The organism is Streptomyces coacervatus, from assembly GCF_029223485.1.
GTDB lineage: Bacteria > Actinomycetota > Actinomycetes > Streptomycetales > Streptomycetaceae > Streptomyces > Streptomyces coacervatus.
In genome coordinates this window covers 1-57671 of record NZ_JARHTP010000026.1, presented here as the reverse complement: position 1 = coordinate 57671, position 57671 = coordinate 1, and the positions used below count along the sequence as shown (strand labels likewise).

Annotated in this window: 45 protein-coding genes, 5 tRNA genes, 2 pseudogenes and 1 riboswitch; of the genes and pseudogenes, 27 read left to right on the top strand and 25 right to left on the bottom strand. The window is 70.5% G+C overall.

Annotation, left to right across the window (positions count from 1 at the left end; translation table 11 throughout):
* Positions 1-49 precede the first annotated feature (49 nt).
* From hrpA to P2Q00_RS44120, 8 genes are all read right to left on the bottom strand, one after another.
* Positions 50-4003 (bottom strand): ATP-dependent RNA helicase HrpA, encoded by a 3954-nt coding sequence (gene hrpA / locus P2Q00_RS44155; RefSeq protein WP_275780434.1) that lies wholly within the window; start codon positions 4001-4003, stop codon positions 50-52.
* A gap of 91 nt (positions 4004-4094) precedes the next feature.
* The gene (locus P2Q00_RS44150; RefSeq protein WP_275780433.1) at positions 4095-4412 is read right to left on the bottom strand and encodes a hypothetical protein; all 318 of its coding nucleotides are present in this window, start codon (positions 4410-4412) and stop codon (positions 4095-4097) included.
* A gap of 85 nt (positions 4413-4497) precedes the next feature.
* Positions 4498-4683, bottom strand: a complete 186-nt coding sequence (locus tag P2Q00_RS44145) for a DivIVA domain-containing protein (protein WP_275780432.1) — start codon at positions 4681-4683, stop codon at positions 4498-4500.
* Positions 4684-4719: 36 nt separating this feature from the next.
* A complete protein-coding gene (locus tag P2Q00_RS44140) occupies positions 4720-7578 on the bottom strand; it encodes a PKD domain-containing protein (protein ID WP_275780430.1) in 2859 nt (952 codons plus the stop codon).
* 199 nt (positions 7579-7777) lie between these two features.
* A tRNA-Phe gene (locus P2Q00_RS44135) sits at positions 7778-7851 on the bottom strand.
* A 24-nt stretch (positions 7852-7875) separates the two neighbouring features.
* A tRNA-Asp gene (locus P2Q00_RS44130) sits at positions 7876-7950 on the bottom strand.
* 38 nt (positions 7951-7988) lie between these two features.
* Positions 7989-8061, bottom strand: a tRNA-Glu gene (locus P2Q00_RS44125).
* A gap of 80 nt (positions 8062-8141) precedes the next feature.
* The gene (locus P2Q00_RS44120; protein ID WP_275780429.1) at positions 8142-9722 is read right to left on the bottom strand and encodes a metallophosphoesterase family protein; all 1581 of its coding nucleotides are present in this window, start codon (positions 9720-9722) and stop codon (positions 8142-8144) included.
* 86 nt (positions 9723-9808) lie between these two features.
* Between P2Q00_RS44120 and P2Q00_RS44115 the strand changes: the two genes are divergently transcribed.
* The 5 genes from P2Q00_RS44115 to P2Q00_RS44095 all read left to right on the top strand — a co-directional run bounded on the left by P2Q00_RS44115 (position 9809) and on the right by P2Q00_RS44095 (position 15047).
* A complete protein-coding gene (locus P2Q00_RS44115; RefSeq protein ID WP_009327618.1) occupies positions 9809-10159 on the top strand; it encodes a metallopeptidase family protein in 351 nt (116 codons plus the stop codon).
* A gap of 76 nt (positions 10160-10235) precedes the next feature.
* A complete protein-coding gene (locus P2Q00_RS44110; RefSeq protein ID WP_275780428.1) occupies positions 10236-10760 on the top strand; it encodes a hypothetical protein in 525 nt (174 codons plus the stop codon).
* A 222-nt stretch (positions 10761-10982) separates the two neighbouring features.
* The gene (locus tag P2Q00_RS44105; protein WP_275780426.1) at positions 10983-13160 is read left to right on the top strand and encodes a DEAD/DEAH box helicase; all 2178 of its coding nucleotides are present in this window, start codon (positions 10983-10985) and stop codon (positions 13158-13160) included.
* Between the two features lie 131 nt (positions 13161-13291).
* Positions 13292-14875: an amino acid permease gene (locus tag P2Q00_RS44100; RefSeq protein WP_425579544.1), complete on the top strand. Its 1584-nt coding sequence runs from the start codon at positions 13292-13294 to the stop codon at positions 14873-14875.
* Positions 14876-14974: 99 nt separating this feature from the next.
* Positions 14975-15047 (top strand) — tRNA-Lys (locus P2Q00_RS44095).
* Positions 15048-15219: 172 nt separating this feature from the next.
* Here P2Q00_RS44095 and P2Q00_RS44090 read toward each other — a convergent pair.
* Positions 15220-15429: pseudogene (locus P2Q00_RS44090) on the bottom strand (site-specific integrase); the annotation flags it as partial.
* A gap of 831 nt (positions 15430-16260) precedes the next feature.
* Between P2Q00_RS44090 and P2Q00_RS44085 the strand changes: the two are divergent.
* Positions 16261-19215: a response regulator gene (locus P2Q00_RS44085; RefSeq protein ID WP_275780425.1), complete on the top strand. Its 2955-nt coding sequence runs from the start codon at positions 16261-16263 to the stop codon at positions 19213-19215.
* 16 nt (positions 19216-19231) lie between these two features.
* Here the strand turns inward: P2Q00_RS44085 and P2Q00_RS44080 are convergent, their stop codons facing one another.
* Genes P2Q00_RS44080 through P2Q00_RS44070 form a run of 3 tightly spaced genes read right to left on the bottom strand, consistent with a single transcriptional unit; the run spans position 19232 to position 20950 of the window.
* Complete coding sequence (locus P2Q00_RS44080) at positions 19232-19663, bottom strand: barstar family protein (RefSeq protein ID WP_275780530.1); 432 nt, start codon at positions 19661-19663, stop codon at positions 19232-19234.
* Between the two features lie 59 nt (positions 19664-19722).
* On the bottom strand, positions 19723-20277 hold the full coding sequence (locus P2Q00_RS44075) for a barstar family protein (protein ID WP_275780424.1): 555 nt from the start codon (positions 20275-20277) through the stop codon (positions 19723-19725).
* Positions 20278-20281: 4 nt separating this feature from the next.
* Complete coding sequence (locus P2Q00_RS44070; RefSeq protein WP_275780423.1) at positions 20282-20950, bottom strand: ribonuclease domain-containing protein; 669 nt, start codon at positions 20948-20950, stop codon at positions 20282-20284.
* Positions 20951-21375: 425 nt separating this feature from the next.
* Between P2Q00_RS44070 and P2Q00_RS44065 the strand changes: the two genes are divergently transcribed.
* Complete coding sequence (locus tag P2Q00_RS44065; protein WP_275780422.1) at positions 21376-21525, top strand: hypothetical protein; 150 nt, start codon at positions 21376-21378, stop codon at positions 21523-21525.
* Positions 21526-21646: 121 nt separating this feature from the next.
* Positions 21647-21766 (top strand): annotated as a pseudogene (locus tag P2Q00_RS51035) (hypothetical protein); the annotation flags it as partial.
* 46 nt (positions 21767-21812) lie between these two features.
* Here the strand turns inward: P2Q00_RS51035 and P2Q00_RS44060 are convergent.
* Positions 21813-22025, bottom strand: coding sequence for a hypothetical protein (locus tag P2Q00_RS44060; protein ID WP_275780421.1), 213 nt, complete (start codon positions 22023-22025; stop codon positions 21813-21815).
* 303 nt (positions 22026-22328) lie between these two features.
* Positions 22329-23084, bottom strand: coding sequence for an arsenite methyltransferase (gene arsM / locus P2Q00_RS44055; RefSeq protein WP_275780420.1), 756 nt, complete (start codon positions 23082-23084; stop codon positions 22329-22331).
* Positions 23085-23217: 133 nt separating this feature from the next.
* Between arsM and P2Q00_RS44050 the strand changes: the two genes are divergently transcribed.
* The 4 genes from P2Q00_RS44050 (at position 23218) to P2Q00_RS44035 (ending at position 25206) form a co-directional block, all read left to right on the top strand.
* On the top strand, positions 23218-23601 hold the full coding sequence (locus tag P2Q00_RS44050; RefSeq protein WP_275780419.1) for an ArsR/SmtB family transcription factor: 384 nt from the start codon (positions 23218-23220) through the stop codon (positions 23599-23601).
* Positions 23598-24332: an aquaporin gene (locus P2Q00_RS44045; RefSeq protein WP_275780418.1), complete on the top strand. Its 735-nt coding sequence runs from the start codon at positions 23598-23600 to the stop codon at positions 24330-24332. The genes P2Q00_RS44050 and P2Q00_RS44045 overlap by 4 nt, the downstream gene beginning before the upstream one ends.
* A 29-nt stretch (positions 24333-24361) precedes the next feature.
* Positions 24362-24787: an arsenate reductase ArsC gene (locus tag P2Q00_RS44040; protein WP_275780417.1), complete on the top strand. Its 426-nt coding sequence runs from the start codon at positions 24362-24364 to the stop codon at positions 24785-24787.
* A 149-nt stretch (positions 24788-24936) separates the two neighbouring features.
* On the top strand, positions 24937-25206 hold the full coding sequence (locus P2Q00_RS44035) for a hypothetical protein (protein WP_275780416.1): 270 nt from the start codon (positions 24937-24939) through the stop codon (positions 25204-25206).
* A gap of 81 nt (positions 25207-25287) precedes the next feature.
* On the opposite strand, the gene P2Q00_RS44030 is transcribed toward P2Q00_RS44035, so the two are convergent.
* Together P2Q00_RS44030 and P2Q00_RS44025 are read right to left on the bottom strand one after the other, a co-directional pair.
* Complete coding sequence (locus P2Q00_RS44030; RefSeq protein ID WP_275780415.1) at positions 25288-25563, bottom strand: hypothetical protein; 276 nt, start codon at positions 25561-25563, stop codon at positions 25288-25290.
* 174 nt (positions 25564-25737) lie between these two features.
* Entirely contained in the window at positions 25738-26289 is a 552-nt protein-coding gene (locus P2Q00_RS44025; protein WP_275780413.1) for a TSCPD domain-containing protein, read from the bottom strand.
* A gap of 199 nt (positions 26290-26488) precedes the next feature.
* Between P2Q00_RS44025 and P2Q00_RS44020 the strand changes: the two genes are divergently transcribed.
* From P2Q00_RS44020 to P2Q00_RS44005, 4 genes are all read left to right on the top strand, one after another.
* Entirely contained in the window at positions 26489-27055 is a 567-nt protein-coding gene (locus tag P2Q00_RS44020; protein WP_275780411.1) for an NADPH-dependent FMN reductase, read from the top strand.
* A gap of 70 nt (positions 27056-27125) precedes the next feature.
* Positions 27126-27656, top strand: a complete 531-nt coding sequence (locus P2Q00_RS44015) for an MFS transporter (protein ID WP_275780410.1) — start codon at positions 27126-27128, stop codon at positions 27654-27656.
* Positions 27657-27697: 41 nt separating this feature from the next.
* Positions 27698-27889, top strand: a complete 192-nt coding sequence (locus P2Q00_RS44010; protein WP_275780409.1) for a hypothetical protein — start codon at positions 27698-27700, stop codon at positions 27887-27889.
* A gap of 63 nt (positions 27890-27952) precedes the next feature.
* Complete coding sequence (locus tag P2Q00_RS44005; RefSeq protein ID WP_275780408.1) at positions 27953-29107, top strand: sensor histidine kinase; 1155 nt, start codon at positions 27953-27955, stop codon at positions 29105-29107.
* 138 nt (positions 29108-29245) lie between these two features.
* Here P2Q00_RS44005 and P2Q00_RS44000 read toward each other — a convergent pair whose 3' ends face one another.
* Both P2Q00_RS44000 and P2Q00_RS43995 read right to left on the bottom strand, forming a co-directional pair.
* Entirely contained in the window at positions 29246-29878 is a 633-nt protein-coding gene (locus tag P2Q00_RS44000; RefSeq protein WP_275780407.1) for a GTP cyclohydrolase II, read from the bottom strand.
* A gap of 139 nt (positions 29879-30017) precedes the next feature.
* Complete coding sequence (locus P2Q00_RS43995; protein ID WP_275780406.1) at positions 30018-30542, bottom strand: MarR family winged helix-turn-helix transcriptional regulator; 525 nt, start codon at positions 30540-30542, stop codon at positions 30018-30020.
* A 67-nt stretch (positions 30543-30609) separates the two neighbouring features.
* Here P2Q00_RS43995 and P2Q00_RS43990 point away from each other — a divergent pair, with 67 nt between their 5' ends.
* From P2Q00_RS43990 to P2Q00_RS43965, 6 genes are all read left to right on the top strand, one after another.
* On the top strand, positions 30610-31740 hold the full coding sequence (locus P2Q00_RS43990; protein ID WP_275780405.1) for a dihydrofolate reductase family protein: 1131 nt from the start codon (positions 30610-30612) through the stop codon (positions 31738-31740).
* A gap of 211 nt (positions 31741-31951) precedes the next feature.
* Complete coding sequence (locus P2Q00_RS43985) at positions 31952-33178, top strand: alginate lyase family protein (RefSeq protein ID WP_425579545.1); 1227 nt, start codon at positions 31952-31954, stop codon at positions 33176-33178.
* Positions 33179-33278: 100 nt separating this feature from the next.
* Positions 33279-33352: transfer RNA gene (locus P2Q00_RS43980), tRNA-Met, on the top strand.
* A gap of 133 nt (positions 33353-33485) precedes the next feature.
* Positions 33486-34568, top strand: a complete 1083-nt coding sequence (locus P2Q00_RS43975; RefSeq protein WP_425579546.1) for a PP2C family protein-serine/threonine phosphatase — start codon at positions 33486-33488, stop codon at positions 34566-34568.
* A gap of 255 nt (positions 34569-34823) precedes the next feature.
* Positions 34824-34981, top strand: a riboswitch (cyclic di-AMP (ydaO/yuaA leader).
* An 11-nt stretch (positions 34982-34992) separates the two neighbouring features.
* A complete protein-coding gene (locus P2Q00_RS43970; RefSeq protein WP_275780404.1) occupies positions 34993-36009 on the top strand; it encodes a M23 family metallopeptidase in 1017 nt (338 codons plus the stop codon).
* A 74-nt stretch (positions 36010-36083) separates the two neighbouring features.
* On the top strand, positions 36084-37028 hold the full coding sequence (locus P2Q00_RS43965; protein ID WP_275780403.1) for an aldo/keto reductase: 945 nt from the start codon (positions 36084-36086) through the stop codon (positions 37026-37028).
* A 12-nt stretch (positions 37029-37040) separates the two neighbouring features.
* Here the strand turns inward: P2Q00_RS43965 and P2Q00_RS43960 are convergent, their stop codons facing one another.
* The 4 genes from P2Q00_RS43960 to P2Q00_RS43945 all read right to left on the bottom strand — a co-directional run bounded on the left by P2Q00_RS43960 (position 37041) and on the right by P2Q00_RS43945 (position 42160).
* Positions 37041-38384: a PrsW family intramembrane metalloprotease gene (locus P2Q00_RS43960; RefSeq protein ID WP_275780402.1), complete on the bottom strand. Its 1344-nt coding sequence runs from the start codon at positions 38382-38384 to the stop codon at positions 37041-37043.
* 63 nt (positions 38385-38447) lie between these two features.
* Entirely contained in the window at positions 38448-39287 is an 840-nt protein-coding gene (gene trmB, locus P2Q00_RS43955; protein ID WP_275780401.1) for a tRNA (guanosine(46)-N7)-methyltransferase TrmB, read from the bottom strand.
* A gap of 156 nt (positions 39288-39443) precedes the next feature.
* A complete protein-coding gene (gene lhgD, locus P2Q00_RS43950) occupies positions 39444-40664 on the bottom strand; it encodes an L-2-hydroxyglutarate dehydrogenase (protein ID WP_275780400.1) in 1221 nt (406 codons plus the stop codon).
* A 71-nt stretch (positions 40665-40735) separates the two neighbouring features.
* Positions 40736-42160: an NsdA family TPR-like regulatory protein gene (locus tag P2Q00_RS43945; protein ID WP_275780399.1), complete on the bottom strand. Its 1425-nt coding sequence runs from the start codon at positions 42158-42160 to the stop codon at positions 40736-40738.
* Between the two features lie 683 nt (positions 42161-42843).
* Between P2Q00_RS43945 and P2Q00_RS43940 the strand changes: the two genes are divergently transcribed.
* Entirely contained in the window at positions 42844-44943 is a 2100-nt protein-coding gene (locus P2Q00_RS43940; RefSeq protein WP_275780398.1) for an asparagine synthase-related protein, read from the top strand.
* A 252-nt stretch (positions 44944-45195) separates the two neighbouring features.
* Positions 45196-48555: an ATP-binding protein gene (locus P2Q00_RS43935; protein WP_275780397.1), complete on the top strand. Its 3360-nt coding sequence runs from the start codon at positions 45196-45198 to the stop codon at positions 48553-48555.
* 58 nt (positions 48556-48613) lie between these two features.
* On the opposite strand, the gene P2Q00_RS43930 is transcribed toward P2Q00_RS43935, so the two are convergent.
* Both P2Q00_RS43930 and P2Q00_RS43925 read right to left on the bottom strand, forming a co-directional pair.
* A complete protein-coding gene (locus tag P2Q00_RS43930) occupies positions 48614-50548 on the bottom strand; it encodes a sigma-70 family RNA polymerase sigma factor (RefSeq protein WP_275780396.1) in 1935 nt (644 codons plus the stop codon).
* A 366-nt stretch (positions 50549-50914) separates the two neighbouring features.
* Entirely contained in the window at positions 50915-51691 is a 777-nt protein-coding gene (locus tag P2Q00_RS43925; RefSeq protein ID WP_275780395.1) for a TetR/AcrR family transcriptional regulator, read from the bottom strand.
* A 388-nt stretch (positions 51692-52079) separates the two neighbouring features.
* Between P2Q00_RS43925 and P2Q00_RS43920 the strand changes: the two genes are divergently transcribed.
* Positions 52080-53459 carry an NAD(P)/FAD-dependent oxidoreductase gene (locus P2Q00_RS43920; protein ID WP_275780527.1) on the top strand — a complete coding sequence of 460 codons (1380 nt, stop codon included), beginning with the start codon at positions 52080-52082 and terminating at the stop codon, positions 53457-53459.
* 224 nt (positions 53460-53683) lie between these two features.
* Complete coding sequence (locus P2Q00_RS43915) at positions 53684-55330, top strand: ATP-binding SpoIIE family protein phosphatase (RefSeq protein WP_275780394.1); 1647 nt, start codon at positions 53684-53686, stop codon at positions 55328-55330.
* Positions 55331-55342: 12 nt separating this feature from the next.
* Here the strand turns inward: P2Q00_RS43915 and P2Q00_RS43910 are convergent, their stop codons facing one another.
* Positions 55343-56629: an MFS transporter gene (locus P2Q00_RS43910; RefSeq protein ID WP_275780393.1), complete on the bottom strand. Its 1287-nt coding sequence runs from the start codon at positions 56627-56629 to the stop codon at positions 55343-55345.
* A gap of 97 nt (positions 56630-56726) precedes the next feature.
* On the opposite strand from P2Q00_RS43910, the gene P2Q00_RS43905 reads away from it, so the two are divergent.
* Positions 56727-57278 carry a MarR family winged helix-turn-helix transcriptional regulator gene (locus P2Q00_RS43905; RefSeq protein WP_275780392.1) on the top strand — a complete coding sequence of 184 codons (552 nt, stop codon included), beginning with the start codon at positions 56727-56729 and terminating at the stop codon, positions 57276-57278.
* Positions 57279-57671 lie beyond the last annotated feature (393 nt).

Sequence of the window (57671 nt, the reverse complement as noted above, 5' to 3'; positions counted from 1 at the left end):
TACAGGAGGGTGAGCCCGCTGGTCGAACTCACCCCGTGTGTACGGCCGGTTACGGTACGGCCGCGTCGATCGCCTTCACGATCCGCTTGTCGGAGACGGGGTACGCCGTGCCGAGGGCGTGGGCGAAATAGCTGACCCGGAGCTCCTCGATCATCCAGCGGATGTCCGTGACGGAGGACGGGACCGGACGGCCCTGGGGCATCTGCTCCAGCAGCCATGCGTACTCGTCCTGCATCTCGTGGACCTTCTCCATGCGCGTCGTGTCCCGCTGGACGCCGGTCGGCATCTGCTGGAGGCGGCGGTCCGCGGCCACCAGGTACCGCATCAGGTCGGCGAGGCGCCGCAGCCCCGCCTCCGTCACGAAGCCCGGCTTCACGAGGGCGTCCAGCTGCTTTCGCACGTCCTGGAGGTTCGGCAGCAGCGCAGGGCTGCGTACGGCCTTCAGACGGCGCTCACAGGCCTGCCAGGCGGCCAGTACCTGCTGTACCTGCCCCACCGTCCGGACCGTCGTGTCCACGATCTCCGCGCGCACCTTGTCGTACAGCTTCCGGTACGACTCCTCGTCCCACGCCGGGCCCCCGAAGTCCCCGATCAGCTTGTCCGCCGCCGCCATCGCGCAGTCGTCGAACAGGGCCTGGATCGAGCCGTGCGGGTTGGCGGACAGGGCGAGCTTCTGGGGGTTCGTCAGCTTCTCGGACGCGAACTTCGCAGGGTTGACGGGGATGTTGCGCAGGATCAGCCGCCGCGTGCCCTTCCACATCGCCTCCGCCTGCTCCGCCTCCGTGTCGAAGAGACGGACCGAGACCGTGTCGCCGTCGTCCACCAGCGCCGGGAACGCCTTCACCGGCTGGCCCGCCCGGCGCGTCTCGAAGACGCGGGTGAGGGAGCCGATCGTCCAGTCGGTCAGGCCCTTGCGCTCCAGGGACTCCCCGCCCTCGCGGGACGCGGTGGCCGCGGCCGCCTGGGAGAGGGCCTGGCGTGCCTTCGGCCTCAGCTGGAGCCTCAGCGCCTCGAGGTCCTTGTCCTCGGCGAGCTTGCGCCGCCGCTCGTCGACGATACGGAAGGTGATGCGGAGGTGGTCCGGGACCTTCGACCAGTCGAAGTCGGACGCCTCGAACGGCACGCCGACCATCCGCTTCAGCTCGCGCGCCATGGTCACCATCAACGGCTCCTGCAGCGGGACCGCCGTGTCCAGGAAGCGCTTCGCGAAGTTCGGCGCCGGCACGTAGTTGCGGCGGATCGGCTTCGGCAGCGAGCGGATCAGCTCGGTGACGAGTTCCTCCCGCAGGCCCGGGATCTGCCAGTCGAAGCCCTCGTCCGTGACCTGGTTGAGGACCTGGAGGGGGACATGGACCGTCACACCGTCCGCGTCGGCGCCCGGCTCGAACTGGTACGTCACCCGGAACTTCAGCGGCCCCTGCCGCCACGAGTCGGGATAGTCGGCCTTGGTGACCGCCTCCGCCGACTCCCGGATGAGCATCTCCCGCTCGAAGTCCAGGAACTCCGGCTGCTCGTGCCGCTTCCGCTTCCACCAGGAGTCGAAGTGGGCGCCGGAGACGACGTGTTCGGGCACCTTCTGGTCGTAGAAGTCGAAGAGCGTGTCGTCGTCGACGACGATGTCCCGGCGCCGGGCGCGGTGCTCCAACTCCTCGACCTCGCTGAGGAGTCTGCGGTTGTCGGCGAAGAACTTGTGGTGCGTGCGCCAGTCGCCCTCGACGAGCGCGTTGCGGATGAACAGCTCGCGGCTCGTCTCCGGGTCGACACGGCCGTAGTTCACCTTCCGCTGGGCGACGATCGGCACGCCGTACAGCGTGACCTTCTCGTACGCCATCACGGCCGCCTGGTCCTTCTCCCAGTGCGGTTCGCTGTACGTGCGCTTGATCAGGTGCTCGGCGAGCGGCTCGACCCACTCGGGCTCGATCTTCGCGTTGACGCGCGCCCAGAGGCGAGAGGTCTCGACGAGCTCGGCCGACATCACGAACCGCGGCGGCTTCCTGAAGAGCGCCGAGCCGGGGAAGACCGCGAACTTCGCGTTCCTTGCCCCCAGATACTCGTTCTTCGCGCCCTCCTTCACGTCCTTCATGCCGATGTGCGACAGCAGACCGGCCAGGAGGGAGACGTGGACACGGTCGCCGGGCGCGTCCTCCTCGTTGAGGTGGATGCCCATCTGCTTGGCGACAGTTCTCAACTGCGTATAGATGTCCTGCCATTCACGGATGCGCAGGAAGTTGAGGTACTCCTGCTTGCACATCCGGCGGAAGGACGACGAACCCCGCTCCTTCTGCTGCTCGCGGACGTAACGCCACAGGTTGAGGTAGGCGAGGAAGTCGCTGGTCTCGTCCTTGAAGCGGGCGTGCTGCTGGTCGGCCTGGGCCTGTTTGTCGGCGGGGCGTTCGCGCGGGTCCTGGATGGACAGCGCGGCGGCTATGACCATGACCTCGCGGACACAGCCGTTCTTGTCGGCCTCCAGGACCATACGGGCCAGACGGGGGTCGACCGGCAGCTGGGCGAGCTTGCGGCCGGTCTGTGTGAGCCGCTTCCGTGCGTCCTTCTCCGCCGGGTCCAACGCGCCCAGTTCCTGCAGCAGTTGAACGCCGTCGCGGATGTTGCGGTGGTCCGGCGGGTCGATGAACGGGAACTTCTCGATGTCGCCGAGGCCGGCCGCGGTCATCTGCAGGATGACGGAGGCGAGGTTCGTACGGAGGATCTCCGCGTCCGTGAACTCCGGGCGGGCGAGGAAGTCGTCCTCGGAGTAGAGGCGGATGCAGATGCCGTCGGACGTACGGCCGCAGCGGCCCTTGCGCTGGTTGGCGCTGGCCTGCGAGATCGCCTCGATGGGCAGCCGCTGGACCTTGGTCCGGTGGCTGTACCGGCTGATCCGGGCGAAGCCCGGGTCGATGACGTACTTGATGCCCGGGACGGTGAGGGAGGTCTCGGCGACGTTGGTCGCCAGAACGATCCTGCGCCCCGTGTGCTGCTGGAAGACGCGGTGCTGCTCGGCGTGCGAGAGCCGGGCGTAGAGCGGGAGCACCTCAGTGAACCGGTAGTTCTTCTTGACCAGCGCGTCGGCGGTGTCCCGGATCTCCCTTTCCCCCGAGAGGAAGACGAGGATGTCGCCCTTGCCCTCCCCCTGAAGCTCCTCGACGGCATCGCAGATCGCGGTGATCTGGTCCCGGTCGGAGTCGTCCGAGTCCTCTTCGAGGAGGGGCCGGTAACGCACCTCGACCGGATACGTCCGCCCGCTGACCTCGATGATCGGCGCATCGCCGAAGTGCCTGGAGAAGCGCTCGGGATCGATGGTCGCGGAGGTGATGACGACCTTGAGATCGGGCCGCTTCGGCAGCAGCTGCGCGAGATAGCCCAGCAGGAAGTCGATGTTGAGGGACCGCTCGTGGGCCTCGTCGATGATGATCGTGTCGTACGCGCGCAGCTCACGGTCGGTCTGGATCTCGGCGAGCAGGATGCCGTCGGTCATCAGCTTGATGAAGGTGCCGTCCTGGTTCACCTGGTCGGTGAACCGCACCTTCCAGCCGACGGCCTCGCCGAGCGGGGTGTCCATCTCCTCGGCCACACGCTCGGCGACGGTACGGGCGGCGATACGACGGGGCTGGGTGTGCCCGATCATGCCGCGCACGCCCCGCCCGAGCTCCAGACAGATCTTCGGAATCTGCGTGGTCTTTCCGGACCCGGTCTCACCGGCGACGATGACCACCTGGTGATCGCGGATGGCCTCCGCGATGACGTCCTTCTTCTGGCTGACCGGCAGCTGCTCGGGATACGAGACGGCGGGGACCCGGCCGCGCCGCTCGCCCATCCGCCCCTCGGCCTTCGCGATCTCCGCCTCGATCTCGGCGAGGACGGCGGCCTGGGCCTCCGGCTTACGGATCTTGCGCGCGCCTTCGAGCCTGCGCCCGAGCCGGTGCGCGTCGCGCAGGGAGAGCTCGGTCAGGCGGGGGGCGAGGGTGCCGAGGGCCGGGGTGGCGGGGGCAGGGTGCGTAGACATACGCGATCCAGGATCTCATCCCGGGGAAATCCCTGGCGAACGATTTGCCGCCCGGCCGCTGAACAGGGGATTTGTTCGCAGGCTCGCAGTCTCAGGTGGTCCGCTGTCCCGGAGGTGCCGTGGGCGCGGGCTGCTGCTGCCGCATGCCACCCTCCCCCAGCGCGATGGACCTGGCGGTGTTGGAGACGGCCTTGATCCCGAGGTAGGCCGTGGTCATGCTGCTCACCGCGGTGAACGCGGCCGTGAGCACCCCCACGACCACCGCCTTGTCCCCGTCGAGCCGCCACACCCCGAAGATCGCGACCCCCGCGATCGCAAGATTGCTGATCACGACGGCCAGCAGTCCGTACCGAGCCCGGTCCTTCTCCAGCTCGACATCCCGGATGGCCTTGGCCTCGTCCCGACTCATCGTCCCCCGCCCCCCTTGGCCCTACGCCGACCAGCCAGAACGTAGCGCCACACCGCAACCCTGCCAAGCGGCCGGCCCGCCATCCTCAGCCGGCCTGCAGTTCGGCGATCCGGGCGTCGACCTGTGCCCGGTCGTAACCCCGGCGAGCGATGTCGAAGGCCGGGGGTGCGTCGGGGGCCGTACCGGCGACCAGCTGTGCGAGGTAGGCGTCGACCTGGGTGCGGTCATAGCCGCGCCGGACGATCTCGAAGCCGAAGATCTCGGGTGCCATCCTGTTCCTTTTGTTGTCTTTGTTGCCCTGCTTCGGTCAGCTCGCCGGGAAGATGTCGTAGTCGCCCAAGAGGTCGACGTATACGTCCACCGGGCCGGCACCCGCGTTGTAGAGGTCGATCTCGCCGTCGGCGCCGACCTTGACCAGCGCGTGGTTGGCCGCGGTGTGGCCCTTGGTGAAGTTCAGCGCGTACACACCGGGGCGCGAGGTGCCGTCGGCGTAGGCGACGAGGTAGCCGCTGCCCGACGGGGAGGGCACGGTGAGGTTCAGGTCGACGGCGGTGACTCCGGTCGCCGGGACGCCGTGGGCGCCGGTGACCTTGAGTTTGAGGGTGGAGTGGGCGGCGAGCCTGGCGACCTTGCCCGTGCCGGCTCCGGTGCGGGTGTTGAGAATGCGGGCGGGGGCGGTGGGCAGGAACTCCGAGCCGTTCGCGGTGGTGCCGTACCAGCCGACGAGGTCCGCGACGAGGTTCGCCGACGCCCTGCCGGTGTTGCGCAGCACGACCTTGCCGTCGACCAGCGGAAGCACGATCTGGGCGGAGGCGGTCTGCCCGGTCGTCCAGTACGGGCCGGTCACGGAGGAGCCCGTGGTGCCGTGTGTGGAGGCGACGAGAGTGCCGGACGACTTGGTGGTGGTCGCGGTGACATTGAGGACCACCGCGTTCGCTCCCGCCGGGACACCGTGCGTGCCGCCGACCGCCAACGTGACCGAGTGGCCGCCGGCGACCGGGCCGGTGCTGCCTCCGGTGCCGTTGCGGGTGTCGAGCAGGCGGACCGGAGAGGCCGGGTGGTAGGTGTCGGCGTACTGCGCGTGCGACTGGATGCCGACCGTGGCGACGTCGACCGTCACCGCACCGGAGCTGCCGTTGTAGATGTCGACCGAACCGGTCGGGGTGACCTTGACCGTCGCCTCGTTGAGCGCCGTCCGGCCGGACTCGAAGTTGATGGTGGACGTGCCGGGGCGGGTGGTGCCGGCGGTGTAGAGGGTGAGGGAGCCGCTCGCCTTGGCCGCGCTGGTGACGAGCTGTAGCTGGGCCGCGTCCACACCGCTGGAGTCGGCGCGCAGGGTGGCCGCCGAGAGCTTCAGGACGCCGTGGGCGGCGATCGTCTTCTCGGTGTCGTACTGCGGGGTCATCGCGACGAAGGCGTCCGCCGAGTGGAAGGTCGTGGTGGCGGTGGTGGTGCGGCCGAGCCGGTCGGTCTGGGTCAGGGTGGCGGTGTAAGTGCCGGGGGCCGGGTACTGGTGCACCGTCTGCCCGACGCCGTCGCCCACGCTGTCGTGGCTGCCGTCGCCGAAGTCCAGGACCCGGCTGAGGACCTCCCACGAGTCGGTCGGTTCCGGCACGGCGAACTGGGCGGTCCCCGCGTTGATCTGGCCGTCGCTGGTGGCGTCGACGGCTGCGGACAGCGAGGCGGGCGGCGGCGTGGCCGTAGCCGCCATCGTCCAGTTGGCCCCGGCCGTGCTGGTTCCGTCGCTGTCGGTGACCGTGATGCGTGCGAGGTATCGACCCGGCGTGCTGTAGGTGTGGGCGATGGGGGAGCCCGCCGCGCCGGTGACCGGGGCGCTGCCGTCCCCGAAGTCGACCGAGTACGTGAGCGCCTTGGCCCAGTTGCTGACGGCGTCCGTCTTCACCGAGGTGTCGAATGGCGCGATGCCGCTCGATGGGTAGGCGTCGGCGGGAATCGTGATGACGTCCTCGCGTTCGACGGCGCCTCGGTCGGGAGGGGGTGTGCCGGTGCCGGTGTTGTCGACGATCGGGTCGTCGGCTCGCGGGTGGCCCACGTAGTCGGTGCCGAGTTCGCCGGGCGCGTTGGAGTCGGCCGAGTCGATGAGGCGGGAGCGCTCGGGCGGCTGGCTCCCGAAGGGAGCGGAGAGTCCGTCGATGTCGTGAGTGCCCTGTGCTGTCCCCGCCTGGAACGCCGTGCTGGAGGCGTACGAGGTGCCGCCCCAGGAGTACTCGGCGCGCGACGGGGCGGAAGCGCCCGTGTCGTTCGCCGCCACGTTGTAGTCGGCGGTGACCTGGTCCGTGGAGTCGGTCGACACCGCGTAGAGCGGTGCGGTCGGTGCCGGGCAGCTGCTGCTCTGCGCCGCTCCCGTGTTGATGACCACGTTGTTCTCCACAGCCCCGGAGCTGCCGCCGTCCAGCGAGATTCCGGTGGCGCACGGCGCGAGGAGCGTGTTGCTCGTCACGTATGCGCCCGTTGTTCCGGTGACTGCGATCCCGCCCTGCCGCATCGTGGTGATCACGTCGGTCGTCACGGTGACCCGGGCGGCTCCCGGCTCCACCCGCACGCCGTACGCGTACGAGGGGCCCATCCAGCTCCGTGAGACGGTCACGTCGGAGGACGTGCCGTCCACGCCTACCGCGGTTCCCGTGGCGGGGACCGACAGGGCCGGGTGATAGATCGCCAGCTGGTTGAGGGTCACGTTCTCGGAGCCCTTCACCGCCACGCCGTTTCCGCCGTCGTCGGTGAAGGACAGCGATTCGACGTCGACGTCGTGCACCGCGTCCAGCGTCAGCGCCGGTGCGGTGCCGGGCCACGAGAGCACCGCCCGCGAGTTGGTCGTACCGGGTTGCGCCCCCGTGAAGGTGATCGGCGCATCACTGGTCCCCGACCGCGTCAGCGTCACCGCTCCCGAGTACGGATCGCCCTTCGGCGACAGGATCCGGACCGTGTCCCCCGGCGCCACCACGTCCGCCGCTGCCTGCACGCTGCAGAAGGGCAGGTCCTCGGCTCCCACTCCGCTGTCACTGCACGCCACGTCATGGTTGACGTACAGCGTCGCGCCGGACCCCGAGTCCGCCGCCGCCGGCCCGGTCCCCCAGCCGCTCATCAGCCCCGCCACGACGATCACTGCGAGGGACAGTCCGACGGCGGGGCGGGGTCTGTGCACGGGGTCTCCCGGGAGCGTTCGTGGTGAGGTCACGAGAACGCCGGTGGGGCAGCGTTGACATGCAGCTGTCATGGTGTCAGCCCCGACTCAAAGGAACGCCATGATCCACCCTGCTCTTGCCCAAAACAGAACCGCCCGACGGGCATGAAAAACCCCCTCCGGGAAGATCCCGAAGGGGGTTTGCCCTGATGGGGCGTTGTGGCTGGGGCCGGGGTCGAACCGGCGACCTATCGCTTTTCAGGCGATCGCTCGTACCAACTGAGCTACCCAGCCACGAGGCTTCCGGGGAAACCTCAGCGGTCCTGACGGGATTTGAACCCGCGGCCTCCACCTTGACAGGGTGGCGAGCACTCCAAACTGCTCCACAGGACCAAGCTGTTGCGTACGACAGTGTCGCACACGGTGTTGCGTGCCCCCAACGGGATTCGAACCCGTGCTACCGCCTTGAAAGGGCGGCGTCCTAGGCCGCTAGACGATGAGGGCTATCGGCCCGCCTGGGCGCCTCTCAGCGCGTCGGGGACGTGAGAAGCATATGGGATGGCGGGAGGTATCGCCAAAACGGTTTACGGGGTGGAGGTGGCAGGGGTCGGTGGGGTGGGAGTGGAGGAGGTGGAGGGGGTGGCTCCCGGCTGGTTCTCCTTCGGGAGGTGGCGGGTGACCTCCGCCGTCGTCTCGCCCAGGCCGCCCAGTTTGATCGCGTCCCAGGCCTGGAGGCGGCGGGTGCCGCGGTCGAAGTAGAGGATCGAGGCCTCGATCGGGGCCGGGTATTTGTGTTCCAGGGCGCGCAGGCCGCTGCCGCCCGTCGAGCCCTCCATGCGCAGCCGGGTGCCGTTCTTCAGGATCTCGTCGCCCTCGTGGTGCAGGTGGCCGCAGAGGACGAGCGGTACCTCGCCGTCGACCTGGCGAGCCGCCGACGGTTCGTGGGCCATGGCCACGTCGACCGGGGTGCCCGCGTTCTTCTGGTCGCTCAGGGCCGCGGCCAGACGGTCCCCGGCCAGCTGCTCCGACTCGTCGGCGCCGATCACCTTCGAGCGGTCGGGGGTGAACTGCGGGTCGCCGATGCCTGCGAAGCGCAGGCCCGCGATCGTCTCCGCCCGGCCGTCGTCCAGGACGTGCACGTTCTTCATGCGGGACAGATAGCGCTGGGTGAGGTGCGAGTCGTGGTTGCCCCTGACCCAGACGTACGGCGCCCCGAGGTCCGCGATCGGGTCGAGGAAGCCGTTCTCCGCCGCCGTGCCGTGGTCCATCGTGTCGCCCGTGTCGACGATCACGTTGACCTTGTACTGGTCCACCAGCGACGCGATGATCTTCCAGCTCGCGGGGTTGAGGTGGATGTCCGAGACATGCAGGACGCGGACGGTCGTGGGGTCCGGCTGGTAGGCGGGGAGGGTGGACGTGACGTCGTAGAGCTTCGTCACGTTGGTCACCAGGCGCGCCAACTCCTTCTGGTAGACGTCGAATTCGGTGACGATGTTGCGGGCGTTGCCGACCAGGGAGGGCGCCGAGGAGAGCAGCCCCGAGTACTTCGGTTCGAGGACGGATTCGGGGTTCCAGGTCGCGTACGCCGAGGCCCCGCAGGCCATCAGGAGGGCCAGGGCCGTGCCGCCGGCGGCGAGGGCGCGGCGGGGGCGGCGGTAGACCGCGAGGCCGAGGGCGGTGGCTCCCGACACCACGGCGACGCAGGAGCGCAGGGCCAGGTCGAGGGTGCCGTGCTCGACGTCGTGGACGACCTCGTCCTGGAGGCCGGAGAGCCGTTCGGGGTGGTCGACCAGGGCCTGGGCGCGGACCGGGTCCAGCTGGTCGACGTTGACGTCCAGGCGGACGGGCGCGCGGTGGCTGTTCAGCTGCAGGGCGCCGAGCGGCGAGACGTTGATCTTCGTGCCGCCGGTGATGGACGGGCGCAGGGTCATCGTCGTGTTCATGGGGCCGACCGGGACTCGTACGTTGCCGACGATCAGCAGGCCCAGCCAGGCGCCGATCAGGACCACGGCGACCAGACCCAGGGCGCGGGGCCAGGGGTGCGGCTGCCGGACCAGCTCCAGGGCCGGGTGGGGACGGCGTGCGCGGTAGTGGCGGGTGAGGGTGCGCGGGGACTTGCGTACCCGGTTCAGGACGGTGGCGGCGATGGCGGGGACGCGGGCCATTGGTCCCGTATGCCCAAGTGCGGGGGTGGATATGCGGGTGGGGGCCATGACTCTCGTACCGGCGTCCTGTGACTGACAATGGGCCTGTGCTGGAGATGACGCGCGAGGAGTTCGAGGAACTGGTCGCCGAGGCGCTCGACCGGATCCCGCCGGAGCTGACGCGGCTGATGGACAACGTCGCGGTGTTCGTCGAGGACGAGCCGCCGGCGGACGATCCCGAGCTGCTCGGGCTCTACGAGGGGACTCCGCTGACGGACCGGGGCGAATGGTACGCCGGGGTGCTGCCGGACCGGATCACGATCTACCGGGGGCCGACGCTCAGGATGTGCGAGTCGCGGGAGGACGTCGTCGCGGAGACCGAGGTGACCGTGGTGCACGAGATCGCGCATCACTTCGGGATCGACGACGCGCGGCTGCACGCACTCGGTTACGGATGAGCGGTGCGCGTGTCCTCTTGTGGGCGGCGGGAGTTGGGCAGGTTGACTCCTTCCCCCGCCTCGGAGGTGGCTTTCCGTGCGCCGCTTGTACGTACCCGTCCGTCTGGCCGCCACGGTCATGGCCGTTGCCGCTGCCGCCGGCTGCATGAGCGTGGGCGAGGACGGGGGAGGCGGCAGTGCGAAGCCGTCGCACTCCGCGGGGCAGCGGGGCGGCGCGGCGCCCGACGGGGGAACGGGCGTGTCCGGCAGGGGCGGTGGGGTCGGCATCGCCGCCGACGGCAAGCACAAGGGCGGCAAGCGGGAGAAGGACAAGGGCGGCGCGTCGGCGTCCCCCTCCGCCTCGCCGTCCGCGGGGGCCGGCCAGTCCGCTCCTCCGGCGGGCAAGCCGGGGAACGGGAAGAGCGAGAAGCCCGGGGATCCTGCGCCGACCGTTGCGACGCCGACTCCGACGGTCGCCGAGCCGCAGCCGACGCCGAGCGAGCAGCCGACCTCCGCCTCGCCCGCGCCGACGGTCGCCGAGCCGTCGTCGTCGGCGCACGAGGAGACGGCGCCGCAGATGGTGGAGCGGGAGCCCGCGCCCACGGCGGGGTCACCGGCGTAGGAGTGTGATCTGGCCTACGTCCTTGGGGTTCGGTTTGCCTCCGGCGGTGATGGGTGCGTATGGTGGTAGATCGTTTGATCCCATTGCCCGGCGCCACTGCAGAGCGCGCCGCGTGGCGCGTTCTCTCCCTTGCCGTGGCTGACCGCATAGAGGCGGTCGTATTGCGAAATCACGGAGTTGACGGGCGCGTGCCGACGAGACTCCGGAAGGTTTCGCTTCAGCATGTCCATTTCCAGTACTGATCACGTCGTCGTGCCCGAGAACGAGGGCACCGAGGACGCTCCCGAGGTCACCTTCGCGGACCTCGGTCTCCCCGAGGGCGTGGTGCGCAAGCTCGCCCAGAACGGCGTGACCACCCCCTTCCCGATCCAGGCCGCGACCATCCCGGACGCCCTGGCCGGCAAGGACATCCTCGGCCGTGGCCGCACCGGCTCCGGCAAGACCCTCTCCTTCGGTCTGCCGACCCTGGCCCGGCTCGCCGGCGGTCGCACCGAGAAGCACAAGCCGCGCGCGATCATCCTCACGCCGACCCGTGAGCTCGCCATGCAGGTGGCGGACGCGCTGCAGCCGTATGGCGACGTCGTCGGCCTGAAGATGAAGGTCGTCTGCGGCGGTACGTCGATGGGCAACCAGATCTACGCCCTGGAGCGCGGTGTCGACATCCTCGTCGCCACGCCCGGCCGTCTGCGCGACATCATCAACCGGGGCGCCTGCTCCCTGGAGAACGTCGAGGTCGCCGTCCTCGACGAGGCCGACCAGATGTCCGACCTGGGCTTCCTGCCCGAGGTCACCGAACTGCTCGACCAGGTCCCGGCCGGCGGTCAGCGGATGCTCTTCTCCGCGACCATGGAGAACGAGATCTCCACGCTGGTCAAGCGCTACCTGGTCGACCCGGTCTCGCACGAGGTGGACGCCGCCCAGGGCGCCGTCACGACCATGTCGCACCACATCCTGATCGTGAAGCCCAAGGACAAGGCGCCGGTCACGGCCGCGATCGCCTCCCGCAAGGGCCGCACCATCATCTTCGTCCGCACCCAGCTGGGCGCCGACCGTATCGCCGAGCAGCTGCGCGAGGCGGGCGTGAAGGCCGACGCGCTGCACGGCGGCATGACCCAGGGCGCCCGGACCCGGACGCTGGCCGACTTCAAGGACGGTTACGTCAACGCGCTCGTCGCCACCGACGTCGCCGCCCGCGGTATCCACGTCGACGGCATCGACCTGGTCCTGAACGTGGACCCGGCCGGTGACCACAAGGACTACCTGCACCGCGCCGGCCGTACGGCTCGTGCCGGCCGCACGGGTACGGTCGTCTCCCTCTCCCTGCCGCACCAGCGCCGCCAGATCTTCCGGCTGATGGAGGACGCGGGCGTCGACGCCGGGCGTCACATCATCAACTCCGGTACGGCCTTCGAGCCCGAGGTCGCCGAGATCACCGGCGCCCGTTCGATGACCGAGGTCCAGTCCGAGTCCGCGGCCAACGCGGCGCAGCAGGCCGAGCGCGAGGTGTCCCACCTCACCAAGCAGCTGGAGCGGGCGCAGCGCCGCGCGACCGAGCTGCGCGAGGAGGCCGACCGGCTGGTCGCCCGGGTCGCCCGCGAGCGCGGCGAGGACCCGGAGGCCGCGGTGGCCGAGGCGCAGGCGGCGGTCGCCGAGGCCGTCGAGGCGGTCGAGGTGTCCGTGCCCGAGCAGCCGGTGGCGCAGGACGCCGACCGTGGTGAGCGTGCCGAGGGTTCGTCGTCTTACGAGCGTCGTGAGCGTCGGGACAGCGACCGTGGCGGGTTCCGTCGGGACGAGCGTCGTGACGACCGCGGTGGCCGTTCCTTCGAGCGCCGCGACAACGACCGTGGTGGGTTCAACCGCGACCGTGACGACCGTGGTGGTCGCTCCTTCGAGCGTCGGGACAACGACCGCGGTGGGTTCCGCCGCGACGACCGTCGTGACGACCGTGGTGGCCGTTCCTTCGAGCGCCGCGACGACCGCGGTGGCCGTGGGTTCGAGCGTCGGGACAGCGACCGTGGCGGGTTCCGTCGGGACGAGCGTCGTGACGACCGCGGTGGCCGTTCCTTCGAGCGCCGTGACAACGACCGTGGTGGGTTCAACCGCGACCGTGACGACCGTGGTGGTCGCTCCTTCGAGCGTCGGGACAACGACCGTGGCGGCTTCCGCCGCGACGACCGTCCGGCCGGCCGTTCCTTCGAGCGCCGCGACGAGCGCAGCGGTCACCGTGGCAGCGACCGTCCCTTCAACCGCGACCGCCAGGGCGACCGCCCGGGCTTCCGCTCCGGCGGCCACGAGCGTCCCTACGGCCGCCGTGACGACCACCGCGGCACCGGCACCGGCGGCGGCTCCTCCTCCTTCGGGCGCCGCGACGACAAGCCGCGCTGGAAGCGCAACGGCTGACGCAGAGTGAGCTGAGCGAGGGCCCGTACGACTTCGGTCGTGCGGGCCCTTTGCGTACCAGGAACCCCAAGGGCCTTTTTTGGCCATGTTGTGATGCATGTCACGCCCTCGGGGAGGGAATCGCTGGGGGCATGACAGATGACGGCATAGCGAGCGGGCGCCCGGGTCTCTCGAAACCCTCGGATTCTCCGGAACTCTCGGACGAGGAACGGCTTGCCCAGCTCGGCTACACGCAGGTTCTCGCCCGCCGCATGTCGGCGTTCTCCAACTACGCGGTCTCGTTCACGATCATCTCTGTTCTGTCCGGCTGCCTGACCCTCTACCTCTTCGGCATGAACACGGGCGGCCCGGCCGTGATCACCTGGGGCTGGGTCGCCGTAGGCCTGATGACGCTGTTCGTCGGCCTGTCGATGGCCGAGATCTGTTCGGCCTACCCGACCTCCGCGGGCCTGTACTTCTGGGCCCACCGCCTGGCGCCCCCGCGTTCGGCCGCGGCCTGGGCGTGGTTCACGGGCTGGTTCAACGTGCTGGGCCAGGTGGCGGTGACGGCGGGCATCGACTTCGGTGCCGCGTCCTTCCTCGGCGCGTACCTGAACCTGCAGTTCGACTTCAAGGTGACGCCGGGCCGGACGGTACTGCTCTTCGCGGGCATCCTGATCCTGCACGGCGTGCTCAACACCTTCGGCGTCCGAATCGTCGCCTTCCTCAACGACGTGAGCGTGTGGTGGCACGTGCTGGGGGTCGGGGTGATCGTCGGCGCGCTGGCCTTCGTACCGGACCATCACCAGTCCGCGTCCTTCGTGTTCACGAAGTTCGTGAACAACACGGGCTGGGGCAGCGGTGTGTACGTGGTGCTGCTCGGCCTGCTGATGGCCCAGTACACCTTCACCGGCTACGACGCCTCCGCCCATATGACGGAGGAGACGCACGACGCGTCGACGGCGGGCCCCAAGGGCATCGTCCAGTCGATCTGGACGTCGTGGATAGCCGGTTTCGTGCTGCTGCTGGGCTTCACGTTCGCCATCCAGTCGTACGACAAGGAGCTCGCCTCGCCCACAGGGGCACCGCCCGCCCAGATCCTGCTGGACGGGCTCGGGGCGACGGCGGGCAAGCTGCTCCTGCTGGTCGTCATCGGCGCGCAGCTGTTCTGCGGGATGGCGTCGGTCACGGCCAACAGCCGCATGATCTACGCCTTTTCGCGCGACGGCGCCCTGCCCTTCTCGCACCTGTGGCACACGGTGAGCCCGCGGACCCGGACCCCGGTGGCTGCGGTATGGCTGGCGGCGGCCGGGGCGCTGGTACTGGGGCTGCCGTATCTGATCAATGTGACGGCGTATGCGGCGGTGACATCGATCGCGGTGATCGGCCTCTACATCGCGTATGTCATCCCCACGCTGCTGCGGCTGCGCAAGGGGGACGCCTTCGACCGGGGGCCGTGGCATCTGGGGCGCTGGTCGAGGGCGATCGGCGTCGTGTCGGTGGTGTGGGTGGGCGTGATCACGGTGCTGTTCATGCTGCCGCAGGTCTCGCCGGTCACCTGGGAGAGCTTCAACTACGCCCCGGTCGCGGTCCTTGCGGTCCTCGGCTTCGCGGCGGCGTGGTGGGGGGCGTCGGCCCGGCACTGGTTCCTCAACCCCGAGCACGCCCGCACGATCGCCCGCGAGGCGGCACGCACGGCACCCTCCGGGGGCGCCCCCGAAAAGGTCGATCCCTGACACTCCGGCTCGATCTTCCCCTCCGGCACGGCCGCGTCTGCGATACCCGATCGGAGACGCGGCCGTGTCCGGCTATGCTCGGGGAGGCAACATCGCCAGGGGCCCTTAGCTCAATTGGCAGAGCAGTGGACTTTTAATCCATTGGTTGTGGGTTCGAGTCCCACAGGGCCTACCGGTGGTGGTCGGGGGATATGCCCTCTGACCTGCTGTGCAGCGCCTGAGTCGGCTTCGGTCGGGTCGGGCGCTGCTTCGTTCTCAAGCCATTGCGTCAGCGATACGTGAGCGGATGCGCTCGCGGCCTGCGGATCGGGTGCCGCTTGGTCGGACGAATCAGCAGCCGCCGGACGCGACCGGGGGATCAACTTCGCTGCCCTCTCCGCGACTTCACGGTCCAGCTCAGGGAGCAGGCTCGTGTACGCGTCCGAGGTCAGCGTGATCGTGGAGTGCCGCAGCGTCTCCTTCACCGTGTGGATGTCGCCGCCGCCTCCGTGCGTGAGCGTCGCGGCGACGTGGCGCAGGTCCCGCAGGGTGATGGGCGGCAGGTCGGTTGTGGCGCGCTCCCCCGTGGCATGGTGGTCGCAGCTGCGGACCGCACTCGACTCCCTCGCTGAAGCCCCCACCGAACGCATCGCCGTACGGGAGGAGTGCATCCGCCGAGCCGTCCCCCAGTACACGGGCCGTGACGTCGGCGACATCGAGTGGTCCACCGCCCACGGCGACTTCCACTGGTCAAACCTCGGCGGCCCCGACCTCACCAAGCAGGTCGACGGTTGCCTCGACGCGGTCGGCGGGCACGACAGGATCCGCAGTCGCGTAGGCGCGTCCGTGCCCTCTTCCAGGGGGGGGCGAGTTCGGTGTCATGGCTGTCGATCATCTCGCCCCCGACAGCGCGCGTCAGCTCCGGCCGCGTCGGAAAGCAGTGCGTGACGAGAGTGCTGGAGCCGCCCAGCTCCTTCGGCCCGCAGCCCGAACAGGACAGGCGATTGATCACTGGCACGATTCATGTCGCCAATCAATTCTCGGCTGCCTGACAATTGAGTCGAGGGATTTCGAGGGAGGGCTCGGTTCTTGGATCAAAGGCCGACGGGTCGCGTGATGGCTCTGTGGCTGGTTACAAGGCGACGGCGTCCTTTGTGGTCGAGCTTGTGAGGTATGCCACGCAAGACTGCCACGCCCTTGTCGGTGCAGGTCAAGGTGGGGGTGGGCGCCGCATTCGGCTTGTGGCGGGACCATGCTTGTTCACGCAGTAGAAACCCGCCTCGTGAATCCTGAGCCGTCCAAGTCCCTTCAATGCGGCCGACCACGGGCTGACTATGGCCCGACCGTAAGGGATCGGTAAGAATTCCAGGCAATATTCGATCATGGTACGGGGAGACGGGGAAAGCATGACCACGGTGATCGCAGAGTGTGGGAATCTGCCCGCCGCCTTCACGAGTTTTGTGGGTCGGAGGCTGGAGACCGCTGAGATCCGCCGTCTTCTGTGCGTACGGCGGCTGGTGACGCTCACGGGCATGGGCGGTGTGGGCAAGACGCGGCTGGCGCTGGAGGTGGCCGCCGCGTCCCGGGAGGCGTTCGCGGACGGGGTGTGGCTGGTGGACCTGGCCCCGGTGTCCGACCCGTCGGCGGTGGCGGCCACGGCGGCGGGCGCGCTGCGGGTGCCCGACCTCGGGGCGCTGCCCTTCCTGGACCAGCTCACGGGCTATCTGGCCGGGCGGCGCGCGCTGCTGGTGCTGGACAACTGCGAGCACCTGGTCGACGCGTGCGCCGAACTGGCCGGAACCCTCCTGTCGGCTGCTCCCGAGCTGCGCATCCTCGCCACGAGTCGCCACACCCTGGGTGTCACGGGCGAGCATGTCTTCGCCCTCGCGCCGCTTGCGCAGGACGATGCGGTGGAACTGCTGCGCGACCGGGCGCCCGCCGTGCGGGAGCGGTCCCACGGAGATGAGGCCGGCCACGCCGCCCTCGCGCGCCTGTGCGCCGATCTGGACGGGCTCCCGCTGGCGATCGAGCTGGCCGCCTCCCGGCTGCGCACGCTCACCGTAGGACAGCTGACGGACCGGCTGGAGAACCGCTTCGCACTGCTCACCGGCGGCTGCCGGACGGCACCGGCTCATCAGCGCACCCTGCGCGGGATGATCGACTGGAGCTACGAGCTGTGTGCCCCGGCCGAGCGGCTGCTGTGGAACCGCCTGACCGTCTTCGCCGGGGGGTTCAGCCTGGAGGCCGCCGAGGACGTCTGCTCCGGGGAGGGGATCGCCGAGGACGAGGTGCTGGACCTCCTGGACCGGCTGGTCGCCCAGTCCGTCGTCCTGACCTGCGAGGCGAGTGGTCAGCGGCGTTACCGGCTGCTGGCGAGCATCCAGGAGTACGGCCGGGAGCGGCTCGCGGACTCCGGCGAACAGGACGCACTGCGCCGACGCCACCGCGACTTCTACCTCGCCCTCGCTGACCGCATCGACCGGAACTGGTACGGCCCCGGCCAGGAGGAGAACCTTGCCCGGCTGCGCGCGGAGCACGCCAACCTGCTGGCCGCCCTGGACTACGAGGGCGAGCCCCGGCCCCGGCTGGCACTGGTCGCGGCGCTGAGCTGGCACTGGTGCGTCGGCGGTTTCCTCAGCGAGGGGCGCCGCCAGTTCGAGCGGGCGCTGGCCGCCGCGCCCGAGCCCAGCGAGGAGCGAGCCCGCGCGCTGCTGGCCGCCGTCTGGGTGGCGCAGACCCAGGGTGACCTGGCGACGGCCGACAGCTGGCTGGAGGAGGCCGACGCGCTGGGCGAGCTGCTGGGCGATACGTGGGTGCGGATCCAGGCGGACGGCCTGCGCGGGGTGTCCGCGCAGTACCGGGGGCGGCCGCAGGAGGCCATTCGCCGCTACGAGGCAACCCTGGCCGCCATGACCGCGCTGGGTGACGAGCGCACGGCGGCCTGCTGGCGGCTGTCGCTGGCCTGCGTCCAGGCGTACGCCGGCGATCCCCGGGCGGCACACACCGGCAGCCGGTACGCCGCCGTCGCCGAGGAGAGCGGGGACGTGTGGGGGCGCGCCCAAGTGCTGATGGGCATGGGCCACTATGCCTGGGCCCGTGGGGACTGTGACACCACCGAGACCCTGGTCAGGTCCGCACTGGTAGGCATGCGCGGCTTCAACGACCACGCGATGGTCGCGAGGATGGTGGAACTGCTCGCCTGGGCCACCGCCGTCGGCGGCGCTCACGCGCGGGCCGCCCGGCTGCTCGGTCTGGCGGATGCCCTGTGGCACGACGCCGGGAGCTCGATCTGCGCGTTCGGACCGCAGATGGCCGAGTGGCACGCCCGCTGCGAGCAAGCCGCGATCGCTGCGCTGGGCGAGGCGTCGTACCGGCAGGCGTTCGCCGAAGGCGGCAGACACCGCACCCGCGCACAGGCCGTCGACTTCGCCCTCGCCGTCGACACGGATTCCGGGGCCGGGCTCGATTGCGGCAGGGACACCGCGTACGACACCGGCACCGAATGCGACAGTGGCACCGATGCCGAGGCTGAGAGCGGTGCCGAAAGCGATATCGGCACCGAGGGTGATACCGGTACCGACGCTGCCATCGACGTCAGGGAGACAGCGCCGAGCACTGTGCGCCGCCGACACGCGCCTGACACCGCGGACACCGCAGACACCGAGCCTGCCTCACCTGCCGAAGGCCGCCACGTATGCGACGTACTGCTGGTCGACGGCGACCCGACGGTCAGGGAGGACGCCCGGCGCATCCTGGAGGCGAGCGGCCACCGGGTACGTAGCGCCGCCGACGGCCTGATGGGGCTCACCCTGTTCCGTCAGCAGACCCCGGACGTCGCCGTGCTCGCCGAGCGGCTGCCCGGCCTGGACGGGATGGGCCTGGCCAGGCGGATCCACGAGGAGTCCGCGGTGCCCGTTCTGCTCCTCGCGGATCGCGACGACCCGGCGGACGTGGTCAGGGGCCTGGAGGCGGGCGCCGACGACTGCCTGGCCAAACCCTTCGACGGAACGGTCCTGCTCGCCCGCGTGCGCGCCCTGCTGCGACGCACGGCCCCCGCGGGCCGACGGCGCGACACTCGTACGAGCCGGTTCGGGGACCTGGTGTACTGCCCCGTGTCACTGGAGGTGTACAAGGACGGGCAACCCATCCACCTGACCACCACCGAACTGAAGCTGCTGCGGGAATTCGCCGCTTCGCCCGGCACGGTCCTCACCCGGGACATCCTCCTGGAGCGGGTCTGGGGCTGCGCCTGGGCCGGCGACACGCACGTCGTGGACGTCCAGGTGATGCGGCTGCGTACCAAGATCGGCCGCGACCGCATCGAAACGGTCCGCGGTTTCGGCTACAAACTGCGCGCCTGAGCCGAGGGGGCGGCCGTCAGCAGCCTGCCGCCGCCATGCGCCGCTCCAGGTGGGACAGCCGGTCAGGCGTGTCGTCCAGGACGAGCAGCAGGCGTGGTTCGCCGCCGTCATCGGCGATGCCGCCGAGGATGGACACGAGGGTGGCCAGGGCGTTGTCCGGCTCGTCGGCGAGGAGGTCGCCGGCTTCCCGGACGATGACTGTCAGCGGCGCGGCCGGCCGTCCGATCGTGGCGGCTGCGCTGGGCGCCGCTCGCGACACGGTGTCCCGGAGGCAGTCGTAGAAGGCGTCCCAGTTGTGCCCGAAGTGCTCCGGAAGCTGGGCACGGCGGGCTCGTTCGATGAACAGGCCCTGCCTGGGACGGCAACGGAGCCGCGCACCTCCTGCCGCGCGGGAACGTCGGCGGCCACCTCGGCCAATAGCCTCGATCGACAACCTCGCCAAGCGCATCACGGACGAGACCACACCTACCTGGCGAGGTACCTATTGGGGCATACAGGGCGATCTGCCTAAAACAAATGCCCTCTCAGAAGCGGTGGGTAGCCTGCTTCCGTCATGCGTTCGGTCACCCGAGACAGGCGGTCCGGAGTTCCGTCCAGGAGCAGTGACAACGTGGGCCTTGAGCTGTCTTCACCAGCGGTTTGGCCCAGGATGTCCAGAAAGACCGACAGTGCGCTCGCGGGCTCGTCCGCGAGGAGCTCGTCCGCCTCCTGGACGATCACCGCCAGTGGCGCTCTCTCCCCCTCCGAGGAGGCACTCTCGGTGGACGCTCTCGCCACCGCTTCACCGAGACAGTCGCTGAAGGCGTCCCAGTTCCGGCCGAAATAGTCCGGGAAGCCGAGTTCGGTCGCCCATTCGGTGAAAAGGTCCCGGCTGGTACGGCAACGGGAGCCGCGCACGGTACCCAGTGTCGTGATGTCGGCTGCCGCCTGCGTCAACGGGCGGAGCCAGGCAGTCTTGGAGGTCAATCCGATCGTCCCCTTCATTTCCTTCATGACCACCGGGGTGGTGTCACGGACGGATTCACCTGTCTGTGACACCACCCCGGCCCGGTCGGCTTCCACGTGCCTAGAAGTGGCCCAGGTAGTAGAACGTCTGGTAGTGGTCGAACGTGGCGTAGACGTTGCCGGTCCTTGTGTTGCGCACGAGCCGCCTCGCGTTACGCGGATCATTCGCACTGCCGTAGTAGTCGATGTCGTACTCTACGTAGGGAGAGTTCCCATTGACCGCCGAGCTCTGCCAGGCGTCGTTGCTCGAGACGCCATGGTTGCGTTCGGCCTGGGTGACCAGTCCGGCGCGGTCGTGGAACGTGCCGCCGTAGTAGATGAACTGGTCACGTCCTATGCCGGGCTCGTAGAACGCGTACCAGTTTTGGCCCCAGAACGAGTCGGGCCATCCACCTCCCGGGTGCGCATCGATGCGGTGGTACCACGACCAGCCGGACCTGACGCTCGCCGCGTTGAAGTCGACGTTGTTGTTGGCCCACCACGTCGCCGCTTCGTTCGCGTCGTCCCAGTCCACCTGCTGCACGCCGGCGGGCGCGCCGGCGTAGCAGGCTGCCGGGCATTGGGCCGACGGCGGCTGCGCGAACGCGGCGCCGGACTCGGCAACCGAGCCGCCCAGGAGGGCGAGCGCGATGCTCGCGACGGTCAGGATCCGGCGGCGGCCCCGGAGCCGGGGGCGCTTCGTACGGCGTTCCGCGTCGGACGCGGACGCCGTGTCAAGAGAGGAGGACAAGACGTCTCCTTCGCTAGTTCCGGTGTTTCACCCGGGGGCCGTTCGCCCCGGTGCCATCAAGAAACCGGTCGTGTGTAGCAGTGGCCTCTCAGTCGGCTCACGGCTGTCCGACAGACGGAAATGACACCCGGCTGTGACAAAGTCCTCCCGCGTGGCCACCGGTGAACGCACGGTCTGGACCGCTCGGCGGTCGGTGAACACGCGGTACAAGGCCAGCTCACGCAGTCGGCAGTACTCGGTGAGGCAGCCGACGAGTGGCTCATGGCGGGCCAGGCCGTCCCGGTGACGGGCGCCGGGCCGAACGAGGACACCGGATCGAACGCGCCCCGCAGGCCGCGGAAAACGAACATGGTCACCGCCGTCTACGCCCCCTACGCGGGCCTCAACGCGGTGCAGGCACTCTTCTACGGCATCGCCCCGCAGTCATGGCGATCGTCACCATCGCCGCCTGCAAACTGGTCCGTCTCACTGACGGCAGGGACTGGCGGGCCTGGGCCATCAGCGTGGTGGTCTTCTCCGTCACCGCCCTCGCCGGAAGGGAACCGATCACCTCAGCGTCGGCGCCGGCCTGCTGATGTCGCCCCCGACGCCCGCCGGCGCCTGCACCTGCCACGCCGTCGTACTCCCGACCTCGCCAAGGGCACGTCCACGCAAGGCTTCGCTGCCTGGCTACTGGCCTCCACCGCCCTCGGCACCATGGCCTTCGGCGGGGCGCTGGTCTCCATCGGCCTGTTCTTCCTCCAGAGGCGCCTGGTCTTCGGCTCCGGCCTGGCCATCGTCCCCCTGCTGCGCGACGGCGTGGTCGCCCAGCACCACTGGCTGACCCAGGCACGGTTCCTGGACGCCGTGGTGATGGGGTTGATCACCCCCGGCCGGTCGTCATCACCGCCGCCTCATCGGCTACCTCGTCGGCGGCGCCACCGGCGCACTCATCGCCACCGTCGCCATAGCCCTCCTCGCCCTGCTGTGGCGATTCAAGCTCCCCGAGCCGTACATCGTCGGCGCCGCCGAAGCCCTGGGTCTGCTGTTGCACTGACTGGCCGCACGAGCCCAGCTCGTAGTGGAGCCGGATCACCTGCAGCTATGCCCTCCCAGGTAAGGGCTCCATGCGTGCGCGATGCGTGAGCGGACGGTGTGGCAGGGGCTGTCCTGGCGTGGACCGCGAGCCATCGTGAACCTGTCCTGACCTGGTGGTTCCGGACACCCATGAAGCGTCCGGAACCACCCGACAAGCTTTGGCCAGGACTTTTAATCCATTGGTTGTGGGTTCGAGTCCCACAGGGCCTACGGGTTGCAGGCGGGGGACAGCCCCTTTTGACCTGCTGTGCAGCGCTCGGGTCGGCTTCGGTCGGGTCGGGCGCTGGCTCGTTTTCGGGTGCTAGCGGGTTGTGGGCTTGGTGGCGCGGATGATGGCGGAGTGCATGCCGTCCGCGACCGGGTGGGTCGGGGTGATCTCGATGTCGGTGAAGCCGGCGGCTGCCAGGCCGGTGCGGTACTCGGTGAGGGACAGTGCGCCTGCGATGCAGCCGGCGTAGTCGCCGCGTTCCGCGCGCTGTTCGGGGGTGAGGGTGTCGTCGGCGACGATGTCCGAGACGCCGATGCGGCCGCCGGGCCTGAGGACGCGGAAGGTCTCGGCGAAGACGGCGGGCTTGTCGACGGACAGGTTGATCACGCAGTTGGAGATGACGACGTCGATGGTGTCCGCGGGGAGCGGGATCGCCTCGATGGTGCCCTTGAGGAACTCCACGTTGGCGGCGCCCGCCTGCTCGGCATTGGCGAGGGCAAGGGCGAGCATCTCGTCGGTCATGTCCAGGCCGTACGCCTTTCCGCCGGGGCCGACGCGGCGGGCGGAGAGCAGGACGTCGATGCCGCCGCCGGAGCCGAGGTCCAGGACGCGTTCGCCCTCGCGGAGTTCGGCCACGGCGGTGGGGTTGCCGCAGCCGAGGGAGGCGGCGACCGCTTCGGCGGGCAGGGCGGCGCGCTCGTCGGCGGCGTAGAGGGTGGAGCCGAAGTTTTCGTCGGCTTCGACGGGCTCGGGGCCGCAACAGGCGGTCCCGCCCTCGGTGACCTGGGTGGCTGCTGCGGCGTACCGCCGACGGACGGTTTCGCGCAGATCGGTGGACTGTTCGCTCATCACTTCACTCCTGGATCGCTTGGATCTCCTGGATCTCCTGGATCTCCTGGGCTTGGTGTTGCTCGTACGTGCTTGTATTGAAGTTTGTTGATGCAAGCTTGCGCCCTGGATCGATGAACGTCAACATAGAGATATGTCGAAACAAGAGCTTGAGGTGATCGACCAGGACGCCGCCTGCTGCCCGGGCCTGGCCTCCGCGCCGCTGGACGACGGACGTGCCGCGGAGCTGGCGAAGGTCTTCAAGGCGCTGGGCGATCCCGTGCGGCTGCGCCTGCTGTCGATGATCGCCTCGCGGGGGGAGGGCGGGCAGGGCGGTGAGGTCTGTGTCTGTGAGCTGACGCCGGCCTTCGCGCTGTCCCAGCCGACGATCTCCCATCACCTCAAGCTGCTGCGGCAGGCCGGGCTGATCGACTGCGAGCGACGGGGGACGTGGGTGTACTACTGGGTGCTGCCCGGCGTCCTGGACAGCCTTGCCGGGTTCCTTACGACTCCGCAGGCCGCCGGGGTGACGGCGTGACGGCGTCCCTCGGCCGCCGGGTCGCCGCCGAGGCGGTGGGAACCGGGCTGCTGGTGGCCGTGGTCGTGGGGTCCGGCATCCAGGCGACCGGGCTGTCGCACGACGTCGGCGTGCAGTTGCTGGCCAACTCGCTGGCCACCGTCTTCGGCCTGGCGGTGCTGATCACGCTGCTCGGGCCGGTCTCCGGCGCGCACTTCAACCCCGCAGTCACCCTGGCCGTGTGGTTCAACGGCCGTCGCGGTGGCGCCGGGCCGAGCCTGCGGGAAGTCGTCGCGTACGTTGCCGCGCAGGTGGCCGGGGCAATCGGCGGCGCGGTGCTGGCCGATGCGATGTTCGCCGAGCCGCTGGTGACCTTCTCCACGCACGACCGGTTCGCCGGGCACTTGTGGCTGGGCGAGGTCGTCGCGACGGGCGGGCTCATCATGCTTGTCCTCGGCCTGGAGCGTGTCGGCCGCGCCTCCCTGGCCCCGATGGCCGTGGCCTCCTACATCGGCGCCGCCTACTGGTTCACCTCCTCCACCTCCTTCGCGAATCCCGCCGTCACCGTCGGCCGTGCCTTCACCGACACCTTCGCCGGGATCGCGCCCGCCTCCGTGGCCCCGTTCGTCGGGGCCCAACTGCTCGGCGCCGTACTCGGGTTGGCCGCCGTGGCAGTCGTATACGGACGCCCGGCCCGTACGACGGACGACGTCGTCGTCCCGCACGGCGAGCCCGAACTCGCCTCCTCCTGACCGCCACTCCACCCGCAAGGACACCTGCCATGAGCACTGCCGCCCCGCGTCCGTCCGTGCTGTTCGTCTGCGTCCACAACGCCGGCCGGTCTCAGATGGGCGCCGCCTTCCTCGCCCGCCTTGCCGGTGACCGGGTCGAGGTCCGGTCGGCTGGCTCCGCGCCCGCCGACGAGGTCAACCCGGCGGTGGTCGAGGCCATGTCGGAGGTGGGGATCGACGTATCCGCCGAGACGCCGAAGATCCTCACCACCGAAGCCGTACAGTCCTCTGACGTCGTGATCACGATGGGCTGCGGGGACACCTGCCCGGTCTTTCCCGGCAAGCGGTACCTGGACTGGCAACTCGAAGATCCGGCCGGCCAGGGGGTTGCCGCAGTGCGGCCCATCCGGGACGAGATCGAGCGGAGGGTGCGCGGTCTGCTGTCCGAGCTCGGCATTTCGGCGGCATCGGCCTGAGCCTGAGCCCGATCGCGTGCGAGATCACGAAACCTGGCGCGCTGCCGTCCGTTTTGGGGTATTTCGCATTAATGTCCCGTTCCGGCAAGGGGTTGACCTGTCAGTTGCTCTGGCACAGGTCGCATTCACTTCACTCCACCGGAGATGACATGCACAAGCTTCGCAAGGCTGCCGTCCTGGCCGTTGCCCTCGGGAGCGTCGGGCTTCTGAGCGGCGGCGCCGCCCACGCCGACGGTGGTGGCTTCGGCATCCAGCAGAGCAGCACCTGCAGGTCGCACGACCTGAACATCACCGTCCTCGGCCAGGTCGGGCTGATCGACGGCCTGTTGGGCAACGCGCTCAACGGCGAGGGCAACTCGGGCGCACAGAGCACTCCCATGGGCTCGGACATGGGCTGCAACAACGGCGTCGGCAAGTAATCGAAGGTTTGCGTTGTGCCCTGCGGGGCGGTCAGCCCGGCGGGCCGCGGTTGTGGCCGCGGCCCGCTGGGTGGGGCTTCGTTACTTGCTGGGTGCCGGAGTGGTGGTGGTGATGTTGCCGAGGTCGAAGCCGTTCGTCGGCGTGATGGCCGGGGCCGCATCGGGGCTGCCGTGGCGCCCGCTGTGGCTGTCGTCGTCGTAGGCCACGGCGTTGGACTGTGAGTTGGCCAAAGCGGTGACGCCGTCGTCGTCGCGCCCGTGGTCGTCGTGGTCGTGGGCGAAGCTGACACCGCCGCCGAGGGCGGACAGGCCCGCGATCGCTGCGGCTACGACGGCAACGCGCTGAAACTTGCGCATGGTTAGACCCTTTCTTACCCGGGCAGGGCGCCCTGGCTTGACTACGTATTGTGACAATATATGCACTTATAGTAGTCATTTGGGATCTTGGGCTTGTCCGCGCGCCGTGTCGGTTTCCGGGCCGGTCTTCGAGCCGGTCTTCGAGCCGGTCTTCCAGCTTGTCTTCGAGTGGCCTCAGCCGCGGCGCGGTCGCCCCACGACCGGTGCCGACATGGACAGGCCCACGAGGTCGGTCCATACGGCGTCGCCGACACCGTCGAGGGTCTGCTTCGCGGAGCGCTCCTCGGCCGTGAGGATGTTGAGGCCGGCCCGGATCTCGTAGGGCAGGTGGTCGAGGGCGAGGCGGCGGCCGACGTAGTCCATGACGGAGCCCGCCTGCTTGATGTCCGGGTCGTTGGTGAGGCCGGAGGGTTCGAAGCGGGTGCCGATGTAGTCGGCCACGAGGATTTCGAGCGGGACGCCGTGCTGGAGGCCCCGGGTGACGGTCGAAGAGAAGGCGTCCATCATGCCCGCGAGCGTGGAGCCCTGCTTGGCCATCCGGACCATCACCCCGGCGACGCGGCCTTCGGGGGTGCGCGCGACCGTGAGATACCCCTTGCCCTCGCCGACGATGAACGACCGGGTCGTCGACAGCATGCGCCTCGCGGGGCGCGGTACGGCAGGCCGCGCCGCCGCCCGCTCCTCGTGCGCCGCCCGTGTCGTACCGTCCCTGAACCGTTCAGTCATGAATGCCCTCACTCCTCGTCGATCTGTGGCCACCCTGGACATGCATGGTCGAATTCCGGCAGAGCGCACCCTTGTACACAATCTGTGGTAGTCAACTCGCCGGTGACCACAACATGTTGGGGTTGAAGATAAGGGTGGGAGAGCGGGGAACCAACCGTGGCACGCCGGAAGGGAGGCCGGTCCGCAGTAAGTTGGACGGATGGCTGCCACCTCGACCTCCACATTGCCGGTGATCCTGTTGCTGTCCGGGAGTCTGCGGGCCGGCTCCACCAACGAGGCCGTGTTGCGCACCGCCCAGGCCGTGGCGCCGGCGGTGGCAGTGGAGGCGGTTCTGTACGACGGACTGGCGGGCCTTCCGCACTTCAACCCCGATGACGACACGGACCCGTTGCCGCCTTCCGTGGCCGGGCTGCGGGCGGCGATCGAGGGGGCGGCAGGGGTGCTGGTCTGCACTCCGGAGTATGCGGGGACCCTGCCGGGGTCGTTCAAGAATCTGCTCGACTGGACGGTCGGCGGCACCGAGATCTGCGACAAGCCGGTGGCCTGGGTCAACGCGGCCGCGCCGGGGCGGGGACAGGGTGCGGAGGCCACGCTGCGGACGGTGCTCGGCTACACCGGCGCCGACATCGTGGAGCCGGCCTGCGTGAGGATTGCGGTGGGGCGGGACATGGTCGGCGCCGACGGGATAGTGGCCGAGCCCGGGGTACGTCGCCAACTCGGCGAGGTGCTGGGGCTGTTGGCGGATCGGGCGGCTACGCCTGAGTGAGCCGTGAGGAGGGGAGGGGAGGTCGCATCGCCTCGGAACAGCGCGCGGAGCGGCGGGACTTCCGCGGGATGTGGCTCGGCCGGAGTGTCAGCCTGGTCGGCGATCAGATCCCCTCTTCGCCCTGCCCAGCCTGGCCGCCCTGACGCTGCACGCCGGCGGCCCGCAGGTCGGCGTACTGCGCGCCATGGCCACGATCGCGTTTCCCCTGCTGGGTCTGCTCGTCGGCGCGGTCATCGACCGGGTGCGCTGCCGACCGTTCATGATCGCGGCCGATCTGACCCGACCGGCGCTGTTCGCGGCCCTCGCGCTCGCCCAGCGGCTCGACCTGTGGCACCTGTACGCCGTCGCGGCGTCGGCGAGCGTGAGCGCGGTCGTGTTCGACGTCGGGTACCCCCACCCCCGCCTGGTCGGCCGCGACCTGCTCGCCCCGGGCAATGCACGGCTGCAGATGTCGGCCGCCGTGGCCCGGCCGGTGGTCCCGCCGTCGGCGGCGCGGTCACCCAACTGCTGGAACCGGCACTTGCAGTCGCCGCCAACGCCGCCAGTTTCCTCGCCTCGGCGACCAGCCTGCTCACCATCAGGGCGCCCGAGTCCGCCGTAGCAGACCCGGCCGACGCGCCGGCCGCGGTACTCGGCGCCGCGGTGAGCCGGGCCCTCGTCGAGAGAGCCGGCGCCGGCAGCCCTACGGTCAACCTGTGCACCCTTCCCGTGGGTTCGGTGGCCGGCGGCCTGGTCAACGTCATCGGTCTGCCGTTCCTGCTGCGCAGCGAGATACGGCGGCTGCGCCGAGGCCTTCCACAGAGGGCGGGTGACACCCCTCTGACCTGCGCCTGACCGGCGCAGATGGTGTAGCCCGCTACACCGCGCCGCAGCGCCCGCTTCGCTTAGCGTGGCGGCATGTGGAAAACGGTGCGGCAGGCGTGGCGGGCCACGGTCCATCTCGTCCTGGCCGCGGCGATGGCGTTCTGCCTCTGGATATTCATCACGGTTCTGATCATCACCGCCGTCGCCACGCTGGCGGTGGTCGGCGCCTGGATGCTGCCCGAGACGGTGCTGATCATCCGCCGGATCGCGGGCGCCAAGCGGAGGATGACGACCGCGTGGACCGGGCAGCGCATCCCCGAGGCGTACCAGCCCCTGACCGGGACGGTCCGCGAGCGGATCCGCACGGCCGTACGCGACCCCGGCACCTTCACCGACCTGCGCTGGATGGTCGCCGACTATTTCTACGGCGCCCTGCTCGCCCTCGCGCTGCCGCTGTGGCCGCTCGGCCTGGTCGTCGACGGCGTGTGGTGCGGGCTGCTGCGCCGTACGCCCCTCGTCCTGCCGCTGATCGTGCGGATCGCGGACCTGGAGGCCGACTGGTCGACCGCCCTGCTCAAGCCGTCCCCGAAGGCCCAACTGGCCGCCCGCGTCGAGGAGTTGGCCGCGACCCGTGCCGACGCGATCGCCGCGCACGGCGCCGAACTGCGCCGTATCGAACGCGATCTGCACGACGGTGCGCAGGCCAATCTGGTCGCCCTGTCCATGCGGATCGGGCTCGCCAAGCGGGCCTACGAGCGGGATCCGGAGACCGCCCGCAAGCTGCTGGACGAAGCCCAGGCGCAGGCCGAGCAGGCGCTGACCGACCTGCGCAATGTGGTCCGCGGCATCCACCCGCCGATCCTGACCGACCGCGGCCTGGTCGGCGCCGTAAGGGCGCTGGCCGCGAGCAGCGGACTGCAGGTGACGCTGGATGTGGACCGCCTGGAGGACGACGGGCCGCGGGCGCCCGCCGCGGTGGAGGCTGCCGCCTACTTCGTGGTGGCGGAGGCGCTGACCAACGCCGCCAAGTACAGCGGCTCACTGCGGGCATCCGTCCGGCTCACCCGGCTGAAACGCGGCCTCCGCGTGCGGGTGGCCGACGAGGGGCCCGGCGGCGCCGACGAGACGAGCGGCTCGGGGCTGCTGGGCATGCGACGGCGGGTCGCTGCGCTCGACGGGACCGTGGAGCTGTCCAGCCCGGCCGGCGGGCCGACGGTGATCGACGTGATGCTGCCGTGCGTGTGGTGACGGCGCCCGGTACAGACAGACGGGAAGACCGGACGCCGCCGCTTCGAACGTAAGGCGGCCAGGATTAAATTGTCAGCAATTTTGTTGTCTTTTTAGCAGCCGACGCCGACTCGGTGGTCAACCTGCATCAACCCGCGATCAACCCGCGTGCAGCTCCGCCAGCGGCAGCGTGTGCTGCGTCTGCAGGACCTTCGCGCGCAGGTAGCGGACGTTGTGGGCGGTGGTGAAGACGCCGGTCGGGACGCGGTCGTGGACGTCGATGCCCAGGTCGCGGAGCTGGCCGGCCTTGTCGGGGTTGTTGGACAGCAGGTCCACGGTGTCGATGCCCAGGGCCCGGAGCATCTGCGCGGCGGCCGTGTAGTCGCGGTCGTCCTCGGGTAGGCCCAGGGCCGCGTTCGCCTCGTAGGTGTCGAGGCCCTGGTCCTGGAGGGCGTACGCGTCCAGCTTGTTGTAGAGGCCGATGCCGCGGCCCTCCTGGCGGAGGTAGAGCAGCACACCGCCGCGATCCGCGATCCGCTCGACCGCCTCCCGCAGCTGCGGACCGCAGTCGCAGCGGGCCGAGCCGAACACGTCACCGGTCAGGCACTCGGAATGCAGCCGGACCAGAGGCGTTGTACCGGGGGCCGGGTCGCCCAGGACGACGGCCACGTGTTCCTGGCCGTCGGTCAGGCCGTGGAAGGTGACCAGTTCGGCGTCGACGCTGTAGCCGTCCTGGAAGCGCAGCGGCACCCGGACGCGGGAGCGCTGGGTGGCGGCGGGGAAGTCGGGCATGCGGGTCTCCGGGGTCCGTGCGTATCTGCTTCAGTTTTGAAGCAGATCCATGGCCTGTGACCCTACCTCATGCTTTAAATTTGAAGCAACTGAATAGCGGCTGAATTGCGACGCAGCTCACACGCAGCTCACATGCGGCTCATTCGGCCGACGAACAGGGCGAGGAGGATCGCCGCCGCCAGGGGACATCGTCCGAAGCGACCCGCGCCTCGTCCTCCTCCAGCGTCCGGGCGACCGCCGTGAAGATCTCCTCCAACTGCCCCACCTGCTCCTCGTTGAGCCGGTCGAACAGAAAGTGCCGTACCGTCTCGACGTGCCCCGGTGCCGTCCGCTCCAGCACCGCCATCCCCTCGTCGGTGAGGGCGGCGAAGCTGCTGCGCTTGTCCCACTTGCAGTTCTCACGCCGGATCAGCCCGTCCTTCTCCAGCCTGGTCACGGCGTACGTCAGCCGGCTCCGGGTGATCTTCGTCCGCTCGGCGAGATCGGTCATCCGCAGCCGCCGCTCCGGTACCTCGGAGAGATTGGCGAGGATGGAGTAGTACAGGTGCGGCATGCCGGCGTCCTGCTGGAGCTGCCGGTCGAGCGCGTCCTCCAGGAGGTGCGCCGCGGCGATGTACGCGCGCCAGGCACGCTGCTCCTCGGGGGTGAGCCAGCGAGTCGTCATGCCCCCAGTGTAGGTTTGTTTCAAACTTGAACCAAGCCCCGCCCGTCGCCGAGAGGGAACGCGTCCGATGCCGTACCCCTACGTCCTGCTGTCCGCCGCCGTCTCCCTCGACGGCTACCTCGACGACACCGGCCCCGAGCGCCTCCTGCTCTCCAGCCCGGCGGACTTCGACCGCGTGGACGAGGTCCGCGCCTCCGTCGACGCGATCCTGATCGGCGCCGGCACGATCCGCGCCGACAACCCGCGGCTGCTGGTCAACTCGCCCGAGCGCCGGGCCGCGCGGGCCCAGGCCGGGAAGCCGGAGTACCCGCTCAAGGTCACCGTCAGCGGCTCCGGCGACTTGGACCCGGACGCCAACTTCTGGCACACGGGCGGCGAAAAACTCGTCTGTACGACCGACAAGGGCGCCGAACGGGCAGGGACCCTCGGCCTCGCCGCCGACATCGTCCCGCTCGGCCCCGACCTCGACTGGCGCCGCCTCCTGGAGCACCTGCACGACGTGCGCGGTGTGCGGCGCCTGATGGTCGAGGGCGGCGGCACAATCCACACGCAGCTGCTCCAGCAGGGTCTCGCCGACGAACTCCAACTCGTCCTCGCCCCCCTCTTCGTGGGCGACCCGGACGCCCCCCGCCTCTTCGGCCCCGGCGCCTACCAGGGCGGCCGACTGCGTCTGACCGAAACCCGCCGGATCGAGGACGTGGTCCTCATGCGCTACGAGCCCACGGCCCCCGGCACCGGCCCGCTCCCCTCCGCCGCCGACCACCACTGGCTGGCCCTGGCCTGCGACCTCGCGGACCGGTGCCCGCCCTCCCGCACCGCTTTCAGCGTGGGCGCGGTGATCGTCGCCGCCGACGGCACGGAACTCGCCCGCGGCCATTCGCGCGAGGGCGGCGACCCGGTCGTCCACGCCGAGGAGGCGGCCCTGGCCAAGCTCGCCCCGACCGACCCGAGGCTGGCGACGGCGACGGTCTACAGCAGCCTGGAACCCTGCGCCCACCGAGCCTCCCGCCCCAAGCCGTGCGCACGCCTGATCCTCGACGCGGGCGTACGACGGGTGGTCACGGCCTGGCGGGAGCCGGACACGTTCGTGGCGGGTGCGGACGGGAGCGGCTTGCTGGCGGCGCAGGGGGTCGAGGTGGTCGTACTGGAGGAGTACGCGGAACGGGCAAAGGCACCGAACGATCACTTGGCGGGGTGACCTTTCACTGCCGGTCGGCATTTGTCTTTCAGCCCGTCCGGCGTTTGAGGACGAGGCCCCTCAAGGGCCGAAGCACCCGTCCCAAAGAAGGCAGCCCCCAGCAGACGCCCACCACACCACCGCCCACCGTCCAATCGGCCCAACAGATCCTGCGGCGTAATCCCCGAAGGGCCACGCTTCCAGTGAACGGCCGGAGGCGATCGCGGAGGTAGTGCCAGTGAGGTCAGTCCCCAGACGTGCGGCGTCAGTCCTCCTCGCCCTGCTGCTGACGGCGCTCGTCGCCTCCTGCGGCACCACCGACCCGGGCACCCGCACCATGGCGAGGGCGCTGCCCCCGGGTACACCGTTCACACACCCCGGCGTGCTCGTCAGCAAGGCCCAGCTGGACGTCGTACGGAAGAACGTCATCGCGGGCAAGCAGCCCTGGCTGCAGGCGTTCCTCGACATGCGGGACAGCAAGTACGGGTCGTACAAGTACGTGCCCCAGCCGTACGCGACCGTCAACTGCCCCTGGGGCGGCAAGGGCGCGCAGGGCTGTCTCGAGGAGCGGCAGGACGCCATCGCCGCCTATACGCAGGCCCTGCTGTACAGCGTCACCGGTCAGCACCAGCATGCCGTCAAGGCCCGGGAGATCATGGACGGCTGGTCGGCGAAGCTGAAGCGGCACACTGCGCAGGACGCCCAGCTGCAGTCCTCGTGGGCCGGGTCGACCTGGGCGCGGGCCGGGGAGATCGTGCGGTACGCACCGGGCGCCGGCTGGCCCGCCGACCGCGTGCGGCGGTTCGCGACCATGCTGCGCACCGTCTACCTCCCCGAAGTCACCAGGAACCTCCCCGACTACAACGGCAACTGGGACCTCGCGATGACCGACGCCGCCATCGGGATCGCCGTCTTCACCGACGACCACAAGGCCTTCGACGCCGCCGTCACGCGCTTCCGCGGTCTGGTGCCCGACTACTTCTATCTGCGCAAGGACGGCGACGTGCCGCTCACCCCGGCCGGGTCCACCGCCAACACCGTGAAGAAGCTGGAGTCGTACTGGTTCAAGGAGACCAAGTTCGAGGACGGGATCGCGCAGGAGACCTGCCGCAACTTCAAGCATGTCGGCTACTCCCTCGCCGCGACCGCGCACATCGCCGAGACCGCCTGGCACCAGGGCGTCGACGTGTACGACGACATCAAGGACCGGCTGAAGGCGGCCCTCGACTTCCACGCCCGCTACGAGATGGGCCAGAAGCCCCCGTCGTGGCTGTGCGGCGGCAGGGTCGTCGGAAACATGGGGCCCGACCTGGAGGTCGCCCTCAACCACCTGGAGAACCGGCTCGGCACCCCCGTCCCGGCCGCCCACAAGCTGGTCCAGCAGACGCGCCCGGCCGGCACCGACGACCTCTTCGTCTCCTGGGAGACCCTCACCCACGCGGACAACCCGGCCGCGTGACGGGAGGCCTTACGGACCCCGGAAAACACAGGTGAACGGGGGCGGACGTAAACCTTGGTGCTGGTGGTCCCGCGGATGGCGTATGCTGGTTACACAACGACGCGGGGTGGAGCAGCTCGGTAGCTCGCTGGGCTCATAACCCAGAGGTCGCAGGTTCAAATCCTGTCCCCGCTACTCAAGGCTCAGGGCCGGAGTCCAGTCACTGGACTCCGGCCCTGAGTGTTTTCCCCGTACTCCGGCCCCGAGCGTTTCCCTCGATCGGACTTCACGGCTCGCCGCCGGCTCCGGGTGCCGGAAACCTGGACCCGTGGACCAGGAGGGGCCGATCTCGTACGCGCGCACCGTCGTCCGCATGCTCCCGGCGCTGCTGCTCGTGGTCGGGGCGTTCTACGACTACCTCACCCCGTCGGAGTTCACCGCGGCCCCGCTCTTCACCGCCGCGCCCCTGATCGCCGCCCCGCTCTACTCGCGCCGCGGCACGATTCTCACCGGCCTCGGGTCCGTCCTCGTCGTCCTCGCCATCCACATCCAGCTCGGCATCGCCTTCAGCGTGGCCGGGATCACCGAGCTCGCGACCGTGCTGACGGTCGCCGTCCTGGCCGTCCTCATCAACGTCCTCGTCCGCCGCGGCCGCGAGGAGCTCGCCTCGCAGCGCGAGATCGCCGAGGCCGCCCAGCGGGCCGTGCTGCCCGAACCCGCCGAGCGGATCGGAGGGTTCGCCATCGCGGCACGGTACGAGGCGGCGCAGGCGGACGCATCCATCGGCGGCGACCTCTATGCCGTGCAGGACAGCCCGCACGGCGTACGGCTGGTCGTGGGCGACGTACGCGGAAAGGGGATGGGGGCGGTGGCCGCCGTCGCCGTCGTCATCGGGGCCTTCCGCGAGGCCGCCGAGCAGGAGGCCACGCTGGAGGCGGTCGCGCAGCGGCTGGACCGGGCGCTGGCGCGCGAGGCGGCGCGGCGGGCGGGGATCGAGCTGTTCGAGGGGTTCACGACCGCCGTGCTCGTGGAGCTCCCGCACGGCTCCGGCATCGTACGGATGGTCACCCGCGGCCACCCGCCTCCGCTGCTGCTGTGCCCGGACGGCGCCGTGCGCACCCTGCACGCCCGCGAGCCCGCGCTGCCGCTCGGCATGGCCGATTTGGGGAGCTGGCCCGACCGCGCGGAGGAGACCGAGTTCCGCAGCGGCACCACGCTGCTGCTGTACACCGACGGGCTGTCCGAGGCGCGGGACGAGCTCGGGCGGTTCTTCGAGCCCGCGGACCGGCTCGCCGGCCGGGTCTTCCCCGACCCCGCCGCGCTGCTCGCCGCCCTCGCGCAGGAGGTGCGCAGGTACACCGGGGACGCCGCGACGGACGACATGGCGCTGCTCGCCGTAAGACGGCCTTGAGACGGCACTGAGTGGCTGTGGCCGGATGTGACCAGGTGTGATCGGGCGACCCCCCTCCGCATAACAACTGACATACCGTCAATACCTGTGAGGATCCTGAGGCGGGGTCAACTCGCCCGATTTTCGCCGTTCATGGCCCGTACGTCCTGGCCAGAAAGGTTAATGATCAAGGGGAACACCTTGGAATCGGCACCCCGGGTCTATTAACGTTCGATAACGCAGCGCGGTCGTCCCAGCCGTCACAAGAGGCGGCTCCGTGCGCACGCGCCGAATCCCGCAAGGGAACCGGGGAACCACCACCCTGGGGTGAATCGCGCTGATACCGCCGTGGACCCACGGCAGGTATACGCGCGTAGGAGACCTTCCTGCTCCGAACCCGTCAGCTAACCCGGTAGGCGAGAAGGAAGGAAAGGAGCACGCCCACGTGGCGTCCAACCCGCCTGCCCCGGCAGCCCCGTTCGTGCCGAGCACCGAGCCCTTCGGCTTCGCCGGCCCCCGCACCGACGAGGGCCCGTGGGAGGAGTGGAACCCCACCGAGGACTCCCTCCGCCCGATACGCGGCCGGCACCGTGTGGCCAAGCAGCGCGGCGGGGGACTCGCCCGCAGCTCCACGGTCCTGGGCGTCGGTGTCATAGCCGCCGTCGGCGCGGGCGGCATGGCCAGCGCCAACACCGGCAAGCCGCCGGTGTCGATCTCCATGCCCGATCTGCCCTCGGTGTTCGGCGGCTCCTCGGACGCCCCGAAGGGCTCCCCGACCGCGCTCAGCGATGTCGCCACGACCTCCGAGAACACCGCTCAGGGCGCCAAGGGCGCCGGTGAGGCGCTGCGCGACCGCATCATGGCGCAGGCCGAGTCGCAGCAGGTCCAGATCGACAGCAAGAGCCAGGCGGCCACCGAGACGGCCTTCGCCAAGCAGGTCGACACCGCCGCCGCCAAGGCGGAGCAGGAGGCCGCTGCCAAGGCCGCCGCCGCGAAGCAGAAGGCGGAGGCGGCGGTCAAGAAGGCGGCCGAGGCCGCGAAGCTCGCCGAGCTGGCCAAGCAGTTCAAGCTGCCGGTCGTGTCGTACACGATCACCGGCACCTTCGGACAGGCCGGCTCCATGTGGTCCTCCGGCTACCACACGGGCCTCGACTTCGCCGCCCCCACGGGCACGCTCATCAAGGCCATCCACAGCGGGACGATCACCGAGGCCGGCTGGGCGGGTGCGTACGGCTACCGCACGATCCTCACTCTCGACGACGGCACCGAGCTGTGGTTCTGCCACCAGTCGTCGATCAGCGTGAGCGTCGGCCAGAAGGTCAGCACCGGTGACGTCATCGGCCGCATCGGAGCCACCGGCAACGTGACCGGGCCGCACCTGCACCTGGAGGTCCACCCCGGCGGCCAGGCCACCGGCATCGACCCGGCGCCGTGGCTGCGCAGCAAGGGCCTCAACCCCTGAGAGCCTGCGTCATTTACGTGATCTTTGCGGGCGTGCCGGAATGGAGTGCTCCGGCACGCCCGTTGACGTAGTACATGACTTCCCTTCGCAAGCTCGGTTCCTCCGGCCTAGAGGTCTTCCCGCTCTCCCTCGGCGGCAACGTCTTCGGCTGGACCGCCGACGAGGCCACGTCCTTCGCCGTCCTCGACGCCTACGCGGCCGCCGGCGGCAACTTCGTCGACACCGCCGACGGCTACTCGGCCTGGGTCCCCGGCAACAAGGGCGGCGAGTCCGAGACGATCATCGGCAAGTGGGTCAAGGCGCGCGGCAACCGCGACGACATCGTGATCGCCACGAAGGTCAGTCAGCACCCCGACTTCCCGGGCCTCTCCGCCGCCAACATCAAGGCCGCCGCCGACGCCTCCCTGCGCCGCCTCGACACCGACCACATCGACCTCTACTACACCCACTTCGACAAGCCCGAGGTGCCGGTCGAGGAGATCATCGGCGCGCTCGACGAGCTGGTGAAGGCGGGCAAGGTGCGGCACATCGCCGCGTCCAACATCTCGCCCGACCGGCTCCGTGCGTCCCTGGAGTTCTCCGACCGCGAGGGCCTGGCCAAGTACGTGGCCCTGCAGCCCCACTACAACCTGGTCTCGCGCGACACCTACGAGGGCGAGCTCCAGGACCTGGCCGCCCGCTACGGCCTGGCCGCCGTCCCGTACTACGCCCTCGCCTCCGGCTTCCTCACCGGCAAGTACCGGCCCGGTACGACGGTCGACAGCCCGCGCGCGGGCGGCGCCGCCAAGCATCTGGAGTCCGAGCGGGGGCAGCGGGTCCTCACCGCCCTCGACGAGATCGCCAGGTCCCACGACGCCCCGGTCGCCACCGTCGCCCTGGCCTGGCTCGCGGGCCGGCCGACGGTCGCCGCCCCGATCGCGTCCGCGCGGACGGTGGAGCAGCTGCCGGCGCTGCTGGCGGTGGGGGAGCTGACGCTCACCGACGCCGAGGTCGCGCGCCTGACGGAGGCGTCGGCCTGACCCCTTGAGGGCCTACGACTGGTACGGGTTGTACGCGGGGTTAGGCATCGGGTTGTACGCGGGATTCGGCATCGCCGGGTTCCCGTACACCCCGTACACCGGCCAGGGCGGCGCCGCCACCGGTACCGGCGGCGCCGTGACCCGCGCCGCGTAGTCCAGCGCCGGGCGCGCCACCTCCCGGCGCCGCCACAGCTCGTGCAGCAACTCCCGCTCCCTTACGACGAAGTCGGCGCCGGCGCGGCCACGGCGCCCCCGGTGCCGCAGGAAGGCCAGGGAGGTCGCGTACGCCTCGTACTGGGCGACCGCCCGTGCGGCAGGCTTGCCGAGGTGGTGGGCGGCGTGTTCGCGGGCCAGCCGGCGTGCCCGCATCGAGCCGAGGGCGTAGGGCTCGGCGGGGGTGAGCCAGCCGGCCACGGCGTAGGCGGGCAGTTCCTCGCGCACGGTGCGCAGTTCGCGCTGGCGGGTCCAGATGACGAGCCAGGTCAGCAGGGCGAACGCGGGGAGCATGAAGACGGCGTACACGGCGAAGAACCCGTACTCGCCGAAGGTCGAGGAGCCGTTCCAGATCGCGTGCATGCTCATCGCGAGCAGCAGGCCGGAGAGCGGGACGAGGACCCGCCGCAGGTGCTGGCGTTCCGCGGAGAGCGCGGCGATGCCGAAGCCGATGCCGGTCAGGACGGTGAAGAGGGGGTGCGCGAACGGGGACATGACGATGCGCACGAAGAACGTCGCGGCGGTGACGGAGGCGATGCCGCGGTCGCCGGTGAGCTGGTCGGTGCCGAAGGCGGTGCCCAGGTAGAGGATGTTCTCGGTGAATGCGAAGCCGGTGGCGGTGACCCCGGCTATCACCACCCCGTCGACGATCCCGGTGAAGTCCCGTCTGCGGAACAGGAAGACGAGTAGCACGGCTGCCGCTTTTGCGGACTCCTCGACGATCGGCGCTATGACGGTCGCGCCGAGGGTGTCCGCGCTGGACGGGTCGGCGGTCGCCGTCGCTATCCACTTCGTGGCGAAGCTGTTGGCGACGATCGCTATCAGGGCCGCCGCGCAGGCTCCCCAGGCGAAGCCGAACAGCAGGTTGCGCCAGGGGCCGGGGGCGACGCGGTCGAGCCAGCGGAAGGCGGCTATGAGAAGCGGCACGGGCAGCACCGCCAGCCCGAGCCCGACCAGGAACCCTTCGGTGCCGGTCTGTTCGCGCACCAGGGCCAGGATGACGAGCCCCGAGAGCGCGAGCAGGGTGCAGAGCGCGCCGTACCGCACCGATCTGCGCTGCCACCAGTGAGCGTGCCCGAGCGCACCGCCGGCCGTGCCGCCGGGGTGTGGCGGGTGCGTCGGGTACGGGGGAAAGGTGGCCACGGCATTGACCCTAACGAGCGAAGGCGCCGCCCGCGACGGTGTGTCGCACTGCCCGCTGGGGCTTCAGGCGCCGGTGGGGAGCTGGTTGTGGTGCTGTACGCGACGGAAGAGCAGGTCGTTCACGACATGTCCTTTGTCCAGTCCCTGGCCCTCGAAACGGGTCAGCGGCCGGAAGTCCGGACGGGGCGCAAAACCGCCCTCTGTCTCTGTGTTCTCGAACTCCGGGTGCGCCGTCAGCACATCGAGCATCTGTTCGGCGTACGGCTCCCAGTCGGTCGCGCAGTGCACGATGCCGCCGGGCCTGATGCGGGCCGCGGCGAGGTCGAGGAACTCCGGCTGGATCAGCCGCCGCTTGTGGTGCCGCTTCTTGGGCCAGGGGTCGGGGAAGTACACGCGCAGCCCGTCCAGCGAGTCCGGGGCGAGCATCTCGCGCAGCAGGATGATCGCGTCGCCGTTGGCCACCCGGACGTTGGACAACCCGTTCTGGTCGGCGAGGTTGAGCAGATTTCCCTGCCCCGGGGTGTGCACGTCCACGGCGAGGATGTTCGTGTCCGGGTCCGCGGCGGCCATCTGCGCGGTGGCCTCACCCATCCCGAACCCGATCTCCAGCACGACGCGGCTGCCGTTCCCGAACAGCTCGCCGAGGTCGATGGCCCGCTGCCCGTCGATGTCCAGCCCCCACTTGGGCCACAGCCGCTGCAACGCATCGGCCTGCCCGGCGGTCACCCGACTCCGCCGCGGCTGAAAACTCCGGATCCGCCGCTCGAAGTGCGACCCGGCGGGATCGGCCTTCGGCCCGTCCGGGAACCGGGGCTCACCCTTGGCGCGGGTGTGCCGGACGGACACACCGGGGATGTGCTCGCCGGGGTGTGGGGCTTCGGGGGCGTTGAGGGAGTCAGACACAGTGGGGTCGATTTTAACGGGGACGGCGGGACAACCAGCCCGTCCGGCGTTTGAGGACGAGGCCCTTCGGGCCGAAGCGGGGGTCTGGGGGCGCAGCCCCCAGGGACGGGACGGGAAGGGGCGGCGGGGGCGAGAAAACCCGACGCCGGGCCCGCCTCACACCGCCCCCAGCATCGCCAGCGCCCGCTTCGCCACCTCCCTCCCGATCGGCAGCGAAGCAGTCGCCGCAGGCGAGGGCGCATTCAGCACATGCACCGCCCGCGCCCCCTCCTTGATCAGAAAGTCGTCCACCAGCGACCCGTCCCGCAGCACCGCCTGCGCCCGCACCCCGGCAGCCGTAGGCACCAGGTCGTCCGCCGTCACCGCCGGCAACAGCCTCCGCACCGCCCCCGTGAACGCCCCCTTGGACACCGACCGCCGCAGCTCACCCGCCCCGTACCGCCAGTGCCGCCGGGCCATCCGCCACGCTCCCGGCCAGGCCAGCGTGCGCGCCACCTCCCGCGGCCGTACGACACCCCAGCCGTACCCCTCCCGCGCCAGCGCCGGCACCGCATTCGGCCCGATGTGCACGCCCCCGTCGATCCCGCGCGTGAGGTGCACGCCGAGGAACGGAAACGCCGGGTCCGGCACCGGATACACCAGCCCGTGCACCAGGTCGGGGCGGGCCAGCTCGTAGTACTCGCCGCGGAACGGCACGATCCGCATCTCGGGGTCGTCCCCGGTCAGCCAGGCCACCTCGTCGCAGTACAGGCCGGCGCAGTTCACCAGCACGCGCGCGCGGACGATGTCACCGCTCGTCGTCCGTACGGCGACCCCGAGCTCCGGCCGCCGGTCGATCCGCTCGACCCGCGCCCCGTACCGGATCTCCGCCCCCGAGGCCTCGGCCAGCTGCCGGGCGACCCCCACGAAGTCGCACACCCCGGTCGTCCCGACGTGTATGGCCGCGAGCCCGCGCACCTCCGGCTCGTACTCCGCGATCTGGGCGCCGCCCAGCTCCCGTACCGGAATCCCGTTCTCCCGGCCGCGCTGCACGAGCGCGTGCAGCCGCGGCAGCTCGTCCTTCTCGGTCGCGACGATCAGCTTGCCGGTGACGGCGTGCGCGATCCCGTACTCCGCGCAGAACTTCACCATCTCGGCGGCGCCCCGCACCGCGTACCGCGCCTTCAGGGACCCGGGGCGGTAGTAGATCCCGCTGTGGATCACCCCGCTGTTGCGCCCCGTCTGGTGCCGGGCCGGTCCCGGCTCCTTCTCCAGCACGATCACCCGGGTCCCCGGCGCCGCACGCGTGATCGCGAACGCCGTGGACAGCCCGACGATCCCACCCCCGATCACCAGCACATCACAGTCGTAAGCGATCCCCGGCCGCACCTGCACCACCTCCCGCTTAGATAGTGCACTGCGCCACTGACAACCACTTCAAACGCCTGACGCGGACATGTTCCCGACGGTCACGCCGGAGCCATCAACAAAGGACGGGCCCGCTCCCGCAACTCCACCACCCGCGGCTCGTCCCCATACGGCTCCAGCCGGTGCAGAAGATCCTTCACGTACTCGGTGGTGCGCGCAGACGAAATGCGCCCCGCGACCTCCACCGCCCGCACGCCCTGCTCGCACGCCGCATCGAGATTGCCCGACTCGAGCTCGGCGACCGCCGAGACGACCAGCCGCAGCCCGTGCGAGCGCACGAACTCCTCCGTCGGCTTCGACAGTGCCTGCTCCGTGAACCGCCGTACCTGACGCGGCGCCTTCAGATCGCGATAGCACTCCGCGGCATCCGCGGCAAAGCGGTCGTAGGAGTAGAAACCGAGCCAGGACGGGTCATTGTCCCCGTCGCGGGCCCGCTCCAGCCAGCCTTCGGCGGCGCGCAGTGCAGCGCCCGCCGCCTGTGCGTCACCGGCGCGCGCGTGCGCGCGTGCCTCGACGAGTCTGAAGAAGCTCATGGTGCGGGCGGTCGCCAGCCCCCGGTTGCGCTCAAGGGCGGCCTGCGCGAGATCGACGCCCTCGTCACCGAAGCCGCGATAGGTCGCCTGCAGCGACATGGAGGCCAGGACGTACCCCCCGAGGGGCACATCGGCCGCGGCGCGCGCGAGGCGCAGCGCCTGGATGTAGTACCTCTGCGCGGCCTCCTGCTGCCCGGTGTCGAAGGCCATCCAGCCCGCGAGCCGGGTCAGTTCGGCGCTCGCCCCGAACAGGGCGCGCCCGACTTCGTCCGAGTACGCGCCGAGCAGCAGCGGTGCCGCCTCCACCCTTAAGCACTCGGGCACCATCGACGAACGCCAGTCGCCTCCGCCGTACTTGGAGTCCCAGCGCCGGGCGTCCTCGGCGGCCTCCCGCAGCTTCTGCACATCGCTGTGGCCGACTTTGAGCGGTGCGCCCGAGCCCTCGGCGGAGTTCGCCTCGCGCGCGACCGAGCTGTCGGCCGGTGTTATCAGCCATCGTGAGGCGGGCGTTGCGTATGCGCTTACTGCGAATGATCCGGCCAGCGACTGCCAGATGCCGCCGGAGCCGGCCCGGCGCCCGGCGAGGTCGAGACGGTAGAGCTCCGTCGCCGACTTCACCGCCTGTCCTACGTCCCTGGGGAAGGCGAGGCCCACTTCGGGTGCGGGATCCGCGTCCGCCAGGCCGATCTCGTGGAGCGGCACCGGGCGGCCGAGCTTCTGGCCGATCGCGGCGGCGATGAGGTGCGGGGCAGCGCCCTGCGGCACCATGCCCTTCGACACCCAGCGCGCCACCGAGGTCTTGTCGTAGCGAAGAGTCAACCCGCGTTGAGCGCCAAGATCGTTGACGCGTCGCGCGAGTCCTGCGTTGCTGATTCCCGCGAGGGCGAGAACGGCGCCGAGTTTTTCGTTCGGCCCGCGTTGCTCCCTGGACATGCGCCACCCCTCGACACAGACGGCTGCCGCGCTGGCATAACCACGCGGCATTCGTAAACCCAGCGTAGTTCGCCGCATCCCAAGCGTTAAGGGGCATTGTTCCGGATGGCGGGATTGTGGTCCGTACTCAAGTACGGGTCCGATACGCGCAGTTGCGCCGTGCTCCCGCTGTGTGGCCGTGCGCCCGTCCGTGCGCTCTTCTCCGGCCATTGGGGGAGCGCTTCCATGGATGGTGCGTGGGTCGGCCTGCTGTACTGGATCCAGCGGGCTGGGGGACACCGCCGCCTTCATCCCCGCGGGCGGCGGACGGGCCCGGGGGGCGAACTCCGTCTCCCGGGCTGCGCATGCCTGATGCGATGCTCAGAGCCTGTACGGAGCGTGTTCAACGCTGCCCCGCCATCACCGATTTGGCTGAAAATCGACCCCGTATTCCCCGAGCAATTACCCCTCCCACCATGGGACTTGAGGGCGCGAAGGGTGTTTTCGGGGAGCGTTTCGGGGGCGCATTCGCGTCGCAGTCGCCTTGCAGGGTACGGGTGTTCGTCTCGCCGGGCGGCTGAGCGCCAAGGTGCCCTCCGGCGATCGTAAGCAGCTCCACCGCCCCTCCGGCGTGCGCCCTTCATGGCAGCATGGTGAACCAGTTCGTACGGTGCACTGGTTGTCCACAGCCTGTGGAGGCGTCGATGCGGTGGTTGGTGGGGTGGAGCAGCACCGCCGCGGGGGCTTTGGAGATCGGTTCCGCGGGGGCCACCGGACAGGACGGCGAGACCGTGCACCCGGTGGGCTCCCAACTCCTGTGGGGCGACCCCGATCCGCTCTGGGCGGTCGGCGACTGGCGCCCCGACGAGGTGCGGGTGGTGAAGGCCGACGCCCGGACCCGGATCGCCGTCCTGGGCACATGCGGGGCGTCGGACGAGGAACTGCGGGTGGGTCTGTTCGCCGCGCGCGGGGGCGCACTGCGCCATCTGACCGCCTGGCCGGGCAGCTACACGGCCGTGGTCCAGGTGGGCCGCCGTGTCACCGTGTGCGGCGATCTCGCGGGCGCTCGGCCGGTGTTCTACACCCCCTGGGCGGGCGGCACGGCCTACGCGACGGCGGCCCTCCCCCTCGCCGACCTCATCGAGGCCAATCTCGACTTCGGCCACCTCGCCGCGCTTCTCGCCGCCCCCGACGTACCGGCCGCCCTGCACGACTCCACGCCCTACGACGGCGTACGGCGCATTCCGCCGGGGCATGCGCTGATCCTGCGCGCTGGGGCGCGCGAGATCGTCGGTTACGAGCATGTCGCCTCCCTCGCGGTGGCGGCGCCCTCGGCCGACCCGGACAGCGCGGTCGACGCGGTGCGCGACGCGCTGGTGGAGGCGGTACGCGCGCGTTTGTCGGCACCGAGGCATGTCCCGGGAGCCGACATGGACCCGGGTCCCGTTCCCGGCATGGGCCCGGCGGAGCGCCGCGCCGCGCGCGGGATGCCGGTGGCAGGCATCGGCGCGGACCTCTCGGGCGGCCCGGCGTCCGGAACGCTCGCCCTGCTCGCCGCCGGCCTGCCGGGCATGCCGGGCACGGTCCTCGGCCACGGCACGGGCACGGGCGAGCGCCTCCTGGCGGTCACCTTCAACGACCTGGCGGTCGGCGGCCGGGAGGCGGAACTGGAGCGGGCAGGATCCCTTGCCGCCAACCCCCGCCTGCACCACGTGGTGGTGACCGGCGGCGAGGAGGCCCTCCCGTACGCAGAACTGGACGGCCCCCTGACGGACGAGCCGGGCCAGTCCCTGGTCACGGCGGCAAGGCACAGGACACGGCTGGCATCGGGCAGCGCGGACCACTTCACGGGCTACGGCGCCCGCCAGGTCCTGGACGCACACCCGGCCCGCCTGGCCGACCTCCTGATGGACCGCAAACGCCGCCACCTGGTCCGCCCCGTCGCGGCACTCGCGAAGGCGGACGGCTCGGTGATGGTCCCCGCGCGCGTGTACGGCGCGGCCCGCCGTCTGGCGCGCACCCCGTACCGGGCGGGCCTCGAACTGCTCGCCGAACGCCTTCTGCAGCGCCGTTTCGACGAACCCGGCGGCGCCGTCGGTGCCTCCCTGGCCGCCCTCACCTGGGCGAGACCGGGCCCGGCGGCGCGCTGGCTGACCGGTGAGGCCCTAGCTGAAGTATCGGTTCGCCTACAGGCGTCGACGACCCGCTCGGGTGTGGGCCCGGGCCAACGCCCCGGCGACTACCGCGCACGTGCAGCCCTCGCCCGCCAAGCAGCAGACTTGCGCATCCTGGAACAAGCAGCCGAGATCCGCTCCCAACGCCTGCACGCGCCGTTCCTCGACAACCAGGTGGTCCGCGCCTGCCGCGCCCTCCCCGAAGCCCTGCGCGTCCAGCCGGGCGCGCGTGCCGCCATCCTCCGCACCGTCCTGGAGGGCGCCGGCGTGAGCGACCTCCCACCCGGCTGGGGCGCCCCTTCCCACGCCTCGGCAGCGGTAGCGGCCCGAACGGGCCTGAGGGTGGCCGCAGACTCCCTGATGGCCCTCTTCGGCACCCCGCTGCTGGCGGAGGCGGGCCTGGTGGAGGCCAGAGTGGTCCGCAAGGCCCTACGCGCAGCAGCCGCAGGCGAACCCCTCCCCCTCGACGGCCTGGCAGACCTGGTCTCCCTGGAGCTGTGGCTACGCCGCCTGCTTGCACGCCGGGGGACGTGCTGGACGGGCACACCCGCGCGCCAGCGGGCGGTGCCTGCGGGGATCACGCCACGGAGGGGGGCGTTGGCTTCTGGCGGGGGAGCGGGGGTTGGGTGAGGGGCGTGGGCGCTCTGCGCATTTCAGCCCGTCCGGTGTGGGGGGGGCAGAGGCTCCCGGCGTATTTCAGCCCGTCCGGCGTTTGAGGACGAGGCCCCTTAAGGGCCGATCGGGGGTCCAGGGGGCGGAGCCCCCTGGCGGGGTCGAAGGGGCAGCGCCCCTGGGGACGGGACGGGTAGGGGCGGCGGGGGCGAAACACTCACCGCCACAAAACACCGTGCCCCACCCGCAACCCCCGGCGACAATAACCCGGTGCGGTACAAAATCCTGGGCGTCACCCAGGCCGAGGACGACCACGGCACCGCCATACCCATCCCCGGCCAACGCCTCCGCACCCTCCTCACCGCCCTGGCCCTACGCCCAGGTCGCCTCACCACCCCCCACACCCTCATCGACGAGGTCTGGTCGGACACCCCGCCCCACGACGCCCCCGCCGCCCTCCAGGCCCTGATCGGCCGCCTCCGCCGCACCCTGGGCAGGCAAACGATCACCTCCGCCCCCGGCGGCTACCGCCTCGAAGCGACCGAGGACGACGTAGACCTGTTCGTCTTCGAGCGACTGGTACGGCAGGGCACGACGGCCCTCGACCACGGCGACCCGCAGACCGCCGCCCACACCCTGGACCAGGCCCTCGCCCTGTACCGCGGCCCGGCCCTCGCCGACCTCCCCGACCGCACCGCCGCAACCCGCCCGGACGCCCTGCACCTGGAGGCGACCCGCGCCCGCACAGACGCGGACCTGCACCTCGGCCGCGCCCACACCGCCGTACCGCATCTGAAGGAACTGACCGCGGCGCACCCGTACGACGAACCGCTGCACGCCCTCCTCATCCGCGCCCTGCGCGACACGGGCCGTACAGCCGACGGCCTGGCCGCATATGAGACCGCCCGCCGCGCCCTCGCCGAAGGCCTGGGCACCGACCCGGGCCCCCAACTGCGCGCCCTGCACTCGGAACTGCTCACCCCGGCAGACAGCCCCCCAAGTCAAGAACGATCCGAACCACTCCAAAAACCTCAAAATACCGACCAATTCGAACGCACCGGCAACATCCGTCCCCGCCTTACCTCTTTCGTGGGCCGGGAACCAGAACTCGACTCCATCCGTTCCGAATTGCACAGGGCAAGGCTCGTCACCCTCACCGGACCGGGCGGCTCCGGAAAGACCCGCCTCGCCGAGGAAGCCGCCGCCGGGCTTCCCCAGGCCTGGCTGGTCGAGCTGGCACCGCTGGACCGGCCGGAGGCGGTGCCGGGCGCGGTGGTCAGCGCGCTCGGTCTGCGCGAGACCGTGCTGATGACCACCGAGCTGACGGCCCCGCAGGACGACCCCCTCGCCCTGCTCGTCGAGTACTGCGCCCCGCGCAGCCAACTCCTGATCCTTGACAACTGCGAACATGTCATCGAAGCAGCGGCAGCCCTCGCCGAGACGCTGCTCACCCGCTGCCCCGGGCTCACGATCCTCGCCACCAGTCGTGAACCCCTGGGCGTCCCCGGCGAGTCCGTGCGCCCGGTCGAGCCCCTCGTCCTCGATCAGGCGCACCGCCTCTTCGAGGAGCGCGCGTCCACCGTCCGCCCCGACGCGGACACCGTGCTGCGCGACCGGGAGGCGGTCGAGGAGATCTGTCGCCGCCTGGACGGCCTGCCGCTCGCCATCGAGCTCGCCGCGGCCCGGCTACGGCTGCTCACGCCCCGCCAGATCGCCGACCGCCTCGACGACCGCTTCCGCCTCCTCACCTCCGGAAGCCGTACGGTCCTGCCCCGCCAGCAGACCCTGCGCGCGGTCGTCGACTGGTCCTGGGAGCTGCTCGACGAGCGCGAGCGCACGGTGCTGCGCGAGGTGTCCGTGTTCGCCGGCGGCTGGGACCTCGCGGCGGCGGAAGCGGTGTGCACCGGCCCCGCCACCGACCTGATCGGCGCACTCGTCGACAAGTCCCTGATCGTGGCCACCCCGTACGAGCGGGACGGCGCCGGCCAGGAGAGCGGCATGCGGTACCGCATGCTGGAGACCATCCACGAGTACGCCGCTGAGCGCGCCGCCGAGGCCCCCGAGCTGCGCGCCGCGGCCGAGCACCGGCACAGCGCCTGGGTACACGCGCTCGTGGCGGAGGCCGACCCCCTTCTGCGCTCGGCCGGCCAACTCCCTTGGATCTCCCGCCTGGAGACCGAGCTGGACAACATCCGTGCCGTTCTCCACCGCGCCCTCACCTCGGGCGCCGAGGCAGAGGCCGCCGCCCTCGCCGTGTCCATGGGCTGGTTCTGGTGGCTGCGCAACTACCGCTACGAGGCCGAGTCCTGGCTGGACCAGGTCCTGCACCTGGGCGCTGCTCTGGACCACGCCGCCGCCTCCCAGGCCGTACTCCCCGCAGCCCCCGCAGCCCCCACGGAGCCCGTAGACCCCACGGACCCCGTAGACCCCACAGACGCCTTCCTCTCCGCCCCCCACGCCGAAGCACACCACCCCCACCACACCCTCCGCATGAACCTCCGGATGCTGCACCTCTTCATGAAGTCGGACACCGAACCGAGGGACGGGATGCTGGACGACCGGATGCGTCAGTACGTGGGCCGGCTGCGGGACTTCTACGAGCGGGGCGGTCCGGAGGCGGCCCGTATGCCGGGCATCGTGTGGCCGTTCACCACTTTCCACCTGGACAGCTCGCAGGACGTCCGCGCCGCCCTGGACGTCGCTGTCGACAACTGCCGTGCCCATGGCGACGCCTGGGCGATCGGCGTCGCCCTGATGTTCCGTACGCACATGGTCGTCGACTCACCGGGCGGCATGAAGGGCGTGGACGAGGACCTCGCGGAGCTCAGGGTGCTGAGTCGTCGTGTCGGCGACCGCTGGATGCGGGCCCAGGTGTGCAGCGCAGCCGGCGAGGCGGCGATGGCCCGCAGTCGCCTGGAGGAGGCCAAGGGCGAGTACGAGGAGGCGCTGCGGCTGGCCTATGAGGTGGGCGCGTATGCCGAGACGCCGTTTCTGCTGGCCCGGCTCGCCGAGATCGCCTACCGCGCGGGCGACCGACCGGCCGCGGTCAGCGGGCTGGACGAGGCGAGCTCGGCCGCCGATCGCTACGGAGTGCCGGACTCCAGGGCGTTCGTCCTGCTGATGCGCGCCCAGCTCGCGCTGGACGAGAAGGACACCGTCCGGGCGCGCGCGATGCTGGAGGCGGCCCGCGCGGAGATCGGACGCGGCACGCCACCGCCCCAGTTCACGGTGATGCTGAACGCGGTCGACGGCCTGGTGACGGTCGCCGAGTCGGGCCCGGCGCACGGACTGCCGAAGCTGGCCGACACCGTCCGCGAGTCGGTGGAGCGGCGCTGCGCCGACGTGGTCACGGCGGCCCTCGTGGACAGCACGGCGGTTCTGCTGTCCGATCTCGGGGACCATCCGCGCGCGGTCCGCCTGCTCGGCGCAGGCGAGCACTGGCGGGGCGGCGAACCGCGCTCCATGCCGGAGCGCGTCGAGTCCGAGCGCGCCGAGGCCGCCGCCCGCGCCGCGCTGGGCAGCGAGGAGTACGAGGCGGAGTACGCCCGTGGCACCGCCCTCACCGTCGACGACCTCCTCGCCGAACTGGGCGAGGCTCTGCGCAGACACCCCGCCGAGCAGGTGCCGTAACCCGACCGCAGACGCCACCGGCAGCCGCACCACGGGAGCCGCAGCACAGACAGGCCGCCTACGAGCAGGTGAACTTCGACTCGGCCCAGTCCGCGAGCGTCAGGGAGTCGAAGCCGCTCTGCGGCTGCACGACCAGCCGTACCGTCCTGTGCCCGGCGAGGTTCACATGGACCGGGACCGCCGGGGCGCCGCCCTGGATCATCCCGGACTGCCACAGCTGGACGCCGTCGGCGTAGACGGAGAAGTAGACCTTGCCGAGCCCCAGGGTCATGTCGTCGACGCCGACCATGGCGTCGTAGGCGGAGCAGCTGCGGTTGAGGTCGACGGTGACGGAGGACTCGCCGTGCACGGTCACACCGTGCGTGTACTGCTTGCCGGCGATCGACATGCCGTACCGCTGCCACGCCCAGCTGCTCGTGCCGATTCGCATCTCGGGCTTGGTGCCGTCGCCGCTGATGTCGTAGGCCAGCTCGCTCCACTGGTAGACGACGGGGGTGGGCGGGGGAGTCGGCTTCGGCGTGGGCTTCGGGGTCGGTTTCGGCGTGGGGGTGGGTGTCCGTGTCGGAGTCGGGGTGGGCTTCGGCCGCGGAGTCGGTGTCGGCGTCGGCGTGGGAGCCACCGCGGGCACCACCACCCGCGGCTTCGGCGCAGGCTGCTTCTTCGGAGGCGTCGGCTTGGGCGATTCCCGCCGGACGGCAGGTGCGGACGCGGGTGGCTTCGCATCCGGCTTCCTGACCGGGGTGCTGCCCCCGGACAGCGCGAGGGCCACCGCCACGCCCGCCGCGGCGACGACACCGGCGGCGATGCCGATCTTCGCGGGCGCACCCAGCCCCTCGGAGGCCGCGGCGCCACCGGCGCCCGCCCCGCCGGACGAACTGCCGCTCGCCGCCGCGGCCGCACCCGCGGCGCCCGCCGCACCGACACCGGTACCGCCGGCGATGAGCGCGGCCACCTTGGCGTACCCGGCGGCACCGAACCAACCGATGACCGCGACCGGCACGACACCGGGGATACCGCTGGCGACTTCCTTGATCTGGCCCGCGGCCAGCCGGCACTTGGCGCACTCCTCCAGGTGCTTGCGCAGCCCCCGCTCGGCGCGGGTGCGCAGTCCGCCGCGGGCGTAGGCGCCGAGCCGGTCGGCGTAGCGGGCGCACTCCTCGTCGTCGGCGAGGGTGGCGCTGACGTGGGCCTGGAGGTAGGCCTGCTTGAGGCCCTCGCGGGCGCGGCTGGCGAGCACGCGCGTGCCGTTGGCGTCCAGCCCGAAGAGTGTGGCGACCTCGCTCGGCGACTCGTCCTCGACCTCGGTGTGCCACAGCACGGCCTGCCAGCGCTCCGGCAGCGACCGGAAGGCCTGCATGGCCATGGACTGCTCGGCCTCGTGCATCGCGCGGACGTCGGCGCCGAGGTCCAACGTGTCGTCGTCGGAGACCTCGGAGGAGCGCGCGGCCTGCGCCGCGAACAGCGCAAAGTCGTCGACCAGTTGCTCACGTTTCGCGGACTTCGTCCAGTTCGCGGCGACCCGTCGGACGGTGGTGAGCAGATACGCGCGTACGGCGTGCTCGGGGCCGTGGCCGCCGCGCACCGCCTGGAGCATGCGGGCGAAGACCTCGCCCGTGAGGTCGTCCGCGGTGTGGGCGTCGCGGCAGCAGGTGCGGGCGTAGCGACGCACCGCGTCCGCGTGGCGCCGGTACAGCTCCTCGTACGCGGTGTCGTCGCCCGCGCGCATCCGCCCGATCAGATCGGCGTCGGAGGGCGGCAGATCCCTGGGCGGCGGCAGGACGGTGTCCTCCCGCCGGTCGCGCTGCGCCGGGACGCTGCCCTCCACGGGCTCGACGGGCTCGCCGCCCTGCGGCGGGATGACGCTCTCCGGGCGGCCACCGCCCCGCGGGCCGCCCGCCCGTCCGCCCGGTCCACCCTGACTCGGCACCTGCGGCGAACCGCCGGCCTCCGCGTCACCGTCACCCAGCGGCTCGTCCCGCCCGTCAACGCTCATCGCGGAAAGCCCCCGATGCCTGCCCAACCAGTCCCGACCACCGGGTCAGAGTGCCATATTGGCTTTTGTTCAGGCCCCATCCGGGCGGACCATCCACCCGTCCGTGGGGACTTGTCGTGCCGTAGTACTGGCCATCACCCGTTCGGGGAAGGCTCAATTGACGTTCGTCGGAAGGCGGTTGAGCGGCATACCGGAAATGTCCCGCGCATTCCGGGCGTTAGGTGAATTTCCGATGTCCGGCACATTTCCGGCTCACGCCGACGCGCGGGCTGCGCAGCGCCCACGCCCAACCGCCACCTCGGCCGGCCAGCCCGTCGGCCACGGTCGGTCGGCCAGTCGGTCGGCCACAGTCGGTCGGCCGAGCTCTCAGGCCGGCCGCGACCGCAGCCCCTCCAGCAGGATGTCGAGCAGCCGTGCCGAGGCGGCCGCCTGCTGGGCCGCGTCCGGCAGCGAGGGTGCCGCCGTCGCGATGACCAGCAGTACGTCCGACACCGACACGTCGGCCCGCAGCTGACCGGCCGCGCGTGCCCGCTCCACGAGCTGACCGACGACCTCCAGCAGCGCCGCCGCGCCCGTGTCGTCCTCCGCGGAGACCCTCGGAGCCCCCTCGGGGACGAGCCGCAGCTCCCCGGAGCCCGGCTGCGTCCGCTGCAGCGGCACCCGGGCCTCGTCGAACACCGTGCCGTCGGCCCGCTCGGACTCCTCGTCGGCGACCGAGACCCGCAGCACCTGCGGCGGCAGCAGCCGCCCGGCGCCCGAGGCCACCGACGTCCGCAGGAAGCGCGAGAGCGCCGACCACGGCTCGTCCTCCTGGCCGAGCGCCGCCCGGGCCTGGTCGGTCAGCCGGGAGGTCTCCTCCTCGGCTATCCGCCGCACCAGGACGTCCTTGCTCGGGAACCGCCGGTACACGGTCCCCACACCCACCCGCGCCCGCCGCGCCACGTCCTCCATCGGCGCGCCATATCCCAGCTCGCCGAAGACCTCGCGCGCCGCGCGCAGTACGTGCTCCAGATTGCGCTGTGCGTCCACGCGCAGCGGCGTCGTACGCGCTCCGTCCGCGCGTCCGTTGCCTGCCGCCGCGCTCACGATGCCGCCCGATGTCAGTGCAGACGCGGACGACCAATGAGAGTCCTGAACATGCATAAGTGATCCCCCGGTAATGACGTCTCCCCCCGGAGACTCTCCCCGCCATTCATTGGTTGCCAGGGCGCGGGAACAAGCCCGGTTCACCGGACCCGCCCGTCGCGGATCTCGATGAGCGATGAGCGCATCCCCCTACACCCCGTCGAGACACGAACATAGTTGAGAGGGAGTCAATTCAGAAGGGGCAGGTTCCGCACGGAGCGCCCCCCGATCGGAGTACGAGTCGCATACGTCCCGATTGCACCACCCAAGGTCACCCGGCGCACGCCCGCTGACCTGCAATCCTTCCGGGCACTCGGGCAATTCGGCCAACCCTGGGCGTGCCAGGCCCTCGGTCACACAAATTGTCGGGGCTGTGGACAAACTCCAGCGCTGGGTGCGTCATGGGATGGTGAAGGAACGTGCGCGCATTCTCGTTGTCGGCGGCGGCTACGTCGGGATGTACACGGCCCTGCGCCTCCAGCAGAAGCTGAAACGGGAACTCAAGCGGGGCGAGGCCGAGATCACAGTCGTCACTCCCGACCCGTACATGACCTATCAGCCATTCCTTCCCGAAGCGGCCGCCGGTGCCATTTCACCCCGGCATGTCGTCGTTCCGCTGCGCCGCGTCCTGGATCAGTGCCATGTCGTCATCGGCGAGGTCCGGTCGATCGACCACGCCAAGCGCACCGTCACCCTCACCACGCTCGCCACGGAGGAGGAGGGAGCGGGCGCCGAGCACATGACGTACGACGAACTGGTCCTCGCCCCCGGTTCGATCTCGCGCACGCTCCCCATCCCGGGCCTCGCCGACCACGGCATCGGTTTCAAGTCGGTCGAGGAGGCCATCGGCCTGCGCAACCACGTCATCGAGCAGATGGACATCGCCTCCTCCACCCGCGACCCCGAGATCCGCGACGCGGCGCTCACCTTCGTCTTCGTGGGCGGCGGATTCGCCGGGGTCGAGGCGCTCGGCGAACTCGAGGACATGGCCCGCTACGCCGCCCGCTACTACCACAACGTCCAGCCCGAGGACATGAAGTGGATCCTCGTGGAGGCCTCGGACCGCATCCTGCCCGAGGTCGGCGAGGAGATGGGCCGCTACACGGTCACCGAACTGCGCCGCCGCAACATCGACGTACGCCTGCACACCCGCCTGGAGTCCTGCGCGGACCGGGTCGCCGTCCTCAGCGACGGCGCCCGCTTCCCGACCCGTACGGTCGTCTGGACGGCCGGCGTGAAGCCCAGCCCGCTCCTCGCCGCCACCGACCTCCCGCTCACCGGACGAGGTCGGCTGAAATGCACCGCCCAGCTGACGATCGACGGCGCCACGCACGCGTGGGCGGCAGGAGACGCGGCCGCCGTCCCCGACGTCACCGCCGCCGAACCCGGCACGGAGACGGCCCCCAACGCCCAGCACGCGGTCCGCCAGGCGGGGCTCCTCGGCGACAACATCGCGCACTCCCTGCGCGGTGAACCCCTTGAGACGTACTCCCACAAGTACGTCGGCTCGGTGGCGTCCCTGGGCCTCCACAAGGGCGTCGCCCACGTCTACGGGCGCAAGCTGAAGGGCTACCCTGCCTGGTTCATGCACCGCGTCTACCACCTCAGCAGGGTGCCCACCTTCAACCGCAAGGCCCGCGTCCTGGCCGAATGGACCCTTTCGGGCCTCTTCAAGCGGGAGATCGTCTCCCTCGGTTCGCTCGAACATCCCCGAGCGGAGTTCGAACTCGCGGCCGGTGGAAAGCCTCCTACCGACCCGATGAACGACCCGAAGGGGTCGTCCTGACCGGACCCAGGAACTCCACCGACCGGGTGGGCGTCTCACGGATGTCGCCCCGGTAGGCCACACTGCCAGACTGATCCCCGCCCCCAGGGCGAGCAGCTGCTCGCCCCTCGAACCCAAGAGGCTCTCTCCACCGTGCTGCATCCCGGGGGTGTCACCCCCCAGCCCTCCGGCCGGGTCCGGAGCCGGCCGAAGACGCCGAAGACGACGACACGAGGCAAGGATTCGTGAACTTCACGCGCTGGAGCGCCCGGCTCCCCGGAACGCAGCGCCGCGCCGCAGCGCGGACCGATCACCCGGCCGCCGCCGACCGGCCGGCCGAGAACCCGAGCGCCGTCCCCGCGGCCCGCGCCGAACAACTCACCGACGAGCACGCACCCGTACCGGCCGTCGACGAACTCCCCGTCCGTGAGGTCCTCGACCGCGTCCCGGCCCTGGTGGCCCTCGTCCACGGCCCCGACCACCGCGTCGCCTACGTCAACGACGCCTATGTGACGGCCTTCGGCGTACGACCGCTCGGCGAGCCCACCCGCGAATCCCTCCCCGAACTCGACCAACTGGGCCTGCTCCCGCTCCTCGACCAGGTCCTGCGCAGCCGCAAGCCCCGCACCCTCAAGTCCCGCAAGGCTCCCGACGGCCGCTCCTACACCTTCACCTGCACCCCGGTGACGGAGGGCGAGCACGCGGGCGTACTGGTCTTCGCGACCGACGTCACCGACCACGCCGAAGCCGCCGAACGCCTCCGCGCCAGCGAGCGCCGGCAGCGCGAGACAGCGGTCACCCTCCAGCGCTCGCTGCTGCCCCAGGAACTGGAGGAACCGGACGACCTGCGTATCGCCGCCACCTACCAGCCCGGCGGCACGGAGGCGGCGGTCGGCGGCGACTGGTACGACGTCATCACCCTGGGCGGCGGCCGCACGGCCCTGGTCATCGGCGATGTGATGGGCCGGGGCGTGCGAGCCGCGGCCGTCATGGGCCAACTCCGCACGGCGGTCCGCGCGTACGCCCGCCTGGACCTCCCCCCGCACGAGGTCCTGCAACTCCTGGACGGCCTGGCGACGGAGATCGACGCCAACCAGATCGCGACCTGCGTGTACGCCATCCACGACCCGAACGAGGGCCGCCTGGTGTACGCCTCCGCCGGCCATCTCCCGATCCTCGTGCGCGACGAGAGCGGAGTGGTCCTGCGCGCCGACGAACCCACGGGTCCGCCCCTGGGCACCGGCGGCTGGATGCACTCGTCGGGCTCGATCCCGCTCGGCCCCGGCTCCACCGCCGTGCTCTACACGGACGGCCTGGTGGAACGCCGGGACGAGGACCTGGACGAGGGCATCGCCTCCCTGGAGCGGGCCCTGTCCGGCGCCACGGGCACCCCCCAGGTCGTCTGCGACCGCCTGGTCCGCTCGGCAGGCGTGACGGCGGACCACGACGACGACGTGGCCGTCCTGGTCCTCCAGCACCCGGCCCGCACCGGCCCGGACAGCGACCTCTTCCGCAACGCCGCCCTGGAACTCCTCGGCGGCATCGAAGCCGCCCCACGCGCGCGTGCCTTCGCCTCCGGCGTCCTGACGAGCTGGCGCTTCCCCTCCGACCTCCACGACCTGGGCGTCCTCGCAGCCAGCGAGCTGGTCGCCAACTCCCTCCAGCACGGCACGCCACCCATGCGCCTGCGCCTGCGCCGCACCGACCGCCGTCTGATCGTCGAGGTCACCGACGGCGACGACCACCTCCCTCGCCGCCGCCGGGCGGAACCCGGCGACGAGTCGGGCAGAGGCATCGCGATCGTCGCGACGATCGCGTCGAACTGGGGCTCACGCCGCACCCCGGGCGGAGGCAAGGCGGTCTGGTGCGAGTTCGTACTCCCCAAGGGATAGGCGCCGCCCGGCTCAGGCCTCCGCGCCCACAGGCTCCGCAGCCGCCCCACCCCGGGCAACCACGCGGCTCTTCCCGAGCCACGGCTGATCCTGTACGGCGGTGAGCTGCCGCCCCAGCCGCAGCGCGAGGCCGGTGATCCCCAGCGAGAACAGCAGGAACGTCACGATGTACGGCGCATGCAGCGAGGCCCCCATCGGCCCGCCCACCGCCGGCCCGACAGCCAGCGCAAGCTGCTTCACCAGGGCGAAGGCGGAGTTGTACTGCCCCGCCATCCCACTCGGCGCAAGATCGGCGACCAGCGGCGCAACGGTCGGCGACAGCATCGCCTCACCCAGCCCGAACAGGGCATACGTCGACACGAACGCCGCCGTCGCCATCTCCTGGCTGCCGTGCCCGAGCCCGGCGTACCCGGCCATGACCCACGCCACGGCCCAGATCAGCCCGACACCGGCGATCACCCGGGACCGACGCCGACGCTCGACGAACTTCAGCACCGCGAACTGCGCGACGACGATCATCAGGGTGTTGGCGGCAAGCGCCGATCCCAGCGCAGACGTCGAAATCCCGGCGGCCTCGACCCCGTACGCACTCAGCCCTGACTCGAACTGCCCGTAGCAGGCGAAGAACAGCACGAAGCCCAGCACACACAACTGCACCATGGCCCGATTTCCGAGCAGCTGCTTCCAGCTGCCGCCCGCCGACTGCGCGGGCGCGCCCTCGATACGCGGGGAGTGCGGCATCCGCACGGTGGCCATCACGACCGCGAGCAGCAGGAACACCGCAGCCTCGATCGAGAACAGCAGGGTGAAGGAGTCGACGCGCGTAGAGTCGACGAGATTGCCGCCGATGAGGCCACCGACGCCGAGCCCCAGGTTCTGCAGGAAGAACTGCATGGCAAAGGCGCGCGAGCGCGTGTCCGCCGTCGAGCAGTCCACGATCATCGTCGCGAGCGCCGGCTGCATCACAGCCTGCCCGGCCCCGAGCGCCGCAGCCGACAGCAGCACGGTGGTGCCGTTGCTCGCCAGCCCCAGGCTCAGCGACCCCAGTGCGGCAGTGACCAGGGCGGCGAGGAGGACCGGCCGGGGACCGCGCCGGACGATGGCCCGCCCGGCGAACGGCAGCACGATCAGCGCGGCCACGGCAAAGACAGCGAGGACGAGCCCCGCCGTCATGGCCCCCAGTCCCCGCACCTGCGCCACATAGACGTACAGGTAGGGGACGGTGAAGCCGAGCCCGAACGCGCTGAGTGCGTTACCCACATGGATCCGGCGCATCGCTGCGCCCATCGCCCTGGTCACGTTCACCTCTCTCAGTAGTTAGGTATGAAGACTTAGAAGCTAAACACTACACCCAGAAGAACTTCAACGCCAAGCACGCCCATGCCATACTTCGCCCATGGGCGACACCCCCGGCACCCTCGGCGAACCGACACTCGAAGAGCAGATCGCCGCCTACCAGCGCGAGTTCCGGGACCTCGACCCCCAGGTCGAAAAGATCGTCTCGGCCATCTCCCGCCTGAACCGCCGCATGAACGTCGCCTACGGCCGCCAGACCTCCGCCCTCGGCATCAGCAACGCCGAGTGGGAGGTCCTCAAGGCCCTCGTCCTCTCCGGCGCTCCCTACCGCCTGGGCCCGAGCGACCTCGCCAAGCGCCTCGGCCTGACGCCGGCCGCGATGACCCACCGGATCGACCGCATGGTCACCGAGGGCCTGGTGACAAGGGAGCGCGACGAGTCCAACCGCGTCCGCGTGATCGTGGAGCTGACCGCACAGGGCCGCGAGAAGTGGCTCGAGGCGATGCGCCTCGCCACGGTCTTCGAGGAGGACCTCCTCCAGGACCTCTCCCCCGACGAGCGCACCACCCTCGGCGAGGTCCTCACCCGCCTCCTGCGTAGGGTGGAACACGCCCAGCCGGACGCAGGCGGACGCCTCACCGACCTGGACTGAGGCCGACGTAAAAGATCTTGACAGGGGGCGCTTGACACCCCCCTCCGGGATCCGTAAAGTTCTCCGGGTTGCCGCGGAGCCGTAACGGTTCTGCGACAGCACCTCCGCCGCACAAGCGGCACCTCAAACCATCAGCACGATCTCCCAATGGGATTGATTTCGGCGTGCCCGAATTCAATTCGATTCGGACCCGGCAGCTCGATTAGGAACTGCCGAAGGGATCCGCTAAGGTTTGAGACGTCGGAACGGCCCAACAGCCGCGAAGGCAGCCCCCGCTGACTGGGAGTCAGGCCCGAAAGGATCTGATAGAGTCGGAACCGCCGGAAAGGGAAACGCGAGAGCGGGAACCTGGAAAGCACCGAGGAAATCGGATCGGAAAACGGTCTGATAGAG

Bases quoted from the DNA above. Each gene is read 5' to 3' on its own strand.
- P2Q00_RS44080 (WP_275780530.1), bottom strand. From the start codon at position 19,663: ATGCGCTTGGCGAGGTTGTCGATCGAGGCTATTGGCCGAGGTGGCCGC.
- P2Q00_RS44020 (WP_275780411.1), top strand. From the start codon at position 26,489: ATGGCTGCCACCTCGACCTCCACATTGCCGGTGATCCTGTTGCTGTCC.
- arsM (WP_275780420.1), bottom strand. From the start codon at position 23,084: ATGAGCGAACAGTCCACCGATCTGCGCGAAACCGTCCGTCGGCGGTAC.
- P2Q00_RS43990 (WP_275780405.1), top strand. From the start codon at position 30,610: ATGCCGTACCCCTACGTCCTGCTGTCCGCCGCCGTCTCCCTCGACGGC.
- hrpA (WP_275780434.1), bottom strand. From the start codon at position 4,003: ATGTCTACGCACCCTGCCCCCGCCACCCCGGCCCTCGGCACCCTCGCC.
- P2Q00_RS44030 (WP_275780415.1), bottom strand. From the start codon at position 25,563: ATGCGCAAGTTTCAGCGCGTTGCCGTCGTAGCCGCAGCGATCGCGGGC.
- P2Q00_RS43995 (WP_275780406.1), bottom strand. From the start codon at position 30,542: ATGACGACTCGCTGGCTCACCCCCGAGGAGCAGCGTGCCTGGCGCGCG.
- P2Q00_RS44100 (WP_425579544.1), top strand. From the start codon at position 13,292: ATGACAGATGACGGCATAGCGAGCGGGCGCCCGGGTCTCTCGAAACCC.
- P2Q00_RS43930 (WP_275780396.1), bottom strand. From the start codon at position 50,548: ATGAGCGTTGACGGGCGGGACGAGCCGCTGGGTGACGGTGACGCGGAG.
- P2Q00_RS44035 (WP_275780416.1), top strand. From the start codon at position 24,937: ATGCACAAGCTTCGCAAGGCTGCCGTCCTGGCCGTTGCCCTCGGGAGC.
- P2Q00_RS44120 (WP_275780429.1), bottom strand. From the start codon at position 9,722: ATGGCCCGCGTCCCCGCCATCGCCGCCACCGTCCTGAACCGGGTACGC.
- P2Q00_RS43925 (WP_275780395.1), bottom strand. From the start codon at position 51,691: ATGCATGTTCAGGACTCTCATTGGTCGTCCGCGTCTGCACTGACATCG.
- P2Q00_RS44005 (WP_275780408.1), top strand. From the start codon at position 27,953: ATGTGGAAAACGGTGCGGCAGGCGTGGCGGGCCACGGTCCATCTCGTC.
- P2Q00_RS44000 (WP_275780407.1), bottom strand. From the start codon at position 29,878: ATGCCCGACTTCCCCGCCGCCACCCAGCGCTCCCGCGTCCGGGTGCCG.
- P2Q00_RS44150 (WP_275780433.1), bottom strand. From the start codon at position 4,412: ATGAGTCGGGACGAGGCCAAGGCCATCCGGGATGTCGAGCTGGAGAAG.
- P2Q00_RS44105 (WP_275780426.1), top strand. From the start codon at position 10,983: ATGTCCATTTCCAGTACTGATCACGTCGTCGTGCCCGAGAACGAGGGC.
- P2Q00_RS44085 (WP_275780425.1), top strand. From the start codon at position 16,261: ATGACCACGGTGATCGCAGAGTGTGGGAATCTGCCCGCCGCCTTCACG.
- P2Q00_RS44065 (WP_275780422.1), top strand. From the start codon at position 21,376: ATGGCGATCGTCACCATCGCCGCCTGCAAACTGGTCCGTCTCACTGAC.
- P2Q00_RS43905 (WP_275780392.1), top strand. From the start codon at position 56,727: ATGGGCGACACCCCCGGCACCCTCGGCGAACCGACACTCGAAGAGCAG.
- P2Q00_RS43965 (WP_275780403.1), top strand. From the start codon at position 36,084: ATGACTTCCCTTCGCAAGCTCGGTTCCTCCGGCCTAGAGGTCTTCCCG.
- P2Q00_RS43940 (WP_275780398.1), top strand. From the start codon at position 42,844: ATGCGGTGGTTGGTGGGGTGGAGCAGCACCGCCGCGGGGGCTTTGGAG.
- P2Q00_RS44025 (WP_275780413.1), bottom strand. From the start codon at position 26,289: ATGACTGAACGGTTCAGGGACGGTACGACACGGGCGGCGCACGAGGAG.
- P2Q00_RS44145 (WP_275780432.1), bottom strand. From the start codon at position 4,683: ATGGCACCCGAGATCTTCGGCTTCGAGATCGTCCGGCGCGGCTATGAC.
- P2Q00_RS44040 (WP_275780417.1), top strand. From the start codon at position 24,362: ATGAGCACTGCCGCCCCGCGTCCGTCCGTGCTGTTCGTCTGCGTCCAC.
- P2Q00_RS43945 (WP_275780399.1), bottom strand. From the start codon at position 42,160: ATGTCCAGGGAGCAACGCGGGCCGAACGAAAAACTCGGCGCCGTTCTC.
- P2Q00_RS43920 (WP_275780527.1), top strand. From the start codon at position 52,080: ATGGTGAAGGAACGTGCGCGCATTCTCGTTGTCGGCGGCGGCTACGTC.
- P2Q00_RS44050 (WP_275780419.1), top strand. From the start codon at position 23,218: ATGTCGAAACAAGAGCTTGAGGTGATCGACCAGGACGCCGCCTGCTGC.